The organism is Streptomyces sp. NPDC030798 (assembly GCF_055572275.1).
In genome coordinates this window covers 115,344-173,014 of sequence record NZ_JBVIDR010000015.1, presented here as the reverse complement: position 1 = coordinate 173,014, position 57,671 = coordinate 115,344, and the positions used below count along the sequence as shown (strand labels likewise).

Sequence of the window (57,671 nt, the reverse complement as noted above, 5' to 3'; positions counted from 1 at the left end):
TGACGCGCCCCTCAGCCCCGGGCCCGCATGGCGACCGACTCCCCCGCCGGCGTCACCCCAGTGGATCTACACCTCGAACCAGACGCGTTTGCCATTCCGGAGCGGGACGGTTCCCCAGCGGACGGCAAGGGCATCGACCAGAGCCAGGCCACGCCCGCCCTCGTCCTCGCCCCCGGCGCTGACAAGGGCGGGCAGGCCACGCGAGCCGTCGGTGACGGTGACCCGGGCGCCACGCTCGGCGGCATGAACGGTGATGAGCAGGGTGCGGCCACCGGCGCACTTGATCGCATTGCCCACCAACTCGGAGACCAGCAACTCGGCGACATCGGCCAGGTCGGCGAGGCCAAGCTCGGCGAGACGCCTGGCGACGATGTCTCGGGCCAGGGCCGCGGAACGCGGATCACACGGCACGATGCCCACCCGCGCGGCCACCCCGCCCTCACCCTGCCGCGGGGGCGCCGCTCCGCTCGCCGGAGAGGCGACTACGGATGCGGCACCCCGTGCGCCCGCGCCGGGACGGCAGGCGTCAACGGAGGGCCGGCCGCCGCTACGGACCGGGACCAGCACGCCGTCCTCACACGTCGCCATCTGGGGAAGAGGGGATTCGTGGCACTGACGACTGATGGCCCGGAGCCCATTGGGTCGGCGCGGACCGAGTTCGACGCCAGCGGCCCGGGGCTGGGCCATGGCACACTCATTTCCATGTGTCCGGAAATTACCGATTCCCACGGTACGTCGGACACCGCACCGGAGCAAGAGAATTTCTACTCCACATGAAAATAACCAGAGTCCCCTCGGCAGCCACCATCCGGTCAGGCACCCTGCGAGACACCGCCGGCCAGGTCATCCGTGAGGTAGTGCTGCACGACCGGCCCGATCAGGCGGACGACCTGCTCCCTCGGCATGTCGGCGATGCGGTCGATGGCCCAGACGTAACGTGTCATGGCCAGACCCACGATTTGAATGGCCACCAGGTCCGAGCGCAGCCCGGCCTCGTCGTCCGGAAGGCTCGCCGACACGACCGGAAGGACGAGAGCGGAGAAGACGGCGCGCAGGCGCTCCATGGCGTAGGGCTCATGGCTCGCGGCGAGGATGATCGAACGCAGGATCTCCGAAGTGGCCGGATCATCCCACATGGACAGCGCCGCCTCCACAAAGGCCCGTCCGCGCTCCTCCAGCGGCACCTTGGCAGCCTCGGCGATGCCCTCGCCGAAGACTTCCGGCGGCTCCAGCGCTGCCCTCAGCAGTCCCATCTTGTTGAAGAAGTAGTAGTTCACCAGGGTGGGATCCACATCGGCGGCCTGCGCCACGGCCCGCAGGGACGTCCCGCTGTACCCCTTCTCGGCGAAGGACCTGCGCGCAGCCGCCAGGATGCGGTCCGCCTGCGCCCCCCGCTCCCCCCTGGGACCCCTGCCTGCTCGTGCCGTCATTTCCCGCCATCTCCCTTGCCGGTCCCGCGCTCACTCACGGCCGCGACGAAGTTTCACCACACACTGAAACTGGTTTCACCCTACCGTGAAATCGCGTCCGCCCTCCTGTCGCACAGCACGACTACGCACAGCGGTCTGAACGAAGCGAACCCGGTGGCCGCGACCCCGACGCGACAGAGCAAGTTGTGGTCTGCCGACGGCACCTGGGAGAGGCTGCTCCAGTGCGTCCAGGCCGTCGCTGACGCAGCCGGGGACATCGACTGGGACCATCAACGTCGACTCCACGTCCATCCGCGCCCACCAGCACGCCGCCGGGGCCCCAAAAGCCCCGCCGGCACTGCCGACCGCGTCAAAAGGGGGCATGGCAAGATCGATTTACGTGAGCGCGCACTTGCGCCTGCTGGCGGTGCTTCAAGAAGCAATCCGGCAGACGAGTCCCTCGGCCGGTCCCGGGGCGGGCTGACCACCAAGCTCCACCTTGCTGCGGACGGCAAGTGCCGCCCGCTGTCACTGGTTATCACCCCCGGCCAACGGGCCGACTGCACCCAATTCGAACCCGTGCTGGACAAGATCCGCGTCCCCCGCGCCGGCCTCGGCAGACCTCGCCGGACTGCGCGCAGCGTCAGCGCAGACCGCGCCTACAGCAACGGCGTGATCCGTGCCTACCTGCGACGCCGCGGGATCCGGCACGTGATCCCTGAGAAGCGCGACAGCCGGGGCGCCGGTCTGCGCAAGGGGGGCGGGCGCCCCCGGGCTTCGACCTGGTGCGGTACAAGAAACGCAATACCGTCGAGCGAGCGGTGAACAAGCTCAAGCAATTCAGAGCCGTGGCAACGCGCTACGACAAGCGAGGATATGTTGTCCTGGGTACCGTCACCGCTGCCGCACTCCTCATCTGGCTCCGGTCATGATCACGCTGGGCGTTGCCCCACGGCCTCGTCATCAGTGACGGACCAGGCAGAACGGATGACCTGCGGGGTCGGCGTATATCCGCCAGCTCCTTCCGTCCGCACCGTCATCCAGCACCTTGGCGCCCTGGGTCAACACCTGTTCTTGAGCGCGGTCCAGGTCGGCGACGCCGAAATCCAGGTGGAACTGCTGTGGCCGGCTCGGGTCCGGCCACAGCGGCGGCTGGTAGTCCGCTACCTGCTGGAAGGCCAGGACGAGGCCGAATCCGGTGTGCAACGTGCCCCAGTCCTCGCTGAGCGCCCATCGCCGATCCGGCTGGTTGACGGCGCCACCAAGGAGCGACTGGTAGAACTCGGCGAGTTCACCGGGGTCAGAGCAGTCCAGCACCACGCACTGCAGATCAGCGATCACGGGGGTAGAGCCGATTCGGCTATCTGCGGGCTCGACCACTCATGACTGAGATCGCGGAGACAGGCCCTCGCCGGTGCCGGAGTCTCCGATCAGGCAGAGCGGCTGCCCCTCTTTTTGCTCCACTCGCAGCTGGCGAGTGTGTTGATGGTGGCCGCGTCGATGTTGGGGTTGGCGTCGAAGCCCAAGGTCCGCAGCGACTTCTCCGCGGAAAGCCCGCTGCCTTGATCCGCCGTTCCGAACGGCGGCGGGCCCCGTCGTCGCACTCGGCCATCAGCAGCTCGGCGAGGAAGCCGCGATAGGTCAGCTGGTCCTTCACCGCACGGTCGGCGATGTCGGCGAACTCCTTGCGATCGACGGCAGCCGCAGCGGACGGCAGGCGGTGTCGATGGCGGTGGTGGCGGCCTGCTCGGTCAAGCCTCGCCGGCGTGGCAGGGCCACTGGGCTTCTTCCTCTCGGTGGGCGCCGCCGTCGGCGCGACGGCGCGGAGCAGTTGGTCATAGGGCGTCACCGAGGGCAGCGGCCTGGCGTCCGGCGGAAGGTGGGCCAGCTTCCACTCGTGCAGGACCGTCACGGTCCCCGAGGGCTGTCCCGCTCCGGTGCGCGACGGGCCAAGGGCAACAGGTTCGTCTTCGGCCTGGGCGGCCTTGCGGGCCTCCAGGGCCACCGCGTCCGCGGTCAGGGCCCCGGCCCGCAGGACGGTGGCCAGGCCGGCGACCAGGTACTCGTGCGGGATATGCCGGCCCAGCACCAGCACCTCGATCAGGGCCCAGGTGCCGTCCCGCTCGCCGTGGACCTTCTGGGCCTGGGCCCATCAGGCGTCATGGACCGGGGTGAACCTGCCTGCTGAGCGGGCTTGTTCGAGAGCGGTGGCGCCGGGGAAAGCGCCCGGCTTGCGGATCAGGGCTTCCAGGTAGTGGTCCAGATCCAGGAGGCAGCCGCCCTTGGCGATCAGCCGCTCACGCCGGGCCACTTCCTCGGCTCGAAGCCCTCGTCCGTAACCGGCTCAAGCGCCTGCAGTACAGACCTCACACCCTCGACGGCTTCATAGCGGGCACCGGCCTGATCCTCGACGACTCACCCTCACCCTGACGAGCTGAAGTCAGTAACGAAACCCGCAGAGGCTCCCGGACCCCACCCGCCTGGCGGGCGGCCCCGCTGGACGCATGACAGCGCGAAGCGCGTGGTGAAGGTCGACTCCCCGGAGAGCGTCCAGGAGAAGTTCGAGGCCACACATGACCTGACCATGGACGACGCGGTGGCGGCGGTGGTGACCACCGACTTCCTGCGCCGCCCCGCTGTCGCCTCGAAGGCCATGGCTGCCTTCGCAGGCGGACCAGGCCGTCCCTGAGTGGCTGCCTTCTCGTCGGCCGCGTCGGAGTCGAGTGGAGCATTGCTCAACGAGCTGTCAGACAACCGGTGCAGGCCTTAGCCGTGAGCATGACGAAGGGCCGAACGGACGCCGCGCTGCCAGCTAATTCCCACACACGTGGAAATTAGCTATCGTGTGAGCCGACAGACCCCACAATCACCTGGGGCCCTGCGGCGTTGGCGAGCCGTGAGGAACTACCCGCCGCCGGGACCCACTTCTCCACGTAGAGGAACGCATGCGCATCCGTGCCACCGTGGCCGCCGTCTCCGGCGCCCTGGCCCTCTCCGCCCTCGCCATCCCGGCCGCACAGGCCACCACCACGCCGGCTCCGACCCTCAACGTCACCTTCTCCAACGTTGAGGTCGACAACGGCAAGACCAACTTCGTCGTCGGCGCCACCGGCAAGGTCGCCGTCCCGCTGACGTACACCCTGAACCACCCGGCGAGCGTCCCCGTCACCGACGTCGTCAGCGGTGTCGAGTTCTACCGCGGCGCGCCGATCCCGGACATCGCCACCGTGTTCTTCATCGGTGACGGCCCGGGGACCTGCACCACCGTCTCCAGCACGGCCCTCAAGTGCGCCGAAACGATCACCCTCGCCGCCTCCGAGCTGCGTGCCTCGGACGCCGGCACCCTCACGGTGGGCGGTGGTGCGATCGACGAGAAGACCGGGGTCATGAAGGCCCAGGGCGACCTCGGCAAGGTCACCCTCAAGCGCGCCGCCAGGCTTACCGCCAACGCCACGCCCGAGCCGGTGAAGAAGGGCCGGACGATCACCGTCTCCGGCCAGCTGACCCACGCGGACTGGAACGGCGCCGGCACCTACTGCGGCTACGGCAACCAGTCGGTGAAGCTCCAGTTCCGCAAGAAGGGCTCCACCACCTACACCACCCTGGACACCATCAGGACGACCACCACGGGCGCCCTGAAGGCCACGGTCACCGCCTCGGAAGACGGCTACTTCCGCTACCGCTTCGCAAGAACGGGGACGACGTCGTCGGTCACCTCCGCGGCGGACTTCGTGGACGTGCAGTAGCACGCAATGCACTAACTTCCGCCGCCAGGCCGGAAAGCGGCGGTCGACCCACTTCCAAAGGAACTCCAGGACGACCGCCGCCACCGCCGAAATGCCCACCGCAATCACGTCGTCAACGAGGCCAAGGCCGACCGTACCGCCGGCAGGCCCAGTTCGCGGACCAGGACGCGGCCCCGCAACTGCAGCGCACCGGACACAGCACCCAGTCCATGGACCTGGTCACGTCCTGCGCCCAGTTACGTCGACGTGAAGCAAACACCCGGTTCCGGCCCCGGACACCAGAAGGACCTGCCCAGCAGGTCGCACCGGCAGCGGCTCCAGCGGCAGCAGCCGTGCGCACGGACCCCAGGTCTGCTCGCTGCCATCCCGGCTGGTCACCAGCGTTGTCCACCACCAGCAGCCACCGCCGCACCCGCCCCAACTGTCGCCACACCACATCCGGTAGGCTCTCCTGCCCCGCTCTCGCGGCCTCCAGCTCTGTCGAGTGCACCGGACGAGGAGGGCAGGCGGCATGCCGAGCACCGGTCCGGCTCGCTGGGCACCCAGTGGATGGACTCGGCGCCGTGCGAGGCGCACGACGGACACCCTGTCCTCGCCGACCTGCCCCGCTTCCACGTACGCGGCCCCGACGAGCTGCTCTTCGAGGAGGCCTACGACTGGGCCCGGGACCTGACCGACGCCGAGTGCATGAAGCGCCATCTGGTGGGCATCGACGTGAACCTTGCCTTCGGTGCGGCCGCCAACGGCGCCGTCGTCGGCCTCACCTCGCCGCCGGTCCACGTCACCAACCCGGCCTTCGACGCGGCGCTGCCCGGCTCCTGGTTGGTCGACCTCTCCCACGTCGACCTGAACCGGGTGAAGGTCGGCAAGCGATGGCGCGACTGCGACCACGCTTCACGACACCCAAAACACCAGCTCAACGCCACCCCGCACATCACCACAGACGGTAAAACGGACGAGGCGCACTCAACCGCGGGTGATCTCGGGCGGCCGTGGGCGGCGATCCACGACAACGCCCGCATCCCCGCCGACTTCCGGCTCTACCTCACCGCCACCCCGCGCATCCTGGCATCGTCCCGGCCGCAGAAGGGCGCGGAAGGCAAGGAGCTGGAGCTGGCATCGATGGGCCAGGACTCCGACACCTATGGACCCTGGCTGGCCGAGCTCGGGCTCTCGGAGGCGATCGAGCGGGGCATCCTCGCCGGGTTCGAGATCGACGTGCTGGAGATCCGCGACCCCTCCTCCGTCCTCGGGGAATCGGAGGAGGCGCAGCGGGGGCGGCGCCTGGCGCTTTTGCAGACGGCGCTCCTGGAGCACGCCGCGGCGTACAACTTGCGTACGGTCATGACCTTTCACCAAAGGGTGGAGGAGGCCATGGCGTTCGCGGAGAAACTGCCGGAGACGGCCGCAAAGTTGTACGCAGGCGACGCCTCCGACGCGGATCTGGCGGCTGCGGACCGGTTGCCGAAGTCGTCGATCGGCGCGGAGTTCTACGAGCTGGAGGCCGGCCGCCATGTTCCGCCGGACCGGGTGTGGTCGGCGTGGCTGTGCGGCGATCACCTCGTCACCGAGCGGCGCGAGGTGCTGCGCCAGTTCGCGAACGGCATCGATGCCTCGGGTCGGCGGTGCTGGGTCACCAGGCACTGATCCGCTGGCGGAAGGAAAATGAGATCGTCGGCCTCTACGCCGTTCCCTACGACGTTGAGGTCGAAGTCGGGGCAACGAAATTCTTTCCACTTGGGCGATGGGTGCACCAGCAGAGGAAAGCCCTGCGGGCCGGAGAGCTCGATCCCCACCGCAAGGAGCTGCTCGACGCGCCGGAGGCCGGGATGGTCTGGGAACCGGGCGAAGAAGCCTGGGAGGCCAAGCTCGCCGCGCTGCGCTCCTACCGGCGGGCCACCGGACACCTCGCTCCGCGCCAGGACGCGGTCTGGGGCGAGGGCGAGGCGATGGTGCCGGTGGGTCAGCACATGGCCAACCTGCTGACCCGGACTGGAACTGCCCCTGGCCCCTGGACTGGCAACGCCACTACCGCGTCCTCACCGACCTCGCCGCCGACGAACCCCACGGCGTCCTGCCCGACATCGCCCCAGGCGTGCTCATGGACGGCGACGACCTCGGCAAGTGGCTGAAGTGACAACGCCGCAGCTGGGCGGAGCTCTCCGAAGAACAGCAGCAGCGGCTCACAGCGCTGGGCGTGAAACCCGCCGAACGCCACGCCCCGGCCCCGATGGCAAAGGGCGGAGGGAAAGGATCAGCCTTCCAGCGCGGTCTGGCAGCCCTCGCCCAGTGGATCCAGCGCGAGGGCGTCCAGAAGGCAGTGCCGAGGGGCCACGTCGAACGCGTCGTCATCGACGGCCAGGAGCACCAGCACAAGCTCGGCGTATGGCTATCGAACACCAAATCGAGGCGCGACAAGCTCACCCAAGGCCAGCTCGCCGCGCTGCGGGGCTCGGGCGTGGAGTGGGCATAATGATCACGTGGCGCAAGTCGGCCCGGCTAGTGCAGTGTTGCAAGTGGATAGCAGCCCAGGCCTGGTTCGATGTAAGGCCTCACGATCGCATCCAGGTAGCGAAGGCGTCGACAAGGCCCGTGTAGAACCTCTCGCCGGGCACCGATCCCGGGTTTTTGCTGGCGTCGTAGAACGCGACGTTGGTGAAGGTGGCAGAAACGGAGGCGTTGAGGTTTTTGTAGAAGGCGAGCTTGCCGCGCCCGAATCCGACAAACAGCCAGAAGACCCCCAGCGAGGCGGTGTTCTGGAGCATGGAGCGGACCTCTGCTTTGTCCCAGGGCTCGTCACCGACCTGGGTCACGATGAAGGCGGGGTCTGCAGCGCCGGACTCCTGATAGTGGCTGACGGCGCGGCGCATCGCGTCGGCGACGTTGCCCCAGCCCCAGTCGACTTGGGTATGCAGCTGTCCGATGCGGCCCCGGTAGTTGTCCAGCCGGATCTCCTCCAAGAACGGCTCTCGACCGCTGGAGAAGATCACGGGCACCGTGCCGTCGTCGTCGAGGTTGGCAGACAGGGCCAGGACGCGTTCGGCGAAGGCCTGCACGGCGAACGACTCGTACAGCTCTTCCATGTGCCAGTCATGATCCAAGATCAGGTAGACGGCAGCTCGCCGCCCCGTAATCCCTCGGTCTGCGAGAGCCTGGCCGGCCTGCCGCGCGGGAGCCAACAGGCCCGGTGCTTGTCGCTCCACCTTCGTCAGGTCCACCGCAGCGGTCGTAGCCGTGCGTGTCTGGGCAGGAATCAGCGCGGCAGAGGGCTCGGGATCGACATCTACGCCGTAGTCGGTTGCCAGCCCCGCAAGGCCCGAGGCGTAGCCCTGTCCCACCGCGCGGACCTTCCAGCCATCACCGCGGCGGTACAGCTCCGCCAGGACTACGACGGTCTCCCCTGACCCGAAGTCCGGCGCGGTGAAAGACGCAGATGGGACACCACTCTGGGCGATCGTCAGCTGCGGTGCTCGCGTGAAGACGGCGCCTGGCTGCAGCGGGTCAGCACTCACCACAACAACTACACGGTGCACGTCTGCCGGCAGACGAGGAAGATCCGCAATGACAACCGCGCCCTCAACGGACACACCGTCCTGGGCCGGATGGTTGTAGAAAACCAGGTCATGATCGCCGCGAACCTTGCCATCAGAGCCGAGCAGCAACGTGGACACGTCCGCCGAGAGCCCCTGCACCGCCACTGACAGCACCGTCCGCGCTGTCAGCAGAGACACGTTCTCGCCCTTACGCAGCGACATCGTCCGCATTCCCGCCCCCCGTTGATCACCGGAGAAGAAACGGTAGTCACCCATACGCGCATCTGCGGTCACTTCGCCGCATCTGGCATGCACATCCTTCACGCGCTGGCCTGGGCGATCCCTCACTGCCCACAGACCGGAACGGCCACCGAGACGCCTACATGGCCTGACCCGAGACACACAGCAAACTGATCAGAGCCCAGGCCAGACAGTCCGCCCTCTGATCCAGGACACCCCCGGGACAGCTGGGCGTGGAGTGGGCGTAGACCTGCAACCTGACCCGGATGTCCGACAGGTCGCGTGCACTTCCCGTACGGAAAGCGCACGTATGCTGTACGGACTGCGGGCGGCTAGTAAGCGGGGCTCACGCCAGCTCGGGGATTCAGCGCGGGCTCCCATCATCCGCCAACCGCGGGCGCAGCACGGTGTCCGATGCCCGAGATCGACTGAACCGCCGATTCAAGCGAGCAGCACGGCATCCCCAGGTCGAAACCCGGCCTCACTGCGCGCAAAATACCGCTCCTCAACAGGGCCGCTTTGTCCTCGTGAACGGCACCACGGACCGCGAGGAGCGCCCATCCGTGGCGGCAGGCCCGCGGGCCTGCGCGGGCAGCTCTCTCGCCCGTGCTGTCAGCTCTTCGGCGGGGTGTACCAGGGCGCCAGGCGCAGTAGGAGGTCGAGGGTGGTGCGGGCGGCGGTGCGGGTGGGTGACGGTGGGGGCGAAGGCCGCGGCGAGGGCGAGCGATGGCGGTGACAGCGCCCAGCACGACCGCGAGGATGACCAGGAGGCGCACCAGGTGGCCGGGGTGGTGGAGGCCGGCCGTGATGGCGCCGGTCAGGAGCACGGTGGTGAGGGTGGTGGCCGCCTGGGTGCGGACGCGGGAACGGGGGCGAGGGGTCATGGCCGGGCTGGTTCCTTGGAGTTGACGGGCTGCCGGTGCTGTTGGAGACCAGTGAGCCAGAGACGGAACCCCGCGAAAAAGGGCACTTCTCGGGGTTCTAATGGCGGGCATGACACGAGGAGCTGCGAGCCCGGCGGATCAACGGGTCATCCGTGCACTTGCCGCGCGGGACCTGACGGTGACGGCAAGCCAGTTGGAGAGCTAGCGGCGGACGGGGCTGGTGCCTCGGCATCGGCGCCGGGGGCTCGGGCGGGGCCTCGGATCGGTCGTCGACGCGGTCGATCCGCTGGTGGTGGAGAGCGCCGCGGCGCTGGCCCGGCATCTACGGCAGGGACGTGACCGGCGGCTGGCCGTGCTGGAGTGGTTCGCCGAGGCCGGCACGCCACCGGCGGCGCCAGGGGCGGTCCCGGTACCGGAGCCGCCGATGTCCGCCGTACGCGAGGCCCTGGTGTGGGCGCTGCACCGCTCGGCGTCGCAGCGGCTGGTGGAGTTCGCGCGCAGCGCGGCCGGGGCGGACGAGGAAGGCCAGGACGCGCTGTACGCGGCCGCCGGCCGGCTCATGGGGCCATACCGCGGAGCGGCGAACCCCGCCCTGGTGCGCGCGGCGCTCGAAACCGGCGAAGACGTGCCCGCCGAGGCACAGGGGCCGGATGCCAGGAGCATGGTGCATGTAGCCGCCGCGATCGGCCTGGGAGCCCAGGAGGTCGGGGCGGACGCGCTGGCAGAAGCGTTCGCCGCCTCCGGGATGTTCGGGCTGACGGCCGAGGACTGGGCGCAGATGCTGAGCGCGGTCGAGCGTGGCGAGGTGCCCGAGGTGGACTGGGGGCTGCTCCAGCAGAACGCGGACATGGTGGCTCGAGTGCAGCGGGCAAGTGACGAGGAGCTGGTGCGCGCACGAGAGGTGCTGGTCGGTCTGCGTATGTTCTACGCGCTGTATGTGATGCACGGACTGCTCCTGCCGGACACCCCGGCACAAGCCGCGCTGCGGCAGCGGATCGACGAGTGGGGCATGTTCCCGTTCCTGGACCACGTCATCGCCATCAACCCCTCCCCCAGGCAGCTCGCCGAGTCGCTCACGGTCTGCCTCGAGCCGTTCTTCGACAACCTGTACGAGGCGCTCATGGACCAGCTCGCGAAGGACCCGGACATCTTCAACATCCCCGGCGACGAGACGGAAGCCGTCGGCTTCGGACAGCAGTGGATGCGCGCCATGGACGCGCCATGGAGAAGCTGACGAACGGGCGGCGCAGGGTGGACGAAGATCTGGACGAGCACCCCGGCGGCCCCGGTGAGTGAACGAACCGCGTAAGGGCTGAGCCTGAACGCCGGGCGAGACGTGGCGCAGCCGAACACGGAGCGTGATGGCGGCGGCAGGGCGGCGTTCAGGCGTGGCCAGACGCCGGCCCCAGTCCCATCCCGCAGCCGTCGCCAGGCCGTCACCCCGGAGCAGACCACAGTGTTCGTGAGGACGTCACCCCAGACGACACCGGTCCGCAGCACGAACAGGGCAGTTCGGCCGCGCGGTGGCGCCGCTCGGGAGCGAGCGGCAGCAGTGAAGCTGCCCGCTCCCACAAGTCGTCAAGAGCAAGATCAGCGCGCTCCGCGTAGTTGTGCCCAAACGCCCTCATAGGCGGGTGAAAGGCGGATAGAGTCCCCCTGCATTTGCTCGACTTCAAGGGGGGATCCCTTTTGCGTGCTCGTCTTGCCGCCTCAGCCATGGCCATCGCCGTCGCGGGCGTCTTCTTCAGCGCACCGGCCGCGTCCGCAGCGACGCTGCCGTCGACCAACACCGCTCACCACTGCGTCCATCACACCACCGGGGTGTGCGGATGGACGCATAACAAGAAGCCCGCGAACAAGTACGAGACCGCGACGTGCAAGGACGCCTCGCTGTCGTACTCGCGGCACTCCCAGGGCACCTGCTCCCGCCACCACGGCGTCCGCTACTGGTTCAAGTAACCCGCCACAGCACCCAGGGGTCACCCAGGGCAAGCCTGCTCCAGATGCCGGAGCAGGCTCCCCTGGGTGCGTGACCCGGTCACAGGAGGCCGAGGCAGGGTTGCGCACGGCCGCTCACACACCCAAGGCCTACGCCGGCACCGGCATCCAAGCCGTCCACCCCAACCAGTAACCACCAGCCACCCCGTCGGCAGCAGGCCGTCACACAACGGATGCCGGACGCTCTCCGCCGACGGCTCCGCCCAGCCTCCTGCAGACCACGCCCTCGGTCGCCGGAAACGAGTCCGGGTTCCGCGGCGGGGGTGAGTTGTATGTCTGCCGCCTGCTTGTCGCGGGCGAAGGGCGGATGCTTCAGTAAGCCATTCATGGGGAGGGGTACGTGCTCTTCAAGTGCTGGGGGCGGAGGACGGGCAGTACAGCAAACGCTGGCGCAAGCGGCGGGCTTGCTTGCTGGAGCCAGTGTCCTGACCGGCTGATGATTACCTGACGTTGTACCGGTTGTGGTTCTGCGACGGCGACGGATCGGTCGACGAGCTGGGACTGGTCAAGATCGGCTACGCGGACCTCGTACGCAAGAGAAGACCGCTGCAGGAGGGCGAGTTCCATCGGCTGGACGGAGTGGATGGGCGGCTGTACTGGTTCTCGGTCGGACAGGACGCCATCTACTACGAGAACATCAGCATGCTCCGCGAGCCGCTGCGGACGGAGATCCTTGAGGGGTTGTGCGACATCGCGCTCAGCCCTGCTGCTTTCGCCGAGGCCTTGCTCTGGGACGTGACGCAGACCTCGCTGTTGCGCAGCATCGAGCCGCAGACGATCGAGGGGCAGTTTCGGCGCATCGCCCGGGGCGGGCCCTGGCTGACGGCGTACGACTTCGACTACGTGCGCCCGGGCGCCGGGAAGCCGGTACGTCTGTCGTTCTCGGTCACGCCGCGTGCATGGCCGCCGACGAACATCCATGTGCTGATCGGCCGCAACGGCGTGGGCAAGACCACGTTTGCGGCAGCCTAGAGCCCGCCACCGACACAAGCGGCCTCACCGCTCAGCTACCGCCATCAGAGTCGCCGCGTCAAGGACGACGAGCCAGAGCCTTCGACGCGAACTAGACCAATGGGGTCAGGTGTCGGCGCATTCGTCGATGACGGCGCAGGCGAGGCGAATGCCGCCGAGGTGGGTGGAGATGGCGTCATCGCCGTGCATGTGGAGCGCGTCCTGGAACCACTGCGGCCACAGGCCGCCCTCCTGGAGGAAGTGGCTGGCCCGGTCGCTGTGCAGGACGGAGTCGGTGTATGCCAGGGCACCCATGGCTGTCGGCTGGTCGTAGGCGAGGTCGGGCCGATGCAGGTAGCGATCCAGGTAAGCGGCGAGCAGGTCGGCGTCCGTGCGGTGCCGAAACTCGCCAGCGCCACGCAGTAGGCCCCAACCCACAGGGGCCGCGGTCAGGTCATCGTTAGGATGCGCGGGCGGGGTTGTGCTGTGACCATCCGGGACGACTCCGACCGCTCCGGCCTCCCCCAATTGACCGGCGAGTCCACACCCGAGCAGAGAGCAGAGGTCATCTGGGGGCCGTACCAGTTCCATCCCCGGGTCGAAGACACCGATGAGCTCGGCCGTGCGGTGTCCGCCTTCTCCCTCCTGCCCGGCGACCGTCAACGGCTCGCCGTCGTACAGTCCCCGCGGCCCTCCTGGTATCAGGACGCGGACGCAGAGCAACGCTGGCGAGACGAGTTCCGCACCGAGCCGATCCGGCTCTGGGCGCATTGCACCGCCTCCGGGCACAAGCCCTGGAACCTCAGTTTCGGAGTACCCCAGGACGGCAGTTGGGCCGTGGGAGGCACCTGAAGTACCGCAGAACCCTCACGGCAGGGAGCCGGGTCCTGGTGCCGCCTGGAACGGGCCGGCTTGTGAGGTCATCGATGACGACGAGGGGCGGCGGTTGTTGCAGATCGTTCGCCCGGGCACCGGATCCGTGGTGACCTGGTGGCGGGCACAGATGGTGCTGCCCTCCGCGCAGGGTTTGGGAAGGACCTGATGAAGCTTCTGCTCACCGACTCCGGGATCAAGAACGCGAGCATCCACGATGCGCTGGTCGACCTTCTGGGAAAGCCGATCGCCGAGTCCAGCGCCTTGTGCATCCCCACCGCCGGGTACGGTGCCCCCGACGCCGATCCGGGCGGCCCATGGCGCTTCATCAGTGGACGATCCCCCAGCCCCATGACCGAGCTGGGGTGGAAGTCGGTGGGCGTGCTGGAACTCACCGCACTGCCCAGCATCGACACCGCGCGCTGGGTGTCCTGGGTGCGGGAAGCCGACGTCCTGCTGGTCAACGGCGGCGACGCACTGTACCTGTGCCACTGGATGCGGGAGTCCGGGCTGACTGACCTCCTGCCCTCGCTGTCCGACACGGTCTACGTGGGACTCAGCGCCGGGAGCATGGTGATGACCCCCCGCGTCGGGGAGGACTTCGTGGGCTGGAGACCGCCCGCCGGCGGCGACAGCGCGCTGGGCGTGGTCGATTTTTCGATCTTTCCGCACCTGGATCATCCGGCGTGTCCGGAGAACACCATGGCCGCCGCGCAACGATGGGCGGCCCAGGTCGCGGGTCCGGCCTATGCGATCGACGAACAGACCGCCATCAAGGTGGCCGACGGAGCCGTCGAAGTGATCTCCGAAGGCCGCTGGAAGGCCTTCGGAGAGACGAGGTCACCGCTTCAGCAGGCACCACATCGAACTCGCAGCAGGAATGGCCATGTCCGCAGAGCACTTTGCTCCCGTCGCCGTGCCGGCCGCGCGGCAGCGCCGGCCGCGGCGGTCGTTGGTCCGTCACGGCCAGGCTTCGTGCGCCGACTACGGCTGCACCCGCGCCGAGTGCCGCCAGGCAAGCCTTGCGCACCCGCCGCCAGCGCGATGAGGACCGCGCGCGTGGGCTGTCCGCCCGTGTCCCGCCGCATGCCGCCGCACAGTTGGCTGTCCGGCTGCGCGAGTGGGGCATGTCCGCGCAGGACATCGCCGACCGGGCCGGCCTCTCCTTGACCCTGGTCCGCCGCGTGCTCCGGACCTCCATGCAAAACACCATGGCCCGGGACATTGCCCGTACTTCCGCCGACGCCATCCTCGGCATCCTGCTTCCCGCACGCCGCAGCCCGGGCGCTCCTTGCCTGACCGACTCCGCGGAGGCAGCCCGCCTGCTGGCCGACCTGGCTCGTGCCGGATGGCCCGCCACCACACTCGTCCTGCGCCTGGACATCAACCCCCGCACCGTCGCTGAAGTCCGCGACAAGCGCCCCCGCCTCCACCTCGACCTGTCCCTGCGGATACGCCGCCTCCACCGCGACCTGATAAGCCTCGATTTCGCCCGCTACGGCATCCACCACACCGACAGCGCCCGCACCCGCGCCGCAGCCGCCCGACGCACCGCGGTGACGACCGTCTGCTTCGAGTAGCTCCCACACTGCTCAGTGGTGGTCAGCAGATCGGGCTCCAGGCGCCCCCTCACGTGGGTTGCCGGGCGAGGTGCTGCGTCAGCAGCTTGATCGCCGGCTGGTGATCGTACTTCTCGGCCATGCCCATAGGGTGTCCCCGGCCGGATCGGGCAGCCGGGGGTCGGCGCCGAAAGCGAGCAGGATTGCGGTGGTGTGCACGGTCAGCGGCTGCCCGCTTTGCAGGGCGCCGTCTCCCTCGACGTCGAGCGCGTGAGTGAGAAGCGTCTACGCGCCGAGGACTTCGCCGGAGTCCAGGTGTGGTCCACCCGGTCATCCAAGCGCACGCCGCCGGCCGGACAACCAGGCGGCTTCCGCAGGGCCGCCGGTGCCTTTCGGAACGCCGTGCCGCGGTAGCGGCAGCTGTCCTGTGCCCGTCGAGCGGGTTCAGCGTTGCCGGCCCGAGCTTCCGCGCTGGGGGCGCTGCGCGGCCCGTCGGGAGCGCCGGGCGGGCGCGGCCGGGCGGTCGTCGGGTCCGGCGGCGGGCGAGGAGAAGCCACCGGGAACGCCCGGCCGGGCGGCCGGTACTGACGCGGGGGGCTGTGCGCTTGGCCGCCCTGGCCTGGCCGCGCGGGCGACGACGGTGGTGTGCGTAAGCAGCGGGGCGCAGGCCGCGCAAACTTCTTCGATGTTCCAGACGCGGCCCACGGTGGGGTCGTGCCGCAGGATGAGGGCCATGGCGCCGGCGCAGTGCGTCGGGGTGTCCGGGTGGGCCTCGCAGCCTGTGGAGCCACAGCGGCACCAAGCGTGGGGGCGGGGGCTGGCGGCCTTCGCATGGGCGGCGGCGTGCTGGGAGGCGAACCTGCGCAAGGCCGCCAGGTCCTTAAACCTGGCAGGCATCTTGCAGGCCGTGTTGCTGCAGGAGACGGTCGCGGAGCGGTCGGCGTAGCCGGTGAGCCGGACCGTCCAGGCCCGCCCCGGGACGCGCTCGGTGGAGGTTTCGGTGTGCGCGGTCGTCACGATCTTGCGTTCTAGTTGTGTTGGTGTCGGTCCACTATGGGCTATCCGCTTCCGGGGTGGACAGTAGGCCGGTGCCCGGTCTGGGAACGGCATTTGCGCGTTGCTGCGGCGGTGATGCCGGCCTTCCTCGGCTTGCGTGCCAGGTGCTCCATCTCCGGAAGAGTCCCTTCGTACTCACCGGTCACCACGCGATGGGCCACGGCCTTAGCAGTCGTCAGGTCGATGCCGCACTCAGCCCGCAGCACCCGCATCATCGCAACAACCTTGGCCGACGGACCGCTCACGTGCAGCCGCGCGGGTCCGTGCTCGGAGAGCATCTGGTCCCGCCGCTCGCCCGGCACCGTGCCACCGCACACCGCTGCCGCACCTCCACAGCCGGAACACGATGACTCGACGTCCCACCGCAAGCGGCCGCCGGCGAGAGCCTGCGTCCCCCGACACTCCAACTGCGCACCGCAGTCCGGACACACACCGACGTACGAGACGGATTCGGAAACCACCTGCTCCATGCCCACCCCCACCTCAGGCGAGATTAAGCGATGGGCTCAGCGCGCGGGCGGCTTCTGGCCGGGCCGGGGGTAGGTGGGTCGAGGACGTCGTGGCTCGCTGGGCGGCGTCCTGGGGAATGTCGGGTGCCTCGGCCTGGGCAAGAATCAGCGAAGCAACGGCCCAGGCGGGGGTGCCGCTGGTGCGACACGGCCTTCCTCTTGCCGGGCCGCGTCCGGCCCTGCTCGCACAACGCCGAGCGCTCGCGGGCGGACTGCTCCTCGAGCATGCGGTCGCATTCGGACCTGGCCCTCGCTCAGGAGCCGCAACCGAGCTGGTTGGGGCCCCCGGATCTTCAGCGGACTTTCTCGAACCGGTCGACCGGCTCGGCCGCGAATGTGCCATCGAAGAGTCGAACGTCTGTCAGTTCGAACCGCTCTCGCCGACCTTTGACCGGCCAGACCAGAACGGCCCCGGCAGGCCGGGTGCTCATCACCTGTATCGGCGTTCCCTCCCCAGCCTCCGTGCCCAGCAGCGTGTAGCGGCGGACCGTCTGGTATTCCGTATCCGGCTCTGGCCTCGCACGCGGCTTAGGCATCGCAGCAGCCTCCCGGCTGCCACACCAGCGGCCGATGCCCCACGCCAGGGCACTGATTACTCCAGCCGAGCCCAGCGCGCCGAGGAGCTCTGGGAGAGCTTCGACGAGGATGTTCATGGACGGTGTCTCCTCATGTTCAGTCCGCAAGCGTTCCCGCTGAAAGCCGGCGGCTAGCGGATTCGAGGATCTACCTGCGAGGAGGCGTCGTGTGCCGGTTGGATGTTGTTCGGCCGACAACGCTGGGTTGTCCGCGATAACTCTGGTCTGAGGGGGTCTTCGGTGTGACTGGGAGGAAGCGACCGGGGCGACCATGGAGTCCCCCTAAGGGGCCCTGCCAGGAGATCAACGACATAGTCGACATCGTTCGCAGCTGGCTGGACGAGGCTGCCATCACCGTCAGGGGGTTGCACGCGACGCTGACGCCGGACCACTTCGCCGACAAGACGGTGCCTGATGAGCGGAAGCTACGCGAACGTCTTGCTGGCGTTGGCCTGACGTGGGATACAGTCGAGGCGGTCGCGGACATTTGTTTCCCAGACGAGTCTCAGACCTCGACGGGCCAGCGCCTGGAGACACTGCGGGCCCTTTGGAGGGCCGCAGAGGAGCGCCCGACGATCATCAGCGCCGATGGCGAACCTGCCGTGCCTGCACGCGAGCTTCTCCAAGCCCAGGAACGGGCGATTGGCGCGCTTGAAGAACTCAACCGTGTCCGCAAGGCCTACGAAGCAAGCGAACGAGCCCGCAACCAGTCACTGCAGGTGGCCACCGTGCTGTTCGCGCTACTCGGGCAGGCCCAGGCGCAGGTCGGCGAGCTTTCCCGCCATCTTGAGTCGCTCCAGGTAACTCCTGATGCCTTGAGCCGGGAGATCGACTCCACTCACACGCGGCTGATGCGCGCCACGACGCAGCGGGATGACCTGCGGCTACAGCTCGCGCGCGCGGAAGCCGAACGGGAGCGTGCCCAGGCTTTGGCTGACCTGGCGGCCCGCCGTATCCAGTACTTGGAGTCCGAAGTCCGCGGCCTCCGTGACCTGAACCCCGCAGGTGGGGACAGCGGATCGCGCGCCATCACGCTGCCTCAGCAGATCCCCTTCCATGCCGATGCGGACAGCAAGCTCGACCAGGTGGATGCCACCCTTCAGAAGGCGCGGGAGGTCCTCGACCGCGAACACGAAGCTGTTGAGGAGATCGCCAGCGAACTCGGTGCCGAGTACCCCCAACCGGTGGACGTCGGGCCCATGCCTCCACACGCCGTACTCATGAGCGACCCTGCAGATGTCGAGGCTTCTTCCGAGGGAGAGTTGTTCGGAACAACTCCGAACAACAGCCACTACCCCGGGGCCGAGGTGGTTCTTCGTCATGGCGATCGGATGCGGTTCGTTGGCGCAGCAGCCCGCCGAATTGCACGAGGCATGGACCTGGACGAGATTGTGCTCGCTCTGTGCCGGGCCACGGTGCCTGCGTTCGCGGACTTGATCCTGATCTACCTGCGTGACCCTCTGCCTATCGGAGACGAACGTCCAGCCGGGCCGCTTCGTTTGAGGCTGCGACGCGTCGATCGACTGCCCAGCGAGCCAACCGTCTTCGGGGGGGGCCTGCCGAATCCCGGCGCTGTCGAATTCGCTCATGACCTTGTCACGCCAGCGGCAATGTCCGCCGTGCGCTCCGACGGCGCTCTTTTGCAGGTGCTTCGGGGGGTACGCCCGGTCTTCGGTGACCCTGCGACTCGCGATGCGCTGTGCGAGCTGCTCGGCGACGATTTCGACGTGCCTCATGGCTCGCGGGTCATCCTGGCACCGCTCCGGGGGCGACGCAGAGTTGTCGGCGCTGCCGTCTTCCTGCGCCGCGCTGAGCGGGCCGCTTTCGAGCCGGAGGATCTGCAGGTTGGTGCCCAGCTGGCCACTCAGACTGCCTTAGGTATCGACAAAGCCGTGCTCTACGGACGCGAAGCCTATATCGCAGATGAGCTGCAGCGCAGCATGCTGCCCGAGACCCTGCCCAGTCCGCCCGGTATCCGATTGGCGTCCCGGTACCTTCCGGCCGCCGACACCGCGCGTGTCGGCGGCGACTGGTACGACGCCATCCCCCTGCCCGGCAGCCGGGTCGCACTCGTCGTCGGAGACGTCATGGGCCACTCCATGACCTCGGCGGCGATCATGGGCCAGCTGCGCACGACCGCCCAGACCCTGGCCGGGCTCGACCTGCCCCCGCAGGAGGTGCTGCACCACCTCGACGAACAGGCGCAGCGCCTAGGCACCGACCGCATCGCGACCTGCCTGTACGCCGTCTACGACCCGGTCACCCACCGCATCACCATGGCCAGCGCTGGCCACCCGCCACCCGTACTGCTGCATCTGGGCGGCCGAGCCGAGGTGATGCGGGTGCCACCCGGCGCCCCCATCGGCGTCGGCGGGGTGGACTTCGAAGCCGTGGAACTCGGCGCACCGGCGGGCTCGACACTGGTGCTCTACACGGACGGCCTGGTCGAGTCACGACTCAAGGACGTCTGGACGGGCATCGAGCAGCTCCGGGAGCGAGTAACCGAAACCGCGCGGCTCACGGGGCGCGAACACTCGCCTCCGCTGGAGGCCCTGTGCGACGAGGTCTTGAACATGCTTGGTCCGGGCGACCGGGATGACGACATCGCGCTGCTCGCCGCCCGCTTTGAGGGCCTCACTGCAAGTGATGTGGCCCAGTGGTCCATCGGCAACACACGCACAGCACCGCGCGAGGGGCGGCAGCTCACCCGTCAAGCAGTTGATCAGTGGGGCCTCGAGCACATGTCGGACATCGTCGAGCTGCTGGTCAGCGAGCTCGTAACCAACGCTGTCAACGCAACACCGACAATCGTCGAGCCGATCGAGGTGCGCTTGCTGCGCACGCACGTGTTGCGCTGCGAAGTACAGGACAGATCAACCGACATGCCACGCCGACTTCAGGTGCGGAGCATGGGAGAAGGCGGTCGCGGCCTGCACGTCGTCAACCAACTGGCCGACCGATGGGGGGTCAGCCGTCTGGTCGGCGGCAAGGTCGTCTGGTTCGAAATTCGACTCGACGGATCACCGGGTTGACCGGACGCCGGGACGCGCCTTCGTTGGCCGATTCGACTACACATGCCAGAGGTGGACCCGGCCGAGCCGAAGGTAGTCGATGCCTTTCGCCGGCGCTGGCCTGGTGGGGGTGATCTCGATGACCAGGGTGCGGGTGTGCGGCTTGGTCTCCAGCAGGTAAGTGCCGAGATTGTGCAGGCGCAGCCCGGCCGGCGTCGGGGTCAGCGGCGCGCAGTACAGCGCAGCGAGAAGCAACCCGGAGGAGGCGTATAGCTGGCCGCTGGCCCAGATGGCGTCCCAAGCCCTGCGCGCAAGGGGGGGCCTACCCCGGTGGTTCGGCCGGGCCGGCGCGCGCCCTACTCTCGGCCGGGTGCATCAGTTCACCGGGCCAGGATGACGCCGATCAGAGTGCCCATGACCATCACCGCGCGGAATGCGGCGGCAAGCGGGTGCCGCCAGGACGGATGACGGTGCACCAGGTAGGCAGCTCCGCTGGCGAGCAGTACCACGACGACGACTAGGAGCAGCAGTACGAGCAGAACAAGCATGGACATGCGAATCTCTCCTTGGAGCAGCGCGCGGTGGGTCGCGTGCGGGAAGGGCGGTGGAGCGCGAAGGCTGGACCACAGCCTCGGACAGAGGCACCTGTTTGACGGACGCCACTGCAGGGCCTCGAAGTCCTCGAGCGAGTCGAACGCCCGTTAGGAGGAGGCGAATCGCAGATAGGCGACGAGGTCTAGCTCCTGCAACGGGCCGAGTATGGCCAGACCCACGTCGTGGGTGGTCAGCTCGGCGCTTCCGGTGGCCCCCACCGCTTCCTCGAGGCACTGGCGGCGCCTGCGGATGGAGGTGCCGTCGTCGGTCGTACGACTGTCGACCACACGGCTGTCGGGGTGCCTGCAGAAGGGGCAGTGCAAGAACCGCAAGCCTCCTCAACGTGTGTTTGGCGCACGAGAGCAACTACCGGCGCAGCGTCGAAAACAGCGAAGGCGGACGTGACGCTGCCCCAGGAGGCGACTGCCTTGATGCCTTAGCGGAACCAACCCGTGCATTCGAAGGTCTCCAGAGCTCACAGCACTGACCGGCACGGTGCTTCTTCTCACTCTTGCGCAACGCTGCGAGGTCATGACCGGGGCCGCCTTCTGCACCTGCCGGTCCCTGTGAGATAGGGCGCACGACAGTGCTCAGGAGCCGGCCCTTCCCCGGCCCTGTCTGCGAGCGGAACGCGATGTCGTTGGCCGTCCTCGCTCCTGCTCCGCCCGGCAGGTATCCATTCCCTGTCTGCTGGCCAGAGTGTCCGGGTGATCGGAGCCGAGGACTCGATGGCGCTCCGCCAGGACGCGTTCATGCCTGTCCACCGCTGCAGAATGATCGCCTGGTACGTCGAGGCCGGGCTTCCGGCCGGGCCCGGCGAGGTGGTGGTGCCGGAACCGCCGTGGCCGGTGGTGCAGGAGGCCGATGCTGCGGGCGGCGGCGAGGAAGCGCAGGACGCCTTCTGCGCGAGGCCGGGCGGGTGGTGGGGCGGGGTCCGGGCGGGCTGCCCCACCCGGACGACATGCGGCAGGTTGTCGAAAATCCCGGGGCCGGGTGGGAGCCGTGCCCTCGACCGGACCGACGACGGCCCTGACGACTCACCCGTAGCAGGTGTCGTCCGCTGATGTCACACAACATAAGTGGCCCCCGTCCAGTCCGACGGGGGCCACTTGCGGCACCTGGTGAGTTATCTCCCTACACGAAGTCCCTCACGCGCCAGGAAATCGAGGAAATTTTCGGCCTCGAACTGAACTCGCCCATCCTCGTGATCCCAGAAACTGACCTGGTCCGCACAGCGGCCCGAAATCACCGAGAACCCCCACCAGTCTCCTGTGCCGACCGGGGCAACAGCGACGAAGTCGACGCCGACAAACTCCTGAAGGTTCACGGTCAGCAAATCGTCTTCCTGACCGGCGGATCCAGTGATCGGCAGCAAGTCAAGGAAGAGGAACATCCCTCCGCCGTGCCGCTTCATGAATTCCTTGTAAGCATCAGGGAGCTGTACATGGAGAGCGTCTTCAGCTGCACGGAGGTCATCTTCGGAAGCCGTTCGACCCTCGAAGACTTCAAAGCCTTCGGGACTTCTCAGAGCGGCACGTTTGGCGCGAGTAGCAGCCAAGTGGGTCTCAAACTCTTCAAACTCCACAATCCCACCTAATGATCATCCGGGCCAGTTGTCGAACCACTGGTCGGGGCTATAAGTACCCCACCCCTGTTCTTGCGAGCGATACCACCAGTGCAACCGAGTATCTTCATTTCGCATGTCCTTCGTGACGCCTTGATTAGATTTGTTTCGATGAAGGTCCGTTCCAGCGCCTCGGTGGACTTTCTCATCAAGTTCATGAATTGCCGACCCGGGCATTTGGTCAGCATGGTGGAGCTCGATCCGGTCTCCAAGCTGCTTGGGCCGAAGTCCAAGCAATCCTCGAAAGATGTCAGACTTAGTCCAAGGCCCAGAATTCCGGATTGCCGCGTCCGCAGGGCCCGCACCCGTGCCTGGTCCACAATTGTGCACCAGGACCGGTGTGGCGCCTGCCATCACATAGTACGTGTGGAGGTCGTCGACGGTGAGGTTGTACATGTCGCGGTCGCCGGTGCGGGCGATGACGGCAGCGACTCGGACGTGATGATCGCTTGCGGTGTTGAGGGAATGGCCGGTGCGCAGCTTGAGGGCTGGGACCCAGGTGTGGAGGGTGTCGTCCCAGAAGGGGTGCTTGGCAGTGGTGTGAAGTGTGTCGGTGCTTCCGTCGACCTGTTGGATCCGAAGGTCGATGAGGTCGTAGTCGTGGTTGATGTGAGTGGCAGTGACCTTGCGGGCGCCGTGGTGCTTGCCGTTGCTGGGGTCGGCGGCCTCGACCTTGTCTCCCGTTTTGATTTTGCCGATGGGTTTGGTCTTGCCGTGGGCCATGAGGACTGGGGTGGACGAGGTGAAGCTGAGCTTGCACCCCAATGCCAGCGCTCCGCCTTCGCCTTCAGCGCCGCGACCTCGCGTCGCCAAGAGCAAAGTGAGGTCGAATGCCAGCTTTCCGCTGCCTTGGGCGCTCCTGCCGTTTGAGTAGTCGCCGTATATCTCGGCTCCGCGCGCGGCAGCCCCCTCAGCCGCCCCCTTACCTGTGACCTGGTCGTACATGTACCAGAGCACGTCATCGCAACCGTCGCCTTGGGAGGCGCATTGCGCTTCTGTGACGGCTAGTTGGTAGCCGCTTTGGAAGTAACCGATTACGAACTGCTTCCCCTCGCCGCCCATGGTGCTCACGGCATCACCGAGCCAGTCGAAAACTCCTCCGCCGCCCGATCCGGATCCGGATCCGGTCCCACCACTGTCACTCTTGGTCAAGCCGGGATTGGACCCGTTGCATTCATCCCAGCCGCCGGTGCACTCACCGTTGCTGTCGGGATACACGCTTGTGTCCCAGGTGATGAGGCCGGTCGGGTCGGAGAAGTTGATGGGGTCGTTTCGGCTGTAGCTGTAGGCGGACAGGTTTTGGGGGTCGTATGAGGTGCTGAGGGGGTCGGTGCTGAGGAAGCGGCCGAGGTGGGGGTCGTAGGGCCGGGCGCCGAGGAGGGACAGGCCTGTGCCGGTGTCCTCGACTTTTCCGAGGAAGCCGTTGTTGGTTCCGGCGGGCAGGGTGCCGCTGCGTTCGTCGCCGAAGGGGGTGTAGCGGCGACGGTTTGAAGCGCCTGTCGTGGCGTCGACGGCGATCTGTGTGGAGGCCTGGCCATCGGCCATCAGGTAGGTGAGCTTGCCGCCGGCGGTGGTGTTGCCGGTGGTGGTGCGCATCGCTACGGCGGAGGTTCCGCTCGTGTAGTAGCGGGTGGCCGTGACCTTTTTGCCGTCGGTGCGCAGTTCCATGCCGCCGAGGTAGGCGACTGTTTCCTGCGGGGTGGTGCGGAGGAGGAGGGTGCCGTCGGCGTCGTAGGCGTAGCGGGTGAGCTTGCTGCCGCTTGAGTCGGTAGTTGTGGTGGTGGCGAGCCGGCCGAGTTTGGTCCAGGTGTAGTCAGAGGTCTTGGCGGGTTCGACGTGCCGGGTCATCTGTCCGGCGTCGTCGTAGGTGAAGGTCTCGGTGCCGGTGGTGGTGCCTGCGGTGATGGTGTTGATCTTCCGCACGCCGTGCGGCCAGTCGGCGTTGGCGGTGGTCCAGGTGCCGGCGTCGTCGTAGCCGGGGTAGAGGTAGTCGCGGGTGGTTGCCTTGCCGGTTGAGTCGGTGTCGGTGGTCGACTGCAGGTTGCCGAGACGGTCGTAGGTGTAGGCCGTCTGGTAGGGGGCCTCGCCTGCGAAGTCGGAGATGTTGGCCCAGGTGCAGGGGTTCGCGGTGGTGCGTGTGTAGGCGCGGGTCAGGCGGCCTTGGTCGTCGTACTCGAAGCACTGCGATTGGGCCGTCTGGCCGGTTGCCTGCTCCCGTATCTCCGTGATCTTGCCGTCGTCGTTGTGGGAGTAGGTGTCTTTCTGGGCCTCGGCGGTGTACTGGCCGACGGTGGTCGTGGTCGAGATGCCGGTCAGCCAGCGGGTGCCGTTGGTGTAGTCGTAGGTGTAGGTGCGCTGTGCGGAGATCCCGTTCCATTGGGGGTCGGGACCGCCGTAGTAGCGGCCGGTGAGCATGCTGTAGGCGTCGTAGGTGGTGTTCTTGACGTAGGTCTGGGTGTTGGAGGCCAGGCTGTTTGGCTGGCCGTAGGCGTTGTAGGTGGTGGTGACGGTTTCCGGGTCGAGCACGCCGGCCGGCGGGTAGCTGACGGAGGTGGTGTGGTCGGCGGCGTCGTAGGTGTACTTGGTGGTGTAGTCGTTGGCTAGGCCCGTGATGCCGGCGGGGATGCTGACGGTGGTGCTGAGCGGGCGGCCGCGGCTGTCGTAGGCGTCGGTGGTGACGGTGTAGGTGTTGCCGTCGTCGTCATGGCTGGTCGTGGCCGTGACGTGGCCCTTGCCGCCAGCCACTCCCAGGCCGTCCCACATCCATGCGGCTACTTCGGTTGAGCCGCTGCGGATGGCCGTCTTGCGGCCCAGGGGGTCGTACGCGTAGGTGAGGACCGTCTTGGCCCAGCCCGTGGTCGGGGAGATGTTGGTGCTGACCGTGCTGATGCGACCGTTGCTGTCGTACGTGGTCTTGGAGACGCCGGCGTCTGGGTCGTCGACTTGGGTTCGGTTGCCGGCCCAGTCGTAGGTGTAGAGGGTGTTGTTGCCGCGCGGATCGGTGATCTTTTGCAGCTGGCCCTTCGCCGTGTACGAGTATTGGGTGGTGTAGGTGGAGCTGCCGTTGTGTTCGACGACCTTCGACGTCTGCCCGTAGACGTCGGTGTAGGTGTCGGTGGGAGCGGCGACGGCCGGGGTGACGGTGGCGTGGTCTCCGTAGTAGGAGGTCAGTACCTTGCCTTCGGCTACGCCGCGGGTGTTGGTTCCGTCTCCGACGAGTATCTGCGTCTGGGTGGTTCGGCCGGCCCAGTCCAGGGTCCGGTCGGTGTAGGAGGGCAGGTCCTCGACCGTGGGGCTGACCGGGCCGCCCGAGCCTGCGGTTCCTTCGCTGCGGAAGACCGCGGAGGTGCCCGTGACGTTGCCGGCGGAGTCGTAGCGGGTCACCGCGACCTGCCGGTTGGGAACCTCATCTCCCGTGGAGTTGGTTCCATCGGGCAGCGGAGTCTGTGTTTCCCTGGTTCGTCCGAGGCCGTCGGCATAGGCGTAGGAGGACAGGTAGGTGGTGCCGGACTGCAGCGTGGAGGTGCTCACGCGGGGATAGCCGTCGACGGAGTCTGGTACGCCGCCGATGGTGGAGGTGGGGATGCTGTAGCTGTACTTCAGCGAGGGTGAGTCCCCGGTCTCGGTGGGCTTCCACACTTCGGTGGTGCGGCCTGCGGCGTCCAGGGAGATCTTAGTGATGTTCCCGTTGACGTCCTTGGTCTGTGTGGGCACGCCCCAGAACCGGGACAACCAGACCGTGGTCGTGAGCGGGCCACGCCCGCCGGCGAGTCCGTCGGGGTCGGGTGTGGTGGTGGTGACGCCGTTCAGCGGCCAGGTGTTGTCCGGGTCGTAGGTTGTGGTCGTGCGGTGGTTGTCCGCGTCCTCGGCCCAGATGACCCGGCCTGCATGGTCGTATCCGGTCTTCACCGTCTGGTAGTTGGTGGAGGTGGTGTAGGTGCGCACTTCCGTTGGGTTGCCGTCGACGGGCTTGTTGCCGTCCACGGAGGTGGCGTTGTCGTACAGGGTGACGATGTAGCCGTCCTGGTTGGACGCGGCGCGGTCGGTGCAGCCGGTGGTGTAGTGGCGGGTTTCGTCGACCACGACCGTCCAGCGCTGAATGCTGGTGCCCTCGTAGAGGTCGGTGTTGTAGGCGCGGCCCAGTGTGGTGCAGCGGTTGTCGGCGACGCCCTTCTCGCCCTGGTCGTCAGTGCGCAGCGGCAGGCCGTAGACGGTGGAGGTGGAGCTGGTGTCGTCGTACTCGTTCTGGACGATGTGGGTGCGCCAGCCCGAGGGGATCTTGGTCTCGGTGGTGGTCTGGTCTTCCCTCACGAAGCGGGCGTCGGGCAGGCCGTCGTACTGGGCGGTGTTGTGGGTCCAGTAGTGGTGGAAGACGTGTTCGTGGGAGTTGCCGGCCTCGTCGCGTCTGGAGGTCTCGATGCTGCGGCCCTGCAGCCAGGGCGAGTCGGTGTAGGAGGTGCCTTCGCCGTCGGTGACCGTGACGGAGCGGGTGGCAGAGGGGTCGGTCTTGGAGGTGCGGTCGCCGTCCAGGCCGCGGTAGAGCCAGTGGAAGGTGGAGTGCTTCACCGCGCCGGTGCCGCTGGTGACCTCCACGCGCTGGTAGCCGCGCCAGTCCGACCAGGATTCGTCGTCGTCCTTGACGAGGGGGTCGTTGGTGAAGCGCCAGCCGGCTCCGCCCTGGTAGTCGTAGCTGGTGGTCATCTCCGGGGCGCCGTCCTGGTTACTGGTGACCGTCGGGTCGACGGTCACCTTGGTGACCAGGAACTTTTTGAACCAGCCGGACGTGGGGTCGGTGGCGCCCTCAGGCTGCCACTTCTGCCAAAAACAGTCCTGGGTGTTGGAGGACTGGGTGGGCGGATTGTCGGCGCTGCAGGGGTCGGGTTGGCCGTAGGTGACGGTGGTGGTGGCGCCGAGGTCGCCGTGGATGGTGCTGATCCGACGGAAGTTCAGCTCCGTGGAGCCGACCTTGTTGTCCAGGTCGATGCCGTTGAAGTTGATGACCGGAAGGACGATGTCCGTGCCGGACCCGTACGTCTTGCGCTGCACGTAGTCCAGCCACAGGGTCTTTCCGATCGACCCGTCCGGGTTCGGCAGACCGTGCTTGGTCTGGTACTGCTGCACCAGGTTCCAGCCGTCGGCACTGGTGTTCAACACATAGGTCTTGATGTCCCACAGCATGTCCTTGCTGAAGAACGTGGGGTAGTACGTCTTGCCCGCGCAGTAGTAGTCCGCCGACGTACCGTCGCACATCAAGTCGACCGGCACGTCCGGATAGGAACTCGGGCTGGAGGAGATCGACGGGCACGGGGCCGGCTCATCCCGCAGCGGGTCCGTTTCGCTCATGCGCTCCACGCAGCGGCCCACGTGGCTCAGTTCGACCTTGCCGGTCGGCTTGGAGTTGGCAATCTGGGTCGGCCAGCCGTACTCGATGGAGGTGAGGTAGCCGCTCGCGGTGTACTTGCGGGCCTTGTCGGTGTTGGCTACCGACCGGTAGTAGTTGTACTCCTTGTCGTAGAAGTACGTGGACTCCACCTCGTTGGCGTCCACCACACGGTCGAGGTTCCACCGCCAGGCCTGCGTGCAGGGCTCGGGGAACTGGTCGTGGCACGGCTCACCGGAATCGTTGCCGACAACGGGTTCAGTGAACACCGAGGACGTCGCATCCCCGGTGCGTTCGGAGCGCCCCCAGCCGAAGTAATAGCGGTGCCCGTCCTGCTGGGAGATCACCCAGTACTCGTCGTCCGCACCGTGGCCGCCGGTCAGGTGCTGCACCCGCCAGCCCGGGTCGTCCTGCACGTGATACGAGCCGGTCCCGTTGTTGTCCTGCACCAGGGTCGAGGTCACCCCGTTCAGGCTGATGACGTAGACCGCGCCGTCCGGCTCCTTGCTGGAGTTCGGCGAATCCCAGCACATGTCACCGATGCTCGGCAGCCCGTCGTCGGTGCAGTTGCGGTAGCGGCGCTCGATGTAGCCGACTTCCAGGTCCCAGCCCATCCCAACCCAGGACGCCTGGTTGTTCGTCGCCGAGGTGCGCCCGTCGACCGACTGCGAGTTGTACGACAGAGCCAGCGAAGGCGCCGACCCCATCGCCGGAGCCGGCAGACTGATCGGAAGATTATAGGTGAAGGCGCCCGAACCAGTCGCCACATCCCACGACCCGGTCGCCGCGAGTGTGGAAGCCCGGTAGTCGCCCTTGTCGGAGGAGGAGCCGGTGCTCAGTGTGTACACCGAGCTGGAACCGCTGGTCAGCTGGGTGGACACCCCGTCGCTGTCCGGCTCCGCCTCCACCGTCGCCGTCAGCGTGCTCTGGTCCGTGTCGTTGTCCGTGGGAACGAACTCACGGTCGGTGCATCCCTCGGCGTCGGGCGTCTGCAGCGCGCATGCCGGTAGCTTCACCAACCGGAGCCGGGAGGCGAAGTCACCGCCGTAGGCGTACTTGAAGCCGGAGTAGTCGATGGCCACCTGGACCTGGCCAGGGGTGGTCGCACTGTCGGTCCTAAGGATCTGCAATCCCATGGCGAGACCGCCGGCGGGAGCGACGTCCTGCCGGTCCAGGACCCGGACGTCGACCTGGTCGGGCGACACTGTCGCGTTCTGGTCGGCCGGCGGAGCCGACGCGGATTCTGTCGGCTCAGCAGAGGCGCTTGTCTCGGCGCTGGCGGAGGCGGAGGGGGTTGTCTGCACATCCGTTGAGGCTGCCGAGGGTGAGGGAGTCTGTGACGGCGTCTCCTCCCCGGCGAGAGCCGTGCGGGACAGTTGGGGGGCCGTGCCGGTGTCTTCACTGACCGGGGCGACCTGGATCACGTCGGCGACCTCAGTCGTGTCACTGCTGGCCGAAGCAGAGGGCTCGGCTGTCACCGTCCCGGGCTGGCCAGGGGCCGCCTGCGACAGATCCACCTTCACCTCAGCCGCCTGCGGCCAGCTGGGCTGCGGCAGCGCCTTACCGGCCTCCTCCGCCTGCTGCGCCGGCACCGTTCCCAACGACTGCGACGGCACCACCGGTGTCGAGTCCTCCCCCGCAGCAACCGCCTGCTGCGGCGCCACCACCGACACGGTCGACAGCAGGCCCGCCAGCACAGCACCCGCCACACCGACGGAAAGCATGCGCGCACGCCGAGAAGCCATCAGCCCCCCTCCCCACAGCCAGTCCACGCATCCCTCGACCCTGAACCAGCCACCCGAAAAGCAACAAAGACACGTCAACTGGACCGAACTGCTTGGTCGTAAGCTCAAACCAGTCAGGCGGCTGAAAGTTGATCAATGAAGCGAGACTGTAGACGCCATGAAGAAGTTGTGAACAGGGCCAATACGGAACGGTTCCCTCGACAACGAGTGACCTTGATCACAAACAGCGGACTGGCTAGTGCCGTGGCCGTCACCCGCCGGCATCAGCCGACCGCGACGCTGCGACCACCGAGCACTCATCCAGACCCTGCGGGGGATGCGCCCCGCGGCCAGGCGCGGCGGCCCGGCCGGGCGGGGCGGGCTGTGGTGCTAGGAAGGCGGCCCATTGGGCGAAGGCCTGGGCGCTGACCACCTGCCAGTACACCGTCGGCGTGGACCAGCCACTCCCCCGGCCGGACTGCAGGTGCCCGGCCGCGCTGTGGGTCAAGGGCGGGCGCCGTGCCGTGGCGTCTTGCTCATACGGCTCAAGGGGCCGGTCGTCAGGGAGCAGGGACGTCAAACTTGAAAGTGGTTCCTCCTGGTACACGCAGCGGCTTGTCCGCGGGGCCCATACGGAGCGGGATGATCTCCTCGCAATGTTCGTGGTGGTCGAGGGCGGTGTGCCTGCAGGCGGGTGGCAGCGCGGTTTCATCGACGATGGGCTCGGCATCCGAGCACACGCCAACCCCTTTCCGTCGCCGAAGACCTCAAGGCCGGAGCCGGTGCCCGGATCTCCCAGGCCCATCACCAGGGGTAGTCAGGGAGGCAGCGCGTAGCAGCGCAGGACGTCGAGGTCTGCGACGCGGACGACGGACCATGCACTCGTGAGCAGTTCGACTTCCGCGAGGGTGATCCCCGACATCCACCGGTAGACAAGGCGGCAAGTAATGAGGACGTAGGCCGGATCCGGTAGCGCGGTGAGGTCAGTGGTGGTGATGTCCAGGCACCGCCAGGCCGGCCCGGGTGCGGTGCAGGTGTCCTGGGCAGCCGCGATGGCGACCGCGCTGGGTGAGCAGTCGACGCCGGCCGTGCGGTATCCGAGCTCGTGGTGGAGGTAGCGGGCCAGAGCGCCTGCGCCGCTGCGCATGTCCAGAGCGGGGCGGCCACGCCCCGGGCCGGGGTACTCGTTCATCAGCCACCGCTCGGCTTCGCACAGGGGCGGCCTTCGGCCCAGCAAGGCTCCCAGTAGGCGACGTTCGCGGTGGACGCGGTGGTGGCCACGGTTGGGGCGCTTCAGGTGATGTCGACCTGTGGTGACGGTGCTGCTGCGCCGGGCAGGCAAACCTTCTGCCGCACGGCAGAATCACGTAACCGCAGGAGCCCGTCTTGAGAAGGCGTGGATGCGATCAACGAAGCGTACATGTCCAAGCCGGTCTGGCCATCGTGGACATGGCAGCCGCCGACGATCAGACCGTCTTCACCTTCCAGCAAGCACTCGCGTCATTGTTGGCGACCGCCTCGGTAGAACGCACCACGCGTGATGCCGGCGAGCCCGGCGTACGGTTGCGCTGCTACCCGGGCATGCGCCAGGCACCGAACTGAACGCGTCGGCCGGGCCGACTGCTCTATCGGGCGAGGGTCACGGTGATGGGCGTGTCGGAGCACTGGCCGAGCTGGTCGGCTAGGGCGTCGCGTTCGGTGGCGTCGACGGTCAGGCCCCAGCGGGTTTTGTCGGCCACCCAGTCGGTGACGTACTGGCAGCGGTAGCTGGTGGCCGGGGGCAGCCAGGTCGCGGGGTCCTGGTCCGCCTTCGAGCGGTTCGACGCCGCCGACACCGCGATCAGCGCTCGTGCGTCCCCGAGGTCGTTGGCATAGGCCTCCCGTTCCTTCGCGGTCCAGGCGTAGGCGCCGGAGTCCCAGGCCTCGGCAAGCGGGACCAGGTGGTCGATGTCCAGCCCGCGCGCGCCGTTGATGTACCGGTCGTCGTACGGGCTGTACCACTCCCCACCGGTCAAGGCGCAGCGCGGGCCCTGTGCGGGCGTGATGACCGCTTCGGCCTTCAACACCTCGGCCCGGGTGTTGCAACCGTCCTTATCGGCGTCCACCCAATGCTTGAACTTGCTGCGCTCGTAGGCGCGTCTGGATCTCCTCCATGACCGGAGCACCCCCGCGTCGGCGGGGAGGACGTCTCGGGCGTCGTCGGACCGTCCACGACCTCCGGAGCACCCCCGCGTCGGCGGGGAGGACGAAGCGGCGGCCGCCGCCGTGAGCGACGACGACGGAGCACCCCCGCGTCGGCGGGGAGGACGACAAGCTGGCGCCGATGGGGGAGCCGGGCAGCGGAGCACCCCCGCGTCGGCGGGGAGGACGATGCGGTCCTGGACGTACCGGGGTACGGCACCGGAGCACCCCCGCGTCGGCGGGGAGGACTGCTGCCGGTCGCGCAGGACATCGGGACGGTCCGGAGCACCCCCGCGTCGGCGGGGAGGACAAGGTGGGCGGCCGGACGGTGTCCGTGTCGAACGGAGCACCCCCGCGTCGGCGGGGAGGACCAGAGCCTCAGCCTGCTCGCCCAGTTCTACGACGGAGCACCCCCGCGTCGGCGGGGAGGACGCCTGCGGCAGGTCGGTGCCCACTCGCCGGATCGGAGCACCCCCGCGTCGGCGGGGAGGACGCCTGCGGCAGGTCGGTGCCCACTCGCCGGATCGGAGCACCCCCGCGTCGGCGGGGAGGACTCCGGGATCCCGGCCGGGACCGAGCGGGTGTACGGAGCACCCCCGCGTCGGCGGGGAGGACTGGCAGGTCGGCTACGCGATGCCGCCGTGGGACGGAGCACCCCCGCGTCGGCGGGGAGGACTGATCGGCGTCCTCCTCCCCGTCATCATCATGCGGAGCACCCCCGCGTCGGCGGGGAGGACTCCCGCGCGCTATTACCGCCCCCGCCCGAGGGCGGAGCACCCCCGCGTCGGCGGGGAGGACGCCGGCGGTGGCGTGGCTGGGCTGAAGGCCGCCGGAGCACCCCCGCGTCGGCGGGGAGGACGAAGTTCACCGAGGAGCAGGCGCGGGAGATGGCGGAGCACCCCCGCGTCGGCGTGGAGGACTGGGGGGACCGTGCGGTTGGCGACATCACAACCGGAGCACCCCCGCGTCGGCGGGGAGGACGTATCCAAGGACACCCGCGCCCACTGGCCCGACGGAGCACCCCCGCGTCGGCGGGGAGGACACTTCCTGACCTGCGACTTAGGAGTCGCTTTGCAATTTCTTTGCCGTCGGTGGTCCTGCCATGCGAATGAGGGTAAGTCCTTCGAAGTCGATGGGCACGCGACGGCGGGTGCCCGCGGTGCGCAGAGCGTAGCCCTGTTCGGTGGGGGCAGGGTGGATAAGGAGAGCGGCGCCATCAGCAACGGTTTCGGTGACGGCGCCGCAGAGTTCGTCGCGTACGCGAGCGGAGACGCTGCCGACGAAGATGCCCGGAACTACTTCGCTGGTCCAGCGGCTGAGCGCGCCGCGCAGGTGGTCAGGGACAGCAGTGGTGGCGATAGCGACCATGGACGGCATTAGTTGTCGCTTTCGGGGGCGTAGTTGACGCCTGCGGGCAGGATGCCGACTTGGGGGTCCCAGAGGTGAACCATGTCGCTGTCTCGGCGTTCGAAGCGGTCTTCCGGTTCCGCGCCGGCAGTGAGCAGTGTCTGGATGTCGTTGACGATGCGGGGCAGGAGGCGCAGGAGGCGGAGTTCTTCTCGGAAGCGGCGGCGTGCTTCTTGTTCGGGGTTGGGGGATTGGTGGAGGGCGAAGGCGACGGGGAGGGTGGTGTCGACTTTGTATATGTCGGCGATGTCGTAGACGAAGGCGTGCTGGGTGCCTGTGTGGACGAAGCCGAGCGCGGGGGAGCAGCCCAGGGCGAGCAGGGCGGCGTGGACGATGCCGTAGAGGCAGGTGTTGGCTGCCGACAGAGCGAGGTTGACGGGGCCCTGGGCGTGCCATTGGTCGGGGTGGTAGTTGCGGCGGAAGCGGCCGATGCCGTGTTGTTGGGCAAGGAGGCGGTAGAGGGCTTTCATCCGCTGGCCTTCCATGCCGCGCAGCTGGGCAAGTGTCGTGCCGTGGGGTACTTCGTCGTTGAAGCGCATGGCGTACATGCGGGTGGCAACTTCGAGGCGGCGCTCGGTGTCGGTCCAGGCGGCGACTTGTTGTTCGAGCCAGTGGGTGGTGAGGGAGTCGGGCAGGATGTCGGCGTAGGTGCGGACGACGCCGGCGCCGGTGCATACGACGCTGGTGCCGTGACGGGCGAGGGTCGCCAGGGCTGGGGTGGTGATGGAGACACCGGGGCCAGCAGGAGACAGGGACAGGGCTGCAGTGGGGATGTATACGGTGTCGGTGCCGCGGTCCTGGGTCGGGATCTGGGCGCATACGCCGGTGTCGTCTTGGACGATGCGGACCATGTCTATGTAGAGGAAGGACAGGGAGTCCGCGACGCGGGGCAGCATGGCCAGGGTGGGGGCGGCGAGGCGTTGCGTGCGTCGCCGCTCCTTCTGGGTGCGCTCACGTGGTGCTGGCCGGGGCGAGGCTGAGGAGGCCGGCGCCGTAGGCCTTGCCGCGTCCGATGCCCGTGAGGATGGCTTGGGTGAGGGCGTCGGGGTCGGTGATGGTGGCGGTGCCGTCGTAGCGGATCAGGCTGTGGCGCATGGGTGGGGTGTCGGCGCCGCGTGGCCGTGCTGCGGCGAGGTTGGTGGGGGTGAGAACGTGGAGTTGGAGCCCGGCGTCAGCTGCGCGCTGTATCCACCACTGGTCGGCATCGGGCCCGGACAGCGGGATGATCCGGCCGCGCTGGCCCTTGTTCTCGAGCGGTAGGCGTTCTCGTTTGACGGGGTTGAGGACGACCCGGTAGCTGACCGGCAGGCCTTTACGCAGGGCGGTGAACATGGGTGTGAGGTCTTTGAGGTCGGCGTGGCCGTAGTCGGCGGGCAGCCGGGAGGGGTTGAGGGTGTTGCCTTGGATGAGGAGGGTGCTGGCTGTGGTGGTTTCGTCGACGCGGTAGAGGAGGCCGGCGGTGCGGCGGGGGGAGTCGCCGAGGTTGTCGGGGGCGAGGCGCATGACGGTGCGGTGCATCTGGGTGGCGTCGCGCAGGTCGCGTTGGACGGTGCGGTTGTAGGGGTTGAGACGGATGCGGGCGATCAGCGCGGTGGGGCTCATGCGGCGTCCTCCAGGCAGTAGGCGATCAGCTGGTTGGTCAGCTGGCGGCTGGGGCAGGCCAGGGTGTGGGCGAGGTGGTGCTCCACGCGGTAGATGCGGCGGGTGCGGTGGCTGCGTCGGTGCGGGGCGAAGCTGACCGGATAGTCGTTGGCGGTCAGGATGTCCACCTCGGTGTCCGGCACGAGGGTGGGGGCCTGCTCGTACAGGAAGGTGACCGGGACCGTCTCGGATGCGGGGTGGGCGGGTTCGCGGCTGAGCGGTACGCGGTGGAGCAGTTCGTCGACAGGGTCGGTGACGTGGGCGCGCAGCAGGAACGGCTCGTCGGGGACGCAGGAGCGGCGTCCGAGGTAGGGCGCCCAGTGCGGGTGTTGCAGGGCGTGGGCGATGCGCTCGGTGTCGTTTTCGGGGCCGGTGACGGCGATGGTGAACACGGCGTCGGCCAGGTAGTGGCGGCGGGTGATGACGGCGGCGCCCTTGTTGCTGCCGCCGCTGGTGGCCGGGGTCTGTGCTTTGGGGAAGCCGCCGCCGGCGGTGTGGTAGTCGACCAGGAGGACGCCGGGCCGGTCCACCCGCACGGTGAACTGGAGTCGGTCGTAGGCGTCAAGACGGTCGTCGTTGCGGGCGTGACCCTCGGCTGCGGCAAGGATGCCGGTCAGTGCGGAGCGGGTGGGGAAGGGGGCGCTGTCGCGGACGGGGGTGAACGCGGAGCGCTCACCCCAGGACTGCAGCGGGCCGGCCATGCGGAGCAGCAGACCGCTCACTGCTGCGCTCCCGTCTGGGGCAGGGCTGCCTCCACGGCGGCCTCGATCAGCTGGTCGAAGGAGTCGTGGGGGGAGCCGAGCCCGGTGAGCTGCTCGTCGGGTGCGATGGTGGCGTGGCCGTGGAAGGGGCGGTGGCGGGCGCCGGTGAGCCGGTTGATGTTCGCCGTGTAGGAGGCGAGGGCGTGCCGGGACGGCCTGGCGTATCCACCGGTGGTGTCCGCGGTTACCGGTGTCTCGAAGGCGGCGGCGAGGGATAGGGGGCGGTGCTGGCGCACGGCCAGGTAGGCCAGGTCGGGCAGGGTGTGGGGGGCGGTGCTGTTCTTCTTGGCCTGCGGCAGCGACATCACGAAGTGCTCGGCGAACGAGGCCAGCACGGTGCGGGCCGCCTTCTGGTCGCCCTCGAGGTTGTTGACCAGGTCGGCGACGTTGACGGTGGCGTACCGGTAGAAGACGCCGGAGCTGAACTCTGCCGTGTCCAGGTGTCCGCTGCCGGTCTCGGCTTCCCCGAGCCAATCGTCGACGGCAGTGAAGTAGTCGCGCTGCGGCTCGCTTGCGTGGGTGGTGAAGGCGTGCGCGACCTGGGCCGCGCCGTCGACGTTGGCGTCGGGCAGCTCGGCCAGCATCCGGCCCAGCAGGCTGATGGAGGCGGTGCGCCGCTTGAGGATCTCCTCGATCCGGGCCGGCGGCAGCAGCTGCCCCGGGTTCTTCTTGCCCTTGGCCTTGTCCAGCTCACTGCGGTGTTCCTCGCACACGGCGGCGAGCTCGTCGATGGCGGCCTCGGGCAGGAACAGCAGCACGGAGGTGTGGCCGGCCTTCTCCGTGCCGATGCCCTTCTTTCCGGCGCTCGCGGCGACCTGGGCCCCGGCGAACGCGGCCAGCTCTTCGTCCCAGCCCGCCCGCTGGAGGGCCTGGCGGACCTTCACCGGGACCATGCGGGTGCGGGCGGCCCGCTCACCGAGGTCCCGCTCGACGCCCTGGCGGATGACGCGCTTCCAGGACTGGCTGGAGACGCGGATCCGGGAGGTGCCGCCGTACAGGACCTGCTTGGGCGAGCCGAGGTCGTCGCGGTTGAGGTTGGCAGCCGGCAGCGACTGCAGGCACGACAGGTCGAGATACAGGGACACTTAGTTCTCCTCGGTCAGACGAAACGGGCCGGCAGGCATGTCCTGCTCAGGGTCGGGGGCGGTGGTGCGGAAGTAGGCCTCCAGCCAGCGGGTGGCGATCCGGTCGCGGTCGCGGTTCCACCAGGCGAGGTCCTCCAGCAGCACCGCCCAGTCCACGGCCAGACCGCCGGTGAGCAGGTGCCGGGTCAGTGCCGGCAGCCGGGGATGGATGGCACTACTGCTCTGCCGGGCCATCAGGTGCAGATCGCCCTCGGCGGAGTCCGGTTTGATGACCTGCTTGTTGACCGCTGCGGCGAGCGAGGCGCCGAGGTTGGCACGCTGGTACCACTGCGCATGCGGCTGCCCGCCGGCGACGTGGGTGTCGGCTTCGCGGGCGGCACGCGGGCGCGCGGCGATCAGCGCGGCCACCGCGTAGTGGGCGCGGCGGGCATCGGGATGCATCCGCTCGGGCAGCCGCGGCACGAGGTAGCGGTGCAGGTAGTTGCAGCGCTCGACCGGCAGGCCGAGCCCGGTGCGCAGGTCCGACTGTGTCTTTTTGACCTTGCACAGGGTGAGGACGTAGGTGACGAAGGCGTCCGAGGCCCGCTCGGAGCCGTTCTTCGGCGGCGCGCCGGCCGCCGATACCTGATCAGACATAGGCGTATCCCTGGAGAAGGGGGCGGGTGGTGAAAGGAGAGTGGGGTGACGGGGTCAGGCAGCGGTGGGTGCCTGCAGCAAGCCGCGGAGGATGGCCCGGGCCCGGCTGCGGGCGCGCGCCACGCGGATGTCCGCCCGGTTCGCCGTGCCGATCGCTGCGTCGAGGGCGGCAAGAGCAGCGGTCACGAACGGCGGCTGCGGCCACACGCTCGCATCGCCCGCATGGACCAGCCGCCAGAACTCCCGCTCGGCCGCCGCCCAGTACCGGGCGGCGGCCGCGGCCGCCCACGGTCCCGGCTTGCGCTGGTCGATCTTCACCTTGCCGGAGGCGTCAGCGTTCACGTCCGTGGCAAGCTTCCAGGCGACCTTCGCTGCGAACTGCAGCCGGTCACCGGCGTCTTCCGCAGCCCGGTGGCAGCGCTCCACGTGCGCCGCCATCTCCGGGTCCGCCTCCTGCTGCCACTGCAGGACCGGCGGAGTGGTCGCCTGGAACCAGCCGCTGTCCTTTTGCTGCCCGTCCTGGTCGAAGCCGTAGGCCCGCACCCGCAGCCGGCCCCGCAAGCCGTCGGGGAGAGCGTCCAGAGCACGGGGCCGCTGGGCGTCCTGCGCGCTGTCCATCAGCAGCAGCGCATCCACGTCCCGCCACAGCGCGCGCGAGGCGTCCGCCTCCCGCGCCTGCAGGCCGCCGTCCCGGCGCCGGTCCAGCACGACGAACGGATCCCGCGCCTCGTGGGGAGCGTCGTGCGTGGACCACGTGAGGTAGGCGTCGGTCACCTCCCGGCGGTCCGCGGACGGCACCAGTAAAGCGGCGTGGCGGAAACGGCCAGTCAGCATCCGCCGCGGCCACGACAGGGAAGGAACCGGGCCCAGGGGGTCGGGCAGGTCCTCCTCCCAGGGGCAGGCGTCCGCCGCATCGGGCTCATGGTCACCCGGGCGCGGTACGGCCAGCACCAGCGTGGTGAACAGATCCGGCGCCCATGGAAAGTAGGAGATCGACTTGCGCAGCGGACCCGCATCCCCGCTGCCCGCCCGCACCTGGGTGATCCGCCGCGGCGTGCACTGGCCCGACGGGCCGAAGTACAACTGCGCGATCAGATGCCAGACTGCTTCCGCCGCCGCGACGGGCACGGGGTCGGCGTCGGTGAAGTGCCCGAACAGCACCGCCCCGTTCACCCCGGTCGGCCGACCGAGCACAAGCTTGTTCACCCCCGACGGGTTCGGCCGTCCCTGCCCGTCGACACACTCCGCGGCCAGCCGGGGATCCTGCAGAAACGGCCGCTCGGCGTCGAACAGGTCGAACCGGCCCGCCGGAACCTCTTCGTCGAAATAGGCGTCGACCTGGTCCGGATCGAACCGGCCCGCGCCCAGGACCGCCCGCCGCAGGGCGTACCACTGGGCGATCTCCTCCGCGGTGTCCTCGTCGTCCAGCCGGACACCGGCGTGGTGCGCGATCCGTGTCGTCATCGCCGCGAGGATCCGCATCAGCCCCGATGCCGCCGGCGCGACCGGCAATTCAAGATCTTCGATCTTATGCGCCCGCCGGAACAAGCCCCGGAAACCGACCCGGACCGACTCCCCCGACACCAGCCGGACCGGGACCCACGGCTCATCCCGCAGGTCAAAGCCCCCACCCATCAGGCCCCCTCGCCATGAAGTCGCCATGCAGGCATGACAGTTCACCCACAACCGGAACGTGTCCGGTCAGGCTGTGACATTGAAGCAGGCAGCACTGACAACGGGGCCGCAAGCCGGGAAATCCGCCTCTTGACCTGTGGGTCTGGCGGCTGTCACTGCCGGACGAGGCCCAGTTCCGTGTCCAGGCGCAGCGTCTTCTTGCCCACCTGTACGGCCTGTGCCAGCCCGTCCACCATGGGCTGGCACAGGATGCGGACCTCGCCCAGCATGGGGTGCTCCGCCCAGGAGGCCGGCGGCTGGTGGGCGTCCGCTTCGGCACCGGTGAACCAGTCGGCGCGGACCGGGATCGTGCGCCGCATCACGCGACGTACATCGGAGGCCGTCGGCTCGGCTTCCCCCGCGGGAAGGTCTTCGTGGCCGGCCGCATCCAGCGTCACGCGTCCGTCCAGCTGCTGGTGGACGCAGAGCAGGCGCACCGAGTCGGCGCCCAGGCGGGTAGCGGCCTCCCACTCGTCCTCGGCGCCTTCCAGGTGATGCATCTCGTGCAGTTCCCACAGGCTGCGTGCCCGCGGCACGACCACGACGTCCGCCATACCGCGCGCCGCCATCTCCCCACCCCGGTATGCGCTCCAGGCGGCCGACTTCGCCGGATCGTTCCAGTCGAAGCGGTCGGCCCGATCGCCATGCACCCGCTCCACCAGCTGCTGGACGTCGCCGGGAATGGCGATCGTTTGCCCGTCGAGCTCGGCCGTCACCTCGGCAGTCTCGATCAGCAGGTGCTCGGCGTAGACCTCGCCCCACTGCACGGGCACCTTCCCTGCGCCGGCCAGCGGGTCAAGCACGACCAGCCGCGGGGCATCGGCCCAGCCCGGCCGGCCACGCCCGCCGGGGTAACCGTGCTGGGTCCACCAGTTCTCGTGCCGCCAGCACCGGCCCGCCCGCTGCAACAGCAGCGCCAGCGGCGCCAGATCGCTGATGACGAGGTCCGCGTCCAGGTCCAGGGACTGCTCCACCACCTGCGTCGCCACGACGATCCGCCGGGCCGGTCGCGGCCCGCCGCGGCCCATCCCGCCGGTCACCAGCGCCGTCCGCTCCTCGCGCACATCCCCCGGGAAACGGGCGTGCACCAGCAGCAACTCCTCGCCAGCCAGCGACCGGTAGCGCTCCTGCAGCCGGAGATAGGTCTGCTGGGCTTCGCCGACCGTATTGCACACCACCAGAGCGCAGCCGCCCTCGCCCACCGCGACCGGCTCCAGCAGCCGTTCGATCACCGCCAGCCGACCCCCTGCCCCGGCCGTCGCGCTATGCGATACAGGCTCGACGCGAATCTGCAGGTCCATGCTGCGTACAGCAGCCTGCTCCCGCTGCCGCGCTTGGGACATCGGTGTGCTGGCGCCGGTGTCGGCGTCCACGTACAGCCAGCCCGGATAAGGCGCCTGGAACTGCCGCTTCTTCAGCTCGGAGGCCTTCATGCCGGCGCCCCGCAGGTACTCCTTGATCAGGCGGTCGCTCACCGACACCGGAAGCGTCGCCGACAACAGCACCACCGGCACCCCGAACGTCCCCAGCCAGTTCAGCAGCCGCCCCAGCAGCACCTGCATGTACGGGTCGTACGCGTGCGCCTCATCGACGATGAAGGCCTTGCCCGACAGCCCGAGCAGCCGCAGAGCGTTGTGCCGCACCGGCAGCACCGACATCAGCGCCTGGTCCACGGTGCCGACCGCGAACTGCGCCAGCAGTGCCCGCTTCATCCCCCGCAGCCAGCGCCGTGGCCGCAGATCGGCCTCCGCCCGCGCCGCACCCGGCCCCTCGTCCGCATCGCAGACCAGAACCCCGTCCCCGCCGTAGAGTTCGTCGTCCGCGTAGGCGGTGTTCAGCCAGGCCATGCTGTGCAGCAGCGTCAACCCGGCCCCGTCCGCTGCCTGCCGCCGCAGCGAGGCGGCCACCCGGCCATACATCTGATCACTGGTGGCCATGGTCGGCAGCACAAACGCGTAACCCCGCGTATGGAAGACCTGCGACAGCGCCCGCACCGCCTCCAGCGCCGTCTCGCTCTTGCCATCCCCCGGAGCAGCCGTGACCAGCATGATCCCGCCCTTGCGGCCGCCCTTCGCAGCAGCCGGGAGCTCCTCCATCACCGACCGCTGCAACGGATTGGGATCACCATCGATCCCATAGGACTGCGAAAAGCCCGGATACGCCAGCTCCACCGGCTCCAGCCCCGCCTCCCGCAGCACAGCGGGCGCATCGGCCTGCGAGCGGCGTAAGTGCTCCTCCAGCGAGCCCTCCAACGCCCGCTGCCGGCCCCTGACGTAGTCCGCCTGGCTCACGAGCCAGTCCGCCAGGATCACTACCCCAGTGACCAGCACAGCTACACCCGCACCGAAAGCGTCCGGAACCTTCGGCTCCCCCAGCAGGCGATGCACCGCCTGCCCGTGCAGGCACCGCTGCACGGCCCACGTCCGGCCTCCCAGCCGCTCCTGCACCGCCCACTGCCCATTGCGGCGGTAGTCATTGCGGTGAAAACGACCGTGGTGACCGCCGATGATCTCCGCGATCCGCCGCACCGCAGACCCCTCACCGGCATCCGCGAACCCGAGAGCCTCAAGGACAGCGGACGCGGCCTGCATACCGGCGACGTCATGACCGACCCGCTCAACGCCGATCTTCCCCACGTCCGTCAGGAACGCCTCGCTCAGATGCGCCTTGCCGTGCCGGGAGCAGAACTGGAACCCCGAGATTTTCCCGATGTCATGCAGGCCAGCACACAACGCCACAACACCACGGGCCTGCTCAAGCGAACACCCCAAACCGCTTACGACAGCGCGCCGCTGGTTCGCCGACAGATACACATCCCACAGGTGCTGGGCCATCGCCGCCGCATCCAGCAGATGCCGCACCAACGGATACGGCGGACCATCCCCGTCCAGCCCCCGCGACTTCCCCCACGCCGACTCATCCAGCACCGGCCACGCTCCCCCACCCCAACCGAACAGGCCCCCCACCGACGCCGACGATTCAAACACCCGCCACCGACAACGCCCGCCGCCCCGTCTCAGTCCCGCCAGCGTCCGGGCCCGACGCATCCAGCTACCAGCCCCCCCGCTGCGTCAGAAGCGAACCACCGCCTCGAACAAGGCTCTACTCTCATCACATGACCGCAGTCACCGAAGTAAACGACACGCAAAGCCACCACTGAACCCCAGGTCAGAAAGTGTCCTCCCCGCCGACGCGGGGGTGCTCCGCCGTTCGACTGGGACTCCCCCGGCTACCACCAGTCCTCCCCGCCGACGCGGGGGTGCTCCGGCCGCCGACCGCCCGCTGTACGCCCTCCCCGGGTCCTCCCGCCGACACGGGGGTGCTCCGTCTGGGACGCTACGGGCGAGACGTCAAGCCGAGTCCTCCCCGCCGACACGGGGGTGCTCCGTCGGCGTTGGCGAACTTGGAGATGAAGACGTCGTCCTCCCCGCCGACGCGGGGGTGCTCCGCACCCGTGGCCGGGATGATCGTGGAGGACTCCGTCCTCCCCGCCGACGCGGGGGTGTTCCGCAGGCCGAACTCGAAGAACAGGACGAGTCCACGTCCTCCCCGCCGACGTGGGGGTGTTCCGTAGGCGTACGCCGTGTACACCGACCCTGCCGTGTCCTCCCCGCCGACGTGGGGGTGTTCCATCGGCTGGACCGTGGCGCAGGTGGTCGGTGAAATCTCCCCAAAGACGCGGGGGTGCTCCGTCGGGGCGTACTCCACGACGGCCCGACCGGAGTCCTCCCTGGCGACGCGGGGGTGATCCGGCCCGCGGAAATCCCCCGACCGCGCCGAGTCTTCCCCGCTGACGCGGGGGTGCTCCGCGTTCGATGACGGTTCTCCCGGCCGTCGCCATGTCCTCCCCGCCCACGCGGGGGTGCTTCACAGTTCTGGCGCAGCTCGCCGCCGAGGACGGCGTCTTCCCCCCGTTACCGTTCTCGTGGCTCCGCAATGGGGCCTCCGGCCTTCGGGCCCGGCATGACTTCCCCCCTTGTTGTTGATGAGCCGGGGGGTGGTGTCACCGGTTCCGGAGGTATCGACGGACCGCTGATGAGGGGCTTGAGTCGGGCCGGAATAGCTCTCCGTAACGTGGGTGTGGTAGCTCGGTGCCGAGGCAAGGCCGGACGAAAGCGTGATGGAGGGGCCTGCACGTGATCGACACCAGCGACATCGACGTCTTCCTCGGCCTGGACGTCGGCAAGGGCGAACGCCACGCCACCGCCGTCACCCCGGCCGGGAAGAAGGCGTTCGACAAGCGCCTGCCCAACACGGAACCAAGCTCCGCGAACTGTTCGCGAAACTCCAGGCCAAGCACGGAACTGTGCTGGTCGTGGTCGACCGATCGGGGCCCTGCCACTGGCGTTCGCGAGAGACATGGGCTGCCCGATCGCCTATCTGCCGGGGCTGGCGATGCGGCGGATCGCGGACCTCTACCCAGGCGAGGGAAGACAGACGCGAAGGACGCGTTCATCATCGCCGACGCGGCCCGCGCGATGCCGCACATGCTGCGGGCAATCGACGGCGAGGACAAGACCGTTGCCGAGCTGGAGATGATCGTCGGCTTCGACGACGACCTATCCGGCGAGGCAACCCGGGTCGCCAATCGGCTGCACGGCCTGCTCACTCAGATTCATCCGTCGCTGGAACGCGTGCTGGGACCGCGGTTGCAGTACCCAGCCGTCCTTGCGCTATTGGAGCGTTTCGGGTCTCCGACCCAGATCCGCAAGGCCGGCCGACGGCGGCTGGTCACCCTCCTGCGGCCGAAGGCCCCGCGGATGGCCGAGCGGCTGGTCGAGTAGATCTTTGCCGCGCTGGACGAACAGACCGTCACCGTCACGGGCACCGATGCGACCGCGCTGATCGTCCCGAGCCTCGCCGCCTCACTGACGGCCGTCCTTGACCAGCGCAGACTGCTGGCCGGGCGGATCGAAGAACTGCTGGAGGCCCACCCTCTTTTCTAAAGTCCTGACGTCAATGCCCGGTATCGGCGTCAGGACCGGAGCGCGAATCCTGATCGAGGTCGGCGACGGCAGCACCTTCCCGACGGCCGGCCATCTCGCCGCCTACGCGGGTCTCGCCCCAGCGACCCGGAGCTCGGGCTCCTCCATTCGCGGCGACAGCCCTCCAGACGAGGAAACAAGCAGCTCAAACGGGCCTTGTTCCTCTCTGCGTTCGCCGCCCTGGGTGACCCAGCGTCCAGGGACTACTACGACAAGAAGATCGCGCAGGGCAAGCACCACACCCAAGCCCTGCTCTGCCTCGCCAGACGCAGGGCCGACGTTCTCTTCGCAATGCTCCGCGACGGAACCTTCTAGGAACCGCAGCCGTCTGCCTCAGCCACCTGGCCTACGGGTCTGCGAGGAGAACGACTCGATCGGCCTCGACATCAAAGCCGAGCACTGGATGGCCATAGTGGCCTTCCGGGTCCATCAGCACGGGCTTGTTCAGCCGCCTTCCGATCTCTCGCAGGAAGCCGCAGAACACATCAAGTCGATCCTGGCCCTGCAGCTCCCGCAGGTCGACGTCGAAGTCGACTTCGTCGTCGGCATAGAACCGGAAGATCGCCAGCACATCGGCAGTCGGCCAGACCCGCAGGTTCGGGCACTCGGCGTCCGCCGGCCGGCCCAGCACGACCTCCGCCCGAGGAACCGGAAGCACCGTCTCTCCCTCGGAGTACTGGCACTTCCAGCCCTTCTCCACGACAAGATCGAGGACCGCCTGCCAGTCTTGCACCGAGGCATCCGGGACACGCATGTCCGGCAATGACCCCATCAAGTCCGGGTCGAAGAAGGAACTCACGTCATCCCACAGCAAATCAGCCACCCCGCTATACTGCCCGGCTCCCCCGGCCCAACGCACCCCCGTTTCCCTTGACCAAAGGCATAGGGTCACCCCCCCCACGGTTCGGGCCCCTGGTTCTCAAGAGGCTCATCGTGTGGCGGTCTCCCCCATCTGCTCAGGAATCCGCGGCATGGTGCGAGCTGTACCGCGTCGCTTGCGTGGGCGTGTCTCGAGGCGGATGGGTCGCTCGATGGAGTCGCTGGGCCGACCAGCGGCGGTCGTCAGCAGTGTGCGGATCTTGCGGGCGAAGTCGGGGCCGGGCAGGGGCATCTCCATGTCGGGTTCGCGAAGGTATCCGACGGCGACAGCGGTGGGCAGGAACTTCATGAGTTCGGTGACTGCGGCGGAGCGTGGCCGGCGGGTGGTCTGCGTGGCCAGGTGTCGCAGGATGCGCAGAAGTGTGCTGGTGGGGGCTTCGTCGATGCGGCCCTGGGTGGTGCGGTTTTCGGTGGGGGGCGGGGGTTGGACGTCATCGGTCTGGCGGTGCCACCACTGGGCTGTGTCGTCCTCGCCCAGTGAGAGGTGGTGAAGGTAGAGGCAGTATGCGGCGGCTGCCTGACCGGCGCCGGCGGCGTACTGCCACCAGAAGCGGGCGCCGTCGTCGGTGTCGGTCAGCTGCAGGACGCAGGCCAGCACCATCGCGCTGTAGGGCTCGGGTACCTGATCGGTGACGAACGCGCCGACCTCCGGGGTGGAGGTGTGGGTAACCAGGGCTTCGCAGAGTGCGCGAAGGTCCTTCGCCGCGGTCGCGTTCGCCGCCTGCTCGGCTTTGGCCGGCCGGACAGCGGTGTGCGGGCAGTGGTCGGGGCGGCTGGGCGGGACGACGTCGCGTGGTACGGCGCGGTCGCGGACCAGCAGTGCCCTGGACAGGATTTCTTGAAGCGGTGTCACGTGGCGGGTCCTTCGGTCTCGGGCGGCAGGGTGACGGCGCTCTTCAGGAAGCGGTGGGCGTGACGCTCGTCGGACCGTACGGTGGCCAGCGGCACACCGAGGAGATGGGAGGCCTGCTCGTCGGTGGCGCCGCAAAGGTAGCGGAGCACCATGACGTCGAGGTGAGCGTCGGGCAGTCTGCTGATCGCTTTGAACAGCTCCAGGCTTTCCGTCAGCTGTGCTGCACGGCCGGCCGCGGAGCGGTGGCCGCGCAGGGCGACGGTGTCGAAGACCGCGTTCTGCATCTCGGGGAGGTTGTCGCGGTAGGTGGCCTTGGCCATGACGGTGGCCCGCAGGATCTTCCAGGCGTAGCGACGGGTGTCCGGGCTTGCCAGGGCGTCGTCCCAGGAGAGCCAGAGGATGGCGAAGGTGTCTTCGACCGCGGCGTCGCACACCTCGGGAGGGAGGAAGACCTCGGCGTAGTAGCGGTAGTCGTCTTCCATCATGAGCCGGAACGGGCCATGTTCGATGGGGGGTGCGCTGTCGGTGGTAGCCGAGGCGCCCTCGCTGGACCGCTCGATCCATTCCCGGGTCTTGCCGATGTCCAGGGCCGCCTGGCGCCATAGCCGGTACAGGGGCCAGTTGGGGATTTCCAGTGCGGTGGACAGGCGGTGGAGGACTTCCCACCGCGGGTAGTGGCCTACGCCGCGCAGCAGCTCGGAGAGCTTGGACTTGGCCAGCAGCACGTGATCGCTCAGGTCGCTGAGGGTGCGGCCGCTGCTGAGGTAGTAGCAGCGGGTCGGCTCCAGCCAGGCCCGGTGGGAACTGCCCACGCTGTCCGCGATCGGACCGAGCTTGCGTCCGGGACGTACCGGCGTCGGCCCGGAGGCCGGCGCCGGTGATTCAAAGGGCGTTGTCACGGGGCGCCGTCCTCCTTGTCGGCCGCCGCTGTGACGCGGTTCCCGCAGGTCGTCGCGTTGCGCGAGCGGGTCGCACGGACGACCTGCTGCACCGTCAGGCCGAGGACAGGAGCCAGCGTGGCGATCAAAGCCTCATGGCCTGTCATCACCATCGCCGTGCTCCAGCCGAACACCACCATCGTGATCAGCACGAGCGCGATCACTATCGTCCTGGTGTCCATCACACTCCTTGATGTCATGCCGCAGCGCCATCCGGAAGCCACGCCAAAAGGGGACCGCTCAACAGGCGGCCGCCGAACCGCTGTTGAGGAGCCTCAGCATGGACCGGCACGCATGCGCTACGCCACGTGATCAAGGAATCACGGAACATTAGTTTTCACGAGGTGTCAGGTCGGGACCGTCCGATGACCGCTCCGGCCCATGTAGAGGCCGGTACCAGAGACGATGCGGGTGAAGTTCCCGGTTTTCCTTGCAATCGCCACCGCGACCCCGTCGAATGGATACAGGACACCTCGGTGTTGCCCTTCCATCCGGAAGAGCCGCCCCCCCGCCGCCGAAAAAAGGGGGGCGCGCTAGGCCGTTCCCGCCTGGCCTAAGTTGGAGGCCAGGCGGGAACGGAGCGACCGTAGCGCACGGCACTGACAACGCCCCGCCTCCCGGCTGGCGACAGACGCGCAAGGCGGAGAAGCCCTCGAACACCGACGTGCCGGCCCGGCCTCCCAAACGCCGCCCAGAACCTGTACGGAGCACTCCCGCACAGCGCCAGCACGCCGTACGCGAGCCGCAGGACGATGCCCTTCTGAGCCAGCCGGGTGTCGGCGACTTCGCCTCGGCTCCGCGCCGCCGGGTGACGGCGGCACGACAGGCCGGCCGACTCGCACCCAGGTGAGCGAGCCCCGAACCCCGGCCGCGGTGCTGGCGCTCCTCGCCGAGCACCGCCACGAGCTGACCGTCACCGCGGACACCGAGTGGACCGTTGAGCGTGCCGAACGCTATCTCCGCTCCCTCCCGGCCGGCGCCCGCCGGTTCGCCGAGATGGTCGTGGTCGACGGCGAGGGCTACATCGACGCCGAGCAGCTGCGCGAGGTGCTGGGCAAGCTCAACGGGCCGACCGTCGCGCTGTCCCGCGCCGTGCCGCGCGGCGTGCGCGAAGGCTGGTGGGCCGGAGAGCACCAGCGCGCCCATCACCGCGGTGTACGACCCGGACAACCCCAGCTGGCACAAGAACATCGCCTACCAGATGGCCCAGGAGAACGTGCCGGTCTTCCGGGCCGCCCTCAGCCAGCTGGCCCGCAAGACGGGGGGCACCTGATCGCCCGACTCGACTGTGGTCCAGGACCACACGAACGAGGAGTAGCAGCCTGGAAGCACTCAGCCCAAGCCATGGACGCAAGCATCGCCCAACTGACGGCCAGGCAAGCGAAAACCACCAGCACTACGGCTGCCCGATCCCGGTCCGTCACGCCACGGCCAGCCAGCGCCAGCGGCCGACCGCCGCCGACGCCCACCTTCGCCGTACGACGAGCGCCGCGCAGCCCACACGTCGCCCGATCCGGTGACCAGGCTTCGCGGCTGGCTTCGGTGGACGGACTGCGCCGCGCTGCATGGCGTGCGGGTTATCTGGCCAGATAGGCCATCCTCAGTCAGCGCTGGCCTCCTGGACGCAGTTCTGCAGGCACTCGCCGCACACGATGTTGCGGCGCTCAAGGGTTCTCGGAGACACCCGGATCACGGCGGCCGGGGTGCACTGGCACACGGTAATTGCGGTCCTCCTTCTCCTTCTTCTGCAGCACCTCGCCCCCATCAGTGGCAGCCTGCGCCCCCTCGTCGGCCGCGTCGCCTTGCCCTCACTCTTACCCTTGGTGCCGCTGCCCCCTCCACGCGTGCCGCCGCCCCGCTCGCGCCTGCGTGTGGCATGGGTCGCCTCGTCCAGCGCGACGATCTGCTCGGCGTACGCCTCCTTGACCTCCGCCCCCAATGTTGTGCCGGCGAATCCGTACTTCTTCTTCCAGCAGGCACTGAGGTCCGGCTTCTGGACGAGCCCCAGTTCCTCGGCCGCCTTGCGGAACTCCTTGTTGTGGTACTGGCTGGCTGAGCAGTCCTTCACCCCCCGAGCTTCACAGAGCGCGTGCGCGGCCTCGTGCAGCAGGTACCCGAAGACCTCTTCGGCGAAGCCGGAGATGGTCGCCACCGACAACGCCTCTTACTCCGACATGGTCTTCGGCATCTTCAAGATGCTCGGCTACCGCTTCTCCCCGCGCTTCAAGGACCTCGAAGATCAGCGGTTCTGGAAGGCCCAGATGCCCGGCGGTGACCCGCTCGGCGGGTACGGGCCGCTGGAGGCGATCGCGCGGAACAAGGTGAACGTGAAGAAGGTGATCACGCACTGGCCGGACATGCTGCGAGTCGCTGGCTCCCTGGTCACCAACCAGGTACGGGCCTACGACTTGCTCCGGATGTTCGGTCGCGAGGGCCATCCCACGCCGCTGGGGCAGGCGTTCGCCGAGTACGGGCGGATCGCCAAGACCCTGCACCTGCTCGCCGTAGTCGACCCCGTCGATGACACCTACCGGCGCCAGATGCACAAACAGCTCACCGCCCAGGAGTCACGCCACAAGCTCGCCCGCGACATCTGCCACGGCAAGAAGGGAACCATCCACCAGGCATATAGAGACGGGATGGAAGATCAGTTGGGTTCGCTGGGTCTCGTGGTGAACGCAGTCGTCCTGTGGACGACACGCTACATCGGCGCCGCTGTCGCCCAGCTCCGATCCGGGGGGCATGAGGTCAGGGACGAGGACGTCGCGCGGCTGTCCCCGCTCAAGCACAAGAACCTCAACTGCCTGGGCCGCTACAGCTTCACCGCCTCCACCCCGGCCGCCGGGTCCCTGCGGCCGTTGCGCGATCCGGATGCGCCCGACCTCGATGACAACGACGGCGGGGAGGAGTGACGGTGCGGCTTCACGCCGCAGGACGGCTTGATCCGGTCCAAATGTGGTCCGAAACGCGGGCTCACCGGGCGGGCCGCCACATGGTGGTGACGAGGTGGCCGGTGGGAGTGGTGACGCGGTCTCGGGCGGTGAAGCCGACGCTTGCGTACCGTGCGAGGTTTGCCGGGTTGGACGACTCCAGGTAGGCGGGGGCGCCGAGGGCGTCGATGCGTTCGAGGCTGTCGGCCAGCAGGCGCATGCCGAGACCGTGGCCTCGGTGGCGGTCGTGGGTGGCCAGGAGGGTGAGGTAGAAGTGCGGTTCAGCGGGCCGGGCTGCCTCGAACCGGTCGGCGATGTCCAGGACCGTCCGCGCCACGGCCGGGGTGGCCGCCCGTTCCAGCAGGTCCTTCAGGTCGGCCGCCTCGTGCGGAGTCAGCCCGTCTGTGCCGGGCGGGATCCATACGGCCGCGGCCTCCGCGTTCCGCGTCACCAGCAGCCACGAGTACCGCAGTGCCGATGTCGCGTACAGGCGCCACATGGAGGCGGCCTGCGCGGCGCGGTGTTCGGTGTCGGGGAACGCGGGGCCCCACAGAGGGTCGTGGAAAAACGCCGTGGTCAGGGTGTCCACGATGGCGTCGACATCCGCGGACGCGCAACTCGTGCGCGGTCTGGACGGGCGGACACGGTGCGGTCAGCTCCTTGCCGTCGGCCCGTCGGGGGCGGTGTCCGCGCGCAGGTCCGTCGCACAGGCCGGTGGCCGACTGCGCTGCGGGCCCGTGCCCCGGAGGCGGTCCAGGGTGACCTGGGCCGCCGCGAGGTCCTGCACGCCCAGGCCGATGAGCTTGCAGATGGTGATCTCGTCGGCCCGTTCGCGGCCCGGTGCCGACCCCGCAAGCACCTTGCCGAGTTCCGTTAGCTCCGGGAGGGCCGTTTGAGCCCGGGCGAGGTCTCCGTGGACGGTGGTGAGGGCGCGGCTGTCGACCACGATCCGGTCGGCGCGGTACAGGCAGGCCGGGGACAGTTCGGCCTTGGTCGGGTCGTCGGCTCCTACGGCGGTGATGTGCAGGCCGGGAGCCAGCCACTCGGCGTCGACCAACGGTTCGGTGCTGGCGGTGGCCGTCACCAGCACGTCGGCGCCCTCGCACGCTTGCCGGGCGGTGCCCACCGGGGTCACCCGCAGGTCGGGGCGGCGGGTGACCAGCGCGGCGGCCAGGCGGCGCACGCGTTCGTCGCGGCGGCCCCAGACCCTTACCTCCCGGATCGGCAGTTCGTCGGCGGCCGCCAGGATCTGCAGGTACGCCTGAACTCCGGTACCCAGCACGCCGACTATGGTGGAGTCCGGCCGGGCCAGCGTGCGCGCGGCCAGCGCGCCGGCGGCCGCGGTGCGGATGTCGGACAGGTGGTGCTCGTCCTCCAGCAGGGCCCGCAGGTCCCCGGTCCGGGCGTCGAACACGGCGACGGCACCGGCTCCCGGCGTGCCGCCACGCCGGGCGCGCTCCGCGAACCAGGTGGCCACCTTCACCGTGAAGATGGAACGGCCCGGTAGCCAGGCCGACTTCACGTGCACGTCGCCGTCCCGGCCCGCCGGCGCGAACACCGCCACCGGCGAGTCGCCCAGTCCGCGGCTGAAGTCGACGAAGGCTGCCGCCACTTCCTCGACGACGTCCTCGTACCCCACGAGCGCGCGGATTGTATCCGGACCGATGTACGCCGGTATCGCCTGCACCGTCTGCCGGGTCGTGGCGGTCACTGAGGCAGCACCTCCAGCCGTCCCTCGCCGACGAAGGCGACCTCGCCGCCGACCCGCACGGAGTGGATGTCCTCCCCGTGGCCGTGGGCGCTGATGGTCATCTCGCTGGGGCGTCCGGTGAATCGGCCCTGGCGCAGGGTCACGGCTTCGCCGTCGCCGATGCAGCCGTGACGGCGCAGGTAGGCGGCGGCACAGCCAGCTCCGCTGCCGGTGGCCACGTCCTCGGTCAGCCCGTCGTTGTTCCAGTGCCGCGCCTCCAGAGCGGTGGCATCGAGGACGTAGGCGAACTGGGCTCCGAGGTCCGCCAGTCGTGTGCTGATGTCCGAGGCGATGCGGGCACGGTCGAGGGAGCCTTCGCGGACCGGGAGCACCAGGTAGCGCAGCCCTGTGGAGACGACCTCCGGGGACAGATCCGGATCGAGGTCTCCGGCGTCGAGGCCGAACAAGGTCGCCAGGTCCTTCGCGTCCGAGGGCTCGGGGCGGCCGAGGAAGGCCGCCCGGCCCTGATCCAGCACACTGGCGTACCGTCCGGTTCCGAGCCGCGTCGTGGTCACCTCCACGGTGCGGGCCTTCAAGCGCAGCGTCCACGTCTCGTCCTCGCCGGCACCGTGCAGGGCGTGCAGCACACACCCAGCCCCGATGACGGGGTGCCCGGCGAAGTCCAGTTCCTCGATGAGGTCGAAGACCCGCGCCTGCCAGCCCGAGTTCCCCGGGGTCTTGTCCGGGGTCAGGAAGATCGACTCGAAGTGGCGCAGCTCCTGCGTGATCCGCTGCATCTGGGGACCGCTGAGCCCGGCGGCGTCGGGGAAGACAGCCAGGCTGTTGCCGCTGTAGGGCAGGCCGGTGAAGACATCGACGTGGTGGTAGTGCATGCAGCCGAGGCTACGAGCCCACCAAGCCAGAAGGAACTGGCCAATCTCAGAGATGCCACATAACGTCTGGTTATGAGATCGGATCTGGACATGGCACAGCTGCGGGTCTTCGTCACCTGCACCCGCTCCGGCAGCATCAGCCGCGCCGCCACCGCGCTCGGGCACAGCCAGCCCGCACTCAGCCAGCAACTGCGCAGGCTGGAACGCACCGTCGGACAGCCACTCCTGCACCGCGCCGCCACCGGCGTCACCCTCACCAAGGCCGGCGAGGCGCTGCTGCCATACGCCGAACGCATCCTGGCCCTGTCCACCCAGGCGCTCAGCGCCACCGGCCCGGCCGTCCAGGGGCACTGCGGCGTGGGCCTCCTCGAAGACCTCACCACTGTGCCGCTCCCCCAGGCCCTGGCCGACTTCACCCGCATGAACCCCAGGGCCACCCTGGAACTGATCAGCGGCCCTGGCCCCGTACTTAGCGAGGCATACGGCCAAGGACGCATCCACCTGGCCCTGTGCGACCCGTCCTACCTCCCCGAACCACCCCGGTGGACCGCGCGCCTCCCCATGGCCTGGGCCGCCGCCCCCAGCCTGGACACCACCCTCGACCCCCTCCCCCTGGTCCTTTTCTCCCAACCCTGCCGCTGGCGCCAACCGCTCCTTGACTCCCTCGAAGCCGCCGGACGCGGCTGGCGCACCGCCTTCGAGAGCACCAGCCTGCCCGGCGTCCGGGCGGCCGTCCGCGCCGGCCTCGGCGCCGCCGCCCTCCTTCCGGCCACCGTCGAACCGGGCACCGCCGTACACGGCCTTCCCGCACTCCCTGACGTCGAACTCGGGCTGATCAGGCGCCCCGGCACCGAGGGCGACACCCTCGTCGACGCCGTCGAAGCCGTCCTCAAACGGCTCACCTGATCAGCTACCCGCCCCTTGCTTCCGACCAGGAGCCGGTCAGCTCCTTGGCCAACCGCCCACAGTCCGCCTGGGGTACCAGCGCCACCGCGCCGACCACAATGGTCACGGCGGCAAAGAACCTGACTTGCGGCCAGGCTGTGTTACATAGCGACCAGAGTTTGGGTCCAGTTCTCGTATAGCTGCCGCCACTCGACAAGTAGCGCCCGGTAGTCATCGCTGCGGTCTGTAGAGCTCACTTCCGTGGAGTGCTGCCGCAGTAAATGCCGGATTTACTGCGGCGGAGCCTCTACCGTGATCATCGCAACTTGCGACGGGCCATCCCGGCCGTCGGGGCGAGGTGTACGCATTTACTGCGACAGAGCCGGAAGGGCGGGACGGGCATGGCGATCGAACCGGTGACCGAGCTCGGGACCGGGGGCGCGCTGCGGGTGCCGCGCGCCCGGGTGGTGCCCCTGTCCGCCCCGCCCTCGTCGTACACCGCGGCGGTCGAGCGGTACCTGACCGGCGCGGGCATCGCGAAGTCCTCGGCGCGGATCCACCGGATCTCGCTGACCACGTGGGGATGGATGCTCGCCGGCGAACCCGCGCCGACCGGACCCGCCCGCCGGGGCGCGAAGCCGCCCGTCTTCCCCGTCACCGGGATCGACGACCCGGAGCTGCCGGAGGTGTTGGCCGAACTGGCGGCGGCACGGGCGGACGAGATGGACGCCGACACCGTCAACCGGGAACTGTCCATCGCACGCAAGGCGATCGGCTGGTGGCAGCGCCAGGGCTGGATCGACGGAGACCCGACGATCGGCATCGAGCGGCGGCCGGCACCGCCGGACCGCACCAAGGCCCTGGCCGAGAATCAGATCGCCGCCCTGTGGCGCCTCGACGTCGCCCTGCGGGAGAAGACGCAGTGGAAGATGCTCTACGAGTCCGCCGCACGTGCCGACGAGGTGCTGTGCCTCAACGTGGAAGACCTCTACCCGCAGGACAAGCGCGGGAAGATCACCGCCAAGGGCGGCGCGACCGAGTGGATTCACTGGCAGTCCGGCACCGCCCAGCTGCTGCCCCGGCTCATCGCCCGCCGCACCCGCGGGCCGCTGTTCCTCACCGACCGCAGGGCCCCGGCCGGAACACCGACGCTCGACGTGTGCCCGGAGACCGGCCGGGCCCGGCTCTCCTACCGCCGGGCTGAGGAGATCTTCGAGGAGAACACCCGGCTGCTGGCCAACCCCCTCGCCTCACCCGACGACATCGAGGACCTGGACGGCTGGACCCTCCACCGGCTCCGCCACAGCGCCCTGACACACGACGCCGAGGACGGCACCTCCACCCCGATGCTGCTGGCCCGCTCCCGCCACGCATCTGTCCGCTCCCTGGAGCGGTACGCCCGTCCCGGCGTCGACTCGGTCGCCCGGCACGTCGCCGAACGCGACCCTGCTGCACGCCGCCGCACGTATCCGAGCAGATCAAGGCTTCAAGATCATCTCGTTGCCCCTTTGGCGCGTATCTCGGTCACACCCCTCAGTGCTTCCCTAGCGGTCCGGCCAGCGATTCGGATCGTCTGACCGGTGGCCTTCGGGTCCTTCGCCGCAGACCGTGCAGACGCCGAGGTACAGGAGCCCCTCGATGTAGGTGTGAGGGAAGCCGCCGGGACCGTCGTATTCGCTCGCCGCGGCTTTCATGCAGTCTCTGCCGCGCGAGCACCGGCCACAGCAGTCGTGATCGGTCATGTAGATGTGGTTGATCTTCTTGCTGCATCCCGTGTGACTGCACACGTAGTAGCCACCTGCATGGTTGGTGTACATGCGGGTGACGGGTTCTGGGCCGGTGCTGTCATCGAACTGGTCGGGGTTGTATTCGGTCTCGGTCTCGTCGGTGCTGGAGAGGGCAGCGGCGACGAGGACGATGGCTCCGGCCACCGCAGCGGCCACACCCAGTTTGCCAGCCACCCCGAGGCCGTTCCATCCGTCAACGATGCGCCGGTGCAGGGACTTTTCCTCTTCGCTGTCTCCTGGCGGAGGGTCAGCCTGTATGTCCTCCAGCGAGGGTTCCGGGTAGGGCGTGGACTCGTCGGAGGTCATGGATCAAGCCTAGTGGTCGGCGGGTTCGGAGGGCCGGAGTTCACCGAGACGCAGCGCGTGGCCGAGGAGGCTGAAGACCAAGCGCCGGTGTGCGGCGTGCAGGGCACGCACGGTGGCGCGGCGCGCGCCGAGGGGGATGGGGTGCTCTCACGATCACGGTACGGCTCTCGATCGACGTCACCCCAGCTCAAGGACGCCCTATCCGTTTAGCGTTGTTTTTTCGGCGAGAACTACTGGGACCCCGGTACGCCCGTCCCGGGTTGACGCCGTTGCACGGCACGTCGCCGAACGCGACCCCGCCGCCCGGGGAAAGGGCTGGCGCCTCCAAGATCAACTATTGGCGGCTTCTGGACTCACCTCGGCGACACCCCTGCACCGGCTCCGCCACAGCGATGCTGCTGGCCCGCTCTCGCCACGCCTCCGTCCGCTCCCTGGAGCGATACGCCCGCCCCGGCGTCGATGCGTCGCCAGGCACGTCGCCGAACGCGACCCCGCCGCACGTCGCCGGACGTGACACCTATGTCGGCCGGTGCCGGCGTTCTTACCCGCCCCCTTCCATCGTTTGCCTGGACTCAACGCATCCCGGGCAGACGACGGAGCTCGTTGACCTTCAGCAACCGGGCAAGAAGGAGATACGCCAGGACTGTCGCGAGCGCCCCGGCAGCCAAGGCGACAGCAGTAGGCCACGTCCCCTCTCCCAGGCCAGCGCACGCACGCGCTGCGGCCCAGCCCAGTCCAGCAGCCGGGCACGCGGCGCACAACAGCTTCACGTAGGTGCGGCGCAGACCTCCGTCGTCGATCCTGCCCCCCATCTTTTTGCGCAGCAGGTAGGCGGTAAGTGCGAGACCGGCCACATAGGAGAGGGTGTAGGCCCCGGCCATGCCGACCACCGACCAGCGGGCGGGCAGGGCCACATGGCATCGGTGGCCAGGGCGATGTTCACGCCTGCGATCCAGACCGCCATGAAGAACGGGGTGCGGGTGTCCTCGAAGGCGTAGAAGCCGCGCAGCAGCAGGTACTGGGCGGAGAACGGGATGAGCCCGAGCCCGAACGCCTGCAGCATGTAGCCCAGTGGGCGGGCTGAGGCGGCATCGGCTGCTCCGTGGGCGAACAGCAGCGAAGAGATCTGTGGCCCCAGGGCGAGGAAGAGGAAGGCGGCGGGCACGATGACCACGCCGCTGATCCGCAGCGCCCGGGACAGGTCCGCGCGCAGGTCCGGGATGCGGCCCTCGGCGACGGCCCGGCTCATGCGCGGCAGCAGCGCCGTCACCAGGGACACGGTCACGATCGACTGCGGCAGCATCCAGATGGTCTGCGCGTAGGTGTAGGCGGAGTAGCCTGCGCCGGCCTGCGGCAGCTCCTGGTCGGCGGCGTTGGCGTAGTTCGTAACCACCGTAAGGGAGACCTGGTTGGCCAGGACGAACAGCAGCGTCCACTTCGCTGCGTGCACGCTCTTGCCCAGGCCGGTGCCCCGCCAGTCGAACCGCGGCCGGAACCGGAAACCGGCCGCCCTGGCGAACGGGATCAGCGCCAGGGCCTGGACGGCGATGCCCGCGGTCGTCACGATCCCCAGCAGCCGCACCTGGGCGGCGGTGATGTCGACGGCCCCGACGCTCTACGCAAGGCCGCCTCCCGCATCGGCACCCCCTACTCCTACGGCGGCGGCAGCCCCCAAGGCCCAACGACCGGATTCTGCGACGGCACCAACGGCTACCAGAACGGCCACTGCGTCGCCTCCCACACCGTCGGCTTCGACTGCAGCTCCCTCACCCAGTACGCCTACTGGCCCAACGCAAAGTTGCCCCGCACCGCCGCCGACCAGTACCGGGCCACATCCGACCACCCCGTCTCCCGCAGCAACCTCAAACCCGGCGACCTGCTGTTCTGGGCCCACGGCGCCGCCATCTACCACGTCGCCATCTACGCAGGAGACGGCAACGTCCTGCACGCCCCCCGCACCGGACGCGACGTCTCCCTCGCCCCCCTCACCAGCGCCATGCCCGACTCCGACTACGTCGGCGCCACCCGCCCCTAGGGCCTGTGTAGGTTCCGAAAAGAGTTGTCGGTGTCCGGCCGTTCTGTCGTCGGAACGTCCGCGCCGAACGGAAACCTGCATTCCCCCAGCGCCAGGCCGCCCCACCGCGCAGCGCCCCCGATCCATGAGCGGGGAGCCGGGGCGCGGTACGCGGCCACAGGCGCGTATCTGCCCGACGGCGAGAATCAGCCACCCGTCACACTCTCTCCCACCCCTCAATATCGGCTCCCGCAAGCACATTGCGGAAACCGCAGGTCAGAGACCTGACCGCAACTCCCGGCTATTCTCGATGAGTTGAGGTAAAACCGCAGGTCACAAACGGTGGCGGAGTGCAGGCTCACGACTTGGCGCCCGAGGCGCATACCGTCGAGATGAGGAAGGGGACCGCCCGTGCCGGGGCGATCCCCAGGCGTCCTCGTGACTCATCATCCCGACAAGC

44 protein-coding genes, 11 pseudogenes and 1 CRISPR repeat array are annotated in these 57,671 nt (G+C 68.6%); of the genes and pseudogenes, 22 read left to right on the top strand and 33 right to left on the bottom strand.

Annotated features, from left to right (window positions below):
• Positions 1 to 66: 66 nt before the first annotated feature.
• Both ACZ404_RS30270 and ACZ404_RS30265 read right to left on the bottom strand, forming a co-directional pair.
• Positions 67 to 432, bottom strand: a complete 366-nt coding sequence (locus ACZ404_RS30270) for an ATP-binding protein (protein ID WP_468445323.1) — start codon at positions 430 to 432, stop codon at positions 67 to 69.
• Between the two features lie 380 nt (positions 433 to 812).
• Positions 813 to 1,430: a TetR/AcrR family transcriptional regulator gene (locus ACZ404_RS30265; RefSeq protein ID WP_468445321.1), complete on the bottom strand. Its 618-nt coding sequence runs from the start codon at positions 1,428 to 1,430 to the stop codon at positions 813 to 815.
• Between the two features lie 186 nt (positions 1,431 to 1,616).
• Here ACZ404_RS30265 and ACZ404_RS30260 point away from each other — a divergent pair.
• A pseudogene (locus ACZ404_RS30260) lies at positions 1,617 to 2,341 on the top strand (IS5 family transposase); the annotation flags it as partial.
• Between the two features lie 31 nt (positions 2,342 to 2,372).
• Here the strand turns inward: ACZ404_RS30260 and ACZ404_RS30255 are convergent.
• From ACZ404_RS30255 to ACZ404_RS30245, 3 genes and pseudogenes are all read right to left on the bottom strand, one after another.
• Positions 2,373 to 2,750 carry a VOC family protein gene (locus tag ACZ404_RS30255; RefSeq protein WP_468445319.1) on the bottom strand — a complete coding sequence of 126 codons (378 nt, stop codon included), beginning with the start codon at positions 2,748 to 2,750 and terminating at the stop codon, positions 2,373 to 2,375.
• Between the two features lie 66 nt (positions 2,751 to 2,816).
• Positions 2,817 to 3,188 (bottom strand): annotated as a pseudogene (locus ACZ404_RS30250) (ATP-binding protein); the annotation flags it as partial.
• A 373-nt stretch (positions 3,189 to 3,561) separates the two neighbouring features.
• Complete coding sequence (locus ACZ404_RS30245) at positions 3,562 to 3,720, bottom strand: hypothetical protein (RefSeq protein WP_468445317.1); 159 nt, start codon at positions 3,718 to 3,720, stop codon at positions 3,562 to 3,564.
• On the opposite strand from ACZ404_RS30245, the pseudogene ACZ404_RS30240 reads away from it, so the two are divergent.
• The 5 genes and pseudogenes from ACZ404_RS30240 to ACZ404_RS30220 form a co-directional block, all read left to right on the top strand.
• A pseudogene (locus tag ACZ404_RS30240) lies at positions 3,720 to 3,839 on the top strand (IS630 family transposase); the annotation flags it as partial. The gene ACZ404_RS30245 and the pseudogene ACZ404_RS30240 overlap by 1 nt on opposite strands.
• 4 nt (positions 3,840 to 3,843) lie before the next feature.
• Positions 3,844 to 4,098, top strand: coding sequence for a DUF6192 family protein (locus ACZ404_RS30235; protein WP_468445442.1), 255 nt, complete (start codon positions 3,844 to 3,846; stop codon positions 4,096 to 4,098).
• Between the two features lie 256 nt (positions 4,099 to 4,354).
• Positions 4,355 to 5,155 (top strand): hypothetical protein, encoded by an 801-nt coding sequence (locus ACZ404_RS30230; RefSeq protein WP_468445315.1) that lies wholly within the window; start codon positions 4,355 to 4,357, stop codon positions 5,153 to 5,155.
• Positions 5,156 to 5,623: 468 nt separating this feature from the next.
• A pseudogene (locus tag ACZ404_RS30225) lies at positions 5,624 to 6,043 on the top strand (telomere-associated protein Tap); the annotation flags it as partial.
• Positions 6,044 to 6,109: 66 nt separating this feature from the next.
• Positions 6,110 to 7,628: pseudogene (locus tag ACZ404_RS30220) on the top strand (helicase associated domain-containing protein); the annotation flags it as partial.
• Between the two features lie 79 nt (positions 7,629 to 7,707).
• Here the strand turns inward: ACZ404_RS30220 and ACZ404_RS30215 are convergent.
• On the bottom strand, positions 7,708 to 8,964 hold the full coding sequence (locus ACZ404_RS30215; RefSeq protein WP_468445313.1) for a VWA domain-containing protein: 1,257 nt from the start codon (positions 8,962 to 8,964) through the stop codon (positions 7,708 to 7,710).
• A 1,068-nt stretch (positions 8,965 to 10,032) separates the two neighbouring features.
• Between ACZ404_RS30215 and ACZ404_RS30210 the strand changes: the two genes are divergently transcribed.
• The 3 genes from ACZ404_RS30210 to ACZ404_RS30200 all read left to right on the top strand — a co-directional run bounded on the left by ACZ404_RS30210 (position 10,033) and on the right by ACZ404_RS30200 (position 12,782).
• The gene (locus tag ACZ404_RS30210) at positions 10,033 to 11,046 is read left to right on the top strand and encodes a hypothetical protein (protein WP_468445311.1); all 1,014 of its coding nucleotides are present in this window, start codon (positions 10,033 to 10,035) and stop codon (positions 11,044 to 11,046) included.
• Between the two features lie 482 nt (positions 11,047 to 11,528).
• Positions 11,529 to 11,771, top strand: coding sequence for a DUF3761 domain-containing protein (locus ACZ404_RS30205; protein ID WP_468445308.1), 243 nt, complete (start codon positions 11,529 to 11,531; stop codon positions 11,769 to 11,771).
• Between the two features lie 489 nt (positions 11,772 to 12,260).
• Positions 12,261 to 12,782: a hypothetical protein gene (locus ACZ404_RS30200; protein WP_468445306.1), complete on the top strand. Its 522-nt coding sequence runs from the start codon at positions 12,261 to 12,263 to the stop codon at positions 12,780 to 12,782.
• Between the two features lie 105 nt (positions 12,783 to 12,887).
• Here ACZ404_RS30200 and ACZ404_RS30195 read toward each other — a convergent pair whose 3' ends face one another.
• Complete coding sequence (locus ACZ404_RS30195) at positions 12,888 to 13,352, bottom strand: DUF6000 family protein (RefSeq protein WP_468445304.1); 465 nt, start codon at positions 13,350 to 13,352, stop codon at positions 12,888 to 12,890.
• Here ACZ404_RS30195 and ACZ404_RS30190 point away from each other — a divergent pair.
• The 4 genes and pseudogenes from ACZ404_RS30190 to ACZ404_RS30175 all read left to right on the top strand — a co-directional run bounded on the left by ACZ404_RS30190 (position 13,248) and on the right by ACZ404_RS30175 (position 15,214).
• A complete protein-coding gene (locus tag ACZ404_RS30190) occupies positions 13,248 to 13,613 on the top strand; it encodes a hypothetical protein (RefSeq protein ID WP_468445448.1) in 366 nt (121 codons plus the stop codon). The genes ACZ404_RS30195 and ACZ404_RS30190 overlap by 105 nt on opposite strands.
• 70 nt (positions 13,614 to 13,683) lie before the next feature.
• A pseudogene (locus tag ACZ404_RS30185) lies at positions 13,684 to 13,791 on the top strand (helix-turn-helix domain-containing protein); the annotation flags it as partial.
• Positions 13,792 to 13,802: 11 nt separating this feature from the next.
• Positions 13,803 to 14,462, top strand: a pseudogene (locus tag ACZ404_RS30180) (Type 1 glutamine amidotransferase-like domain-containing protein); the annotation flags it as partial.
• A 383-nt stretch (positions 14,463 to 14,845) separates the two neighbouring features.
• Entirely contained in the window at positions 14,846 to 15,214 is a 369-nt protein-coding gene (locus ACZ404_RS30175) for a hypothetical protein (protein ID WP_468445302.1), read from the top strand.
• A 1,837-nt stretch (positions 15,215 to 17,051) separates the two neighbouring features.
• Here the strand turns inward: ACZ404_RS30175 and ACZ404_RS30170 are convergent.
• A complete protein-coding gene (locus ACZ404_RS30170) occupies positions 17,052 to 17,411 on the bottom strand; it encodes a hypothetical protein (protein WP_468445300.1) in 360 nt (119 codons plus the stop codon).
• 1,121 nt (positions 17,412 to 18,532) lie between these two features.
• Here ACZ404_RS30170 and ACZ404_RS30165 point away from each other — a divergent pair.
• Positions 18,533 to 20,365 (top strand): SpoIIE family protein phosphatase, encoded by a 1,833-nt coding sequence (locus ACZ404_RS30165; RefSeq protein WP_468445440.1) that lies wholly within the window; start codon positions 18,533 to 18,535, stop codon positions 20,363 to 20,365.
• A gap of 36 nt (positions 20,366 to 20,401) precedes the next feature.
• On the opposite strand, the gene ACZ404_RS30160 is transcribed toward ACZ404_RS30165, so the two are convergent.
• The 3 genes and pseudogenes from ACZ404_RS30160 to ACZ404_RS30150 form a co-directional block, all read right to left on the bottom strand.
• A complete protein-coding gene (locus ACZ404_RS30160; RefSeq protein WP_468445298.1) occupies positions 20,402 to 20,599 on the bottom strand; it encodes a hypothetical protein in 198 nt (65 codons plus the stop codon).
• Positions 20,600 to 20,724: 125 nt separating this feature from the next.
• Complete coding sequence (locus ACZ404_RS30155) at positions 20,725 to 20,898, bottom strand: hypothetical protein (protein WP_468445296.1); 174 nt, start codon at positions 20,896 to 20,898, stop codon at positions 20,725 to 20,727.
• A 150-nt stretch (positions 20,899 to 21,048) separates the two neighbouring features.
• Positions 21,049 to 21,261, bottom strand: a pseudogene (locus ACZ404_RS30150) (NrdR family transcriptional regulator); the annotation flags it as partial.
• A gap of 384 nt (positions 21,262 to 21,645) precedes the next feature.
• Here ACZ404_RS30150 and ACZ404_RS30145 point away from each other — a divergent pair.
• Complete coding sequence (locus tag ACZ404_RS30145; RefSeq protein WP_468445294.1) at positions 21,646 to 22,002, top strand: hypothetical protein; 357 nt, start codon at positions 21,646 to 21,648, stop codon at positions 22,000 to 22,002.
• A gap of 62 nt (positions 22,003 to 22,064) precedes the next feature.
• Here ACZ404_RS30145 and ACZ404_RS30140 read toward each other — a convergent pair whose 3' ends face one another.
• The 3 genes from ACZ404_RS30140 to ACZ404_RS30130 all read right to left on the bottom strand — a co-directional run bounded on the left by ACZ404_RS30140 (position 22,065) and on the right by ACZ404_RS30130 (position 30,813).
• Positions 22,065 to 22,523 (bottom strand): SMI1/KNR4 family protein, encoded by a 459-nt coding sequence (locus ACZ404_RS30140; protein ID WP_468445292.1) that lies wholly within the window; start codon positions 22,521 to 22,523, stop codon positions 22,065 to 22,067.
• 15 nt (positions 22,524 to 22,538) lie between these two features.
• A complete protein-coding gene (locus ACZ404_RS30135) occupies positions 22,539 to 29,714 on the bottom strand; it encodes a polymorphic toxin-type HINT domain-containing protein (RefSeq protein ID WP_468445290.1) in 7,176 nt (2,391 codons plus the stop codon).
• Positions 29,715 to 30,483: 769 nt separating this feature from the next.
• Entirely contained in the window at positions 30,484 to 30,813 is a 330-nt protein-coding gene (locus ACZ404_RS30130; RefSeq protein ID WP_468445288.1) for a class I SAM-dependent methyltransferase, read from the bottom strand.
• A 302-nt stretch (positions 30,814 to 31,115) separates the two neighbouring features.
• Here ACZ404_RS30130 and ACZ404_RS30125 point away from each other — a divergent pair, with 302 nt between their 5' ends.
• Positions 31,116 to 31,268 (top strand): DUF6207 family protein, encoded by a 153-nt coding sequence (locus tag ACZ404_RS30125; protein WP_468445286.1) that lies wholly within the window; start codon positions 31,116 to 31,118, stop codon positions 31,266 to 31,268.
• A gap of 23 nt (positions 31,269 to 31,291) precedes the next feature.
• Here ACZ404_RS30125 and ACZ404_RS30120 read toward each other — a convergent pair whose 3' ends face one another.
• The 9 genes from ACZ404_RS30120 to cas3 form a co-directional block, all read right to left on the bottom strand.
• Positions 31,292 to 31,771, bottom strand: coding sequence for an HNH endonuclease family protein (locus ACZ404_RS30120; protein WP_468445284.1), 480 nt, complete (start codon positions 31,769 to 31,771; stop codon positions 31,292 to 31,294).
• 52 nt (positions 31,772 to 31,823) lie between these two features.
• A CRISPR array of direct repeats spans positions 31,824 to 32,889; the repeat unit is 29 nt; unit sequence CGGAGCACCCCCGCGTCGGCGGGGAGGAC.
• Between the two features lie 17 nt (positions 32,890 to 32,906).
• Complete coding sequence (gene cas2e / locus ACZ404_RS30115; protein ID WP_468445282.1) at positions 32,907 to 33,224, bottom strand: type I-E CRISPR-associated endoribonuclease Cas2e; 318 nt, start codon at positions 33,222 to 33,224, stop codon at positions 32,907 to 32,909.
• Positions 33,224 to 34,150, bottom strand: coding sequence for a type I-E CRISPR-associated endonuclease Cas1e (gene cas1e, locus ACZ404_RS30110; protein WP_468445280.1), 927 nt, complete (start codon positions 34,148 to 34,150; stop codon positions 33,224 to 33,226). Before cas1e ends, cas2e begins: the two co-directional genes overlap by 1 nt.
• Before the next feature lie 55 nt (positions 34,151 to 34,205).
• Positions 34,206 to 34,856, bottom strand: a complete 651-nt coding sequence (gene cas6e / locus ACZ404_RS30105) for a type I-E CRISPR-associated protein Cas6/Cse3/CasE (protein WP_468445278.1) — start codon at positions 34,854 to 34,856, stop codon at positions 34,206 to 34,208.
• Positions 34,853 to 35,617, bottom strand: a complete 765-nt coding sequence (gene cas5e / locus ACZ404_RS30100; protein ID WP_468445276.1) for a type I-E CRISPR-associated protein Cas5/CasD — start codon at positions 35,615 to 35,617, stop codon at positions 34,853 to 34,855. Before cas5e ends, cas6e begins: the two co-directional genes overlap by 4 nt.
• A complete protein-coding gene (cas7e, locus tag ACZ404_RS30095; RefSeq protein ID WP_468445274.1) occupies positions 35,614 to 36,741 on the bottom strand; it encodes a type I-E CRISPR-associated protein Cas7/Cse4/CasC in 1,128 nt (375 codons plus the stop codon). Before cas7e ends, cas5e begins: the two co-directional genes overlap by 4 nt.
• Complete coding sequence (gene casB / locus ACZ404_RS30090; RefSeq protein ID WP_468445272.1) at positions 36,742 to 37,377, bottom strand: type I-E CRISPR-associated protein Cse2/CasB; 636 nt, start codon at positions 37,375 to 37,377, stop codon at positions 36,742 to 36,744. It lies immediately after the preceding gene.
• A 54-nt stretch (positions 37,378 to 37,431) separates the two neighbouring features.
• Positions 37,432 to 39,012: a type I-E CRISPR-associated protein Cse1/CasA gene (gene casA / locus ACZ404_RS30085; RefSeq protein ID WP_468445270.1), complete on the bottom strand. Its 1,581-nt coding sequence runs from the start codon at positions 39,010 to 39,012 to the stop codon at positions 37,432 to 37,434.
• Positions 39,013 to 39,164: 152 nt separating this feature from the next.
• On the bottom strand, positions 39,165 to 41,978 hold the full coding sequence (gene cas3, locus ACZ404_RS30080; RefSeq protein WP_468445268.1) for a CRISPR-associated helicase Cas3': 2,814 nt from the start codon (positions 41,976 to 41,978) through the stop codon (positions 39,165 to 39,167).
• A gap of 1,209 nt (positions 41,979 to 43,187) precedes the next feature.
• Between cas3 and ACZ404_RS30075 the strand changes: the two genes are divergently transcribed.
• Positions 43,188 to 43,835, top strand: a complete 648-nt coding sequence (locus ACZ404_RS30075; RefSeq protein WP_468445266.1) for an IS110 family transposase — start codon at positions 43,188 to 43,190, stop codon at positions 43,833 to 43,835.
• A 175-nt stretch (positions 43,836 to 44,010) separates the two neighbouring features.
• Positions 44,011 to 44,088 (top strand): annotated as a pseudogene (locus ACZ404_RS30070) (transposase); the annotation flags it as partial.
• Between the two features lie 294 nt (positions 44,089 to 44,382).
• On the opposite strand, the gene ACZ404_RS30065 reads toward ACZ404_RS30070, so the two are convergent.
• The 5 genes from ACZ404_RS30065 to ACZ404_RS30045 all read right to left on the bottom strand — a co-directional run bounded on the left by ACZ404_RS30065 (position 44,383) and on the right by ACZ404_RS30045 (position 48,858).
• A complete protein-coding gene (locus ACZ404_RS30065; protein ID WP_468445264.1) occupies positions 44,383 to 44,859 on the bottom strand; it encodes a hypothetical protein in 477 nt (158 codons plus the stop codon).
• Between the two features lie 105 nt (positions 44,860 to 44,964).
• Positions 44,965 to 45,768: a hypothetical protein gene (locus ACZ404_RS30060; RefSeq protein ID WP_468445262.1), complete on the bottom strand. Its 804-nt coding sequence runs from the start codon at positions 45,766 to 45,768 to the stop codon at positions 44,965 to 44,967.
• A complete protein-coding gene (locus tag ACZ404_RS30055; protein ID WP_468445260.1) occupies positions 45,765 to 46,580 on the bottom strand; it encodes an RNA polymerase sigma factor in 816 nt (271 codons plus the stop codon). Before ACZ404_RS30055 ends, ACZ404_RS30060 begins: the two co-directional genes overlap by 4 nt.
• 83 nt (positions 46,581 to 46,663) lie before the next feature.
• Positions 46,664 to 46,888, bottom strand: coding sequence for a hypothetical protein (locus ACZ404_RS30050; protein ID WP_468445258.1), 225 nt, complete (start codon positions 46,886 to 46,888; stop codon positions 46,664 to 46,666).
• Between the two features lie 1,418 nt (positions 46,889 to 48,306).
• Positions 48,307 to 48,858 (bottom strand): hypothetical protein, encoded by a 552-nt coding sequence (locus ACZ404_RS30045; protein ID WP_468445446.1) that lies wholly within the window; start codon positions 48,856 to 48,858, stop codon positions 48,307 to 48,309.
• Between ACZ404_RS30045 and ACZ404_RS30040 the strand changes: the two are divergent.
• A pseudogene (locus ACZ404_RS30040) lies at positions 48,839 to 49,618 on the top strand (Tn3 family transposase); the annotation flags it as partial. The gene ACZ404_RS30045 and the pseudogene ACZ404_RS30040 overlap by 20 nt on opposite strands.
• A gap of 61 nt (positions 49,619 to 49,679) precedes the next feature.
• On the opposite strand, the gene ACZ404_RS30035 reads toward ACZ404_RS30040, so the two are convergent.
• From ACZ404_RS30035 to ACZ404_RS30025, 3 genes are all read right to left on the bottom strand, one after another.
• Positions 49,680 to 50,225 (bottom strand): GNAT family N-acetyltransferase, encoded by a 546-nt coding sequence (locus ACZ404_RS30035; RefSeq protein ID WP_468445256.1) that lies wholly within the window; start codon positions 50,223 to 50,225, stop codon positions 49,680 to 49,682.
• Positions 50,226 to 50,288: 63 nt separating this feature from the next.
• Complete coding sequence (locus ACZ404_RS30030) at positions 50,289 to 51,347, bottom strand: ornithine cyclodeaminase family protein (protein WP_468445254.1); 1,059 nt, start codon at positions 51,345 to 51,347, stop codon at positions 50,289 to 50,291.
• Entirely contained in the window at positions 51,344 to 52,219 is an 876-nt protein-coding gene (locus tag ACZ404_RS30025) for a PhzF family phenazine biosynthesis protein (RefSeq protein WP_468445252.1), read from the bottom strand. The genes ACZ404_RS30030 and ACZ404_RS30025 overlap by 4 nt, the downstream gene beginning before the upstream one ends.
• Before the next feature lie 72 nt (positions 52,220 to 52,291).
• Between ACZ404_RS30025 and ACZ404_RS30020 the strand changes: the two genes are divergently transcribed.
• On the top strand, positions 52,292 to 53,125 hold the full coding sequence (locus ACZ404_RS30020) for a LysR family transcriptional regulator (RefSeq protein WP_468445250.1): 834 nt from the start codon (positions 52,292 to 52,294) through the stop codon (positions 53,123 to 53,125).
• Positions 53,126 to 53,505: 380 nt separating this feature from the next.
• Entirely contained in the window at positions 53,506 to 54,681 is a 1,176-nt protein-coding gene (locus tag ACZ404_RS30015) for a tyrosine-type recombinase/integrase (RefSeq protein WP_468445248.1), read from the top strand.
• Here ACZ404_RS30015 and ACZ404_RS30010 read toward each other — a convergent pair.
• Together ACZ404_RS30010 and murJ are read right to left on the bottom strand one after the other, a co-directional pair.
• Complete coding sequence (locus ACZ404_RS30010) at positions 54,649 to 55,197, bottom strand: hypothetical protein (protein WP_468445246.1); 549 nt, start codon at positions 55,195 to 55,197, stop codon at positions 54,649 to 54,651. The genes ACZ404_RS30015 and ACZ404_RS30010 overlap by 33 nt on opposite strands.
• Before the next feature lie 572 nt (positions 55,198 to 55,769).
• Positions 55,770 to 56,797: pseudogene (gene murJ, locus ACZ404_RS30005) on the bottom strand (murein biosynthesis integral membrane protein MurJ); the annotation flags it as partial.
• Here murJ and ACZ404_RS30000 point away from each other — a divergent pair.
• Positions 56,735 to 57,232, top strand: coding sequence for a C40 family peptidase (locus tag ACZ404_RS30000; RefSeq protein ID WP_468445438.1), 498 nt, complete (start codon positions 56,735 to 56,737; stop codon positions 57,230 to 57,232). The pseudogene murJ and the gene ACZ404_RS30000 overlap by 63 nt on opposite strands.
• The last annotated feature ends 439 nt before the right edge of the window (positions 57,233 to 57,671 follow it).

Coding starts and splice junctions, on each gene's coding strand:
- ACZ404_RS30265 (WP_468445321.1), bottom strand. CDS start 1,430: ATGACGGCACGAGCAGGCAGGGGTCCCAGGGGGGAGCGGGGGGCGCAG.
- ACZ404_RS30230 (WP_468445315.1), top strand. CDS start 4,355: ATGCGCATCCGTGCCACCGTGGCCGCCGTCTCCGGCGCCCTGGCCCTC.
- ACZ404_RS30215 (WP_468445313.1), bottom strand. CDS start 8,964: ATGGGTGACTACCGTTTCTTCTCCGGTGATCAACGGGGGGCGGGAATG.
- ACZ404_RS30205 (WP_468445308.1), top strand. CDS start 11,529: ATGGCCATCGCCGTCGCGGGCGTCTTCTTCAGCGCACCGGCCGCGTCC.
- ACZ404_RS30195 (WP_468445304.1), bottom strand. CDS start 13,352: ATGGAACTGGTACGGCCCCCAGATGACCTCTGCTCTCTGCTCGGGTGT.
- ACZ404_RS30175 (WP_468445302.1), top strand. CDS start 14,846: ATGGCCCGGGACATTGCCCGTACTTCCGCCGACGCCATCCTCGGCATC.
- ACZ404_RS30170 (WP_468445300.1), bottom strand. CDS start 17,411: ATGAACATCCTCGTCGAAGCTCTCCCAGAGCTCCTCGGCGCGCTGGGC.
- ACZ404_RS30165 (WP_468445440.1), top strand. CDS start 18,533: ATGCCTCCACACGCCGTACTCATGAGCGACCCTGCAGATGTCGAGGCT.
- ACZ404_RS30155 (WP_468445296.1), bottom strand. CDS start 20,898: ATGTCCATGCTTGTTCTGCTCGTACTGCTGCTCCTAGTCGTCGTCGTG.
- ACZ404_RS30130 (WP_468445288.1), bottom strand. CDS start 30,813: ATGCGCAGCGGCGCAGGCGCTCTGGCCCGCTACCTCCACCACGAGCTC.
- ACZ404_RS30125 (WP_468445286.1), top strand. CDS start 31,116: ATGGCAGCCGCCGACGATCAGACCGTCTTCACCTTCCAGCAAGCACTC.
- cas2e (WP_468445282.1), bottom strand. CDS start 33,224: ATGCCGTCCATGGTCGCTATCGCCACCACTGCTGTCCCTGACCACCTG.
- cas1e (WP_468445280.1), bottom strand. CDS start 34,150: ATGCTGCCCCGCGTCGCGGACTCCCTGTCCTTCCTCTACATAGACATG.
- cas6e (WP_468445278.1), bottom strand. CDS start 34,856: ATGAGCCCCACCGCGCTGATCGCCCGCATCCGTCTCAACCCCTACAAC.
- casB (WP_468445272.1), bottom strand. CDS start 37,377: ATGTCTGATCAGGTATCGGCGGCCGGCGCGCCGCCGAAGAACGGCTCC.
- casA (WP_468445270.1), bottom strand. CDS start 39,012: ATGGGTGGGGGCTTTGACCTGCGGGATGAGCCGTGGGTCCCGGTCCGG.
- ACZ404_RS30050 (WP_468445258.1), bottom strand. CDS start 46,888: ATGGACACCAGGACGATAGTGATCGCGCTCGTGCTGATCACGATGGTG.
- ACZ404_RS30025 (WP_468445252.1), bottom strand. CDS start 52,219: ATGCACTACCACCACGTCGATGTCTTCACCGGCCTGCCCTACAGCGGC.
- ACZ404_RS30020 (WP_468445250.1), top strand. CDS start 52,292: ATGAGATCGGATCTGGACATGGCACAGCTGCGGGTCTTCGTCACCTGC.
- ACZ404_RS30015 (WP_468445248.1), top strand. CDS start 53,506: ATGGCGATCGAACCGGTGACCGAGCTCGGGACCGGGGGCGCGCTGCGG.
- ACZ404_RS30010 (WP_468445246.1), bottom strand. CDS start 55,197: ATGACCTCCGACGAGTCCACGCCCTACCCGGAACCCTCGCTGGAGGAC.